The organism is Streptomyces sp. NBC_00554 (genome assembly GCF_041431135.1).
In the GTDB taxonomy this organism is placed as follows: Bacteria; Actinomycetota; Actinomycetes; order Streptomycetales; family Streptomycetaceae; genus Streptomyces.
In genome coordinates this window covers 3,389,759-3,447,429 of the sequence record NZ_CP107799.1, presented here as the reverse complement: position 1 = coordinate 3,447,429, position 57,671 = coordinate 3,389,759, and the positions used below count along the sequence as shown (strand labels likewise).

Genomic DNA, 57,671 nt, shown 5'->3' with positions numbered 1-57,671 from the left:
CGACTGAGCGCGTCATGATCAACGCGTATCGCTGGGCGCAGGGCTCTGAGACCTACGGCGACAAAATGCAGGCGTACCGGCAGATGCTGATCAACCACGAGGTCGGCCACCGGCTCGGCTACAGCCACGTCACCTGCGACAAGGACGGCGAACTCGCCCCCGTCATGCAGCAGCAGACCAAATTCCTCGACCACGACGGGATCCACTGCAAGGCCAACCCCTGGCCGTATCCCGGGAGTTGACCGAGGTTCCGACGAGGTGTACGAGTCCCCGCAGGACTCGTACGCGAAGCAGCTGCCCGCCGCCGGACCGGCGCTCGATCCGGACGCCGCGGCCCGGCGCCGCACCGCCCGCCGGGCGCTGGCCGTGGTCTAACGAAACGTAACTGCTTGATCCCGTAGCGCGATCGAACGCGGCCTGCGCGGGAAAGTTACGACCGTTCACCCCTTTTGGTGGCGTGATGGACAACCGTCCGTCGCGCCACCGCCATGTCCGCATACGTTCGTCCCGCTGCGAGCCGCCGGGTCAACGGCGGCTCCCCACAAGGGAGATCGGGGGTGCACTCGTGCGCATCGGACTGCTTACGGAGGGTGGCTATCCGTATGTGAGCGGTGACGCCAGGCTCTGGTGCGACCGGCTCGTACGCGGGCTCGGGCAGCACGAGTTCGACATCTACGCGCTCAGCCGCAGCGAGCGCCAGGAGGACGAGGGCTGGATCCAGCTGCCGCCGCAGGTCAGCCGAGTACGGACGGCACCGCTCTGGATGGCTGAGGACGACGGCGTGGTGTACGGGCGGCGGGCGCGACGGCGGTTCGCGGAGGCGTACGGGGAGTTGGCCGCGGCGGTGTGTGAGGGGCCGGGATCGGGAGTGGCGGCTGTCGGCGCGGGGGCATCCGGTGACGCGGGGGCTGCTCGCGGCTCGGTGTCTTCCGGCGACGCGGGCGTCGGTACTGCGGGGATTTCCGGCGGAGTCGAGGCGGACCGTTTCGGCAGCGCGCTCTACGAGCTCGCCGAGCTCGCCCGCGACGAGGGTGGACTGACCGGGGCACTTCGCTCCGAGGTCGCTGTGCGGGCGCTGGAGCGCGCGTGTCGTGCGCCCGGCGCACTCCGTACTGCGCGCGCCGCGCGTGTGCCCGATCTGCTGGCGGTCGCCGCCCACTTCGAGCGGGCGCTGCGCCCCCTGTCCCTCGACTGGTACGAGGGCGACGGGCTCGACTCCGTCGACCTGTGCCACGCGACGGCCGGCGGTACGGCGGCCCTGCCCGGCCTCCTCGCACGGCACTTCTCCGGAGTGCCCCTGCTCGTCACCGAGTACGGCGTGCCGCTACGGGCGCACTACCTCGCGTCCGCCTCCGTAGGGGACGCTCCCGCGGCACGGGCGCTGCTCGCCGCTTTCCACGGCAGGCTCACCGCCGAGGTGTACCGCGCGGCCGCTCTCATCACGCCCGGCAACACGCACGCCCGCCGCTGGCAGGAGCGGTGCGGTGCCGACCGCGCCAAACTGCGCACCGTCTACCCCGGCATGGAGGCCTCCCGCTTCGCGGAGGTGGGGGAGGGCGCGGAGAGCTCCGGGTGCGCGGACCCGGACACCCTGGTGTGGGTCGGCCGCATCGAACCCGCCAAGGACCTGATGTCGCTGCTGCACTCCTTCGCGGAGATCCGCAAGGACGAGCCGAAGACCCGGCTGCGGATCGTCGGGGCGCCCGCCGACGGACCGGACGGCGCGACCTACCTGGCCCACTGCAGGGCCCTGGCCGCGCAGCTCTTCCCCGACGAGGCGGAGGGCGTCCACGCGGTCGGCGACAACCCGGTGTCCTTCGAGGAGATCGGCGGCCCGGAGGTCCCCGGCCTCCCGGAGGCATACGCCTCCGGGGCCGTGATCGTCCTGTCCAGCGTGGTGGAAGGCTTTCCGATCAGTCTCGTGGAGGCCATGTTCTGCGGTCGCGCCACGGTGTCCACGGACGTGGGCGCGGTCGTCGAGGTCATCGGCGGTACGGGGCTCGTGGTGCCGCCGCGCAATCCGCGGGCGCTCGCCGAGGCGTGCGTGGCGCTGCTGCGCGACCCCGAGCGCCGTGAGCGCCTCGGGGCGGCCGCCCGCGCACGCGCCCTCGAACTCTTCACCGTCGAGCAGAACATCACGGCATTTCACGGCATTTACCTGGAGATCGTCTCGCACTCGCCGGTACGACACGTGCTCGTGGACGAGGCCGGGGAGCCGCTTCCCTTCGGAGTCCCCGCGGAGGCGCACGTGCCCGGCCGCTGGACCGAGGCCCGCCTCATGCCCACGGGCCGCCCGCGCTGGGCGGCGGGCTCACCGGTGCGCGCGACGGTTCCCGTCCCCGCCGGGGAGGGCGCGTGATGAACGAACTCGGAGAACTGGACCGGCCGGGGCGCCCGAGCAGCCCCGGCGCCTGGGACGCGCGGTCGGAGGAGTGGCTTGTGACGGGGGTTGGCGAGATGGGCGTACGGGTTGGCGGGGATGAACGGGTTGACGGGGATGAGGGGGCGTCGGTGGCGGAGGCGACCGACGGCTCCGATTTCGGGTCCGGGTCCGGGGCCCGGTCCGGCTCCGGCTTCGGCTCCGGTGGGGCGTTGCGCGAGGGTGTGGACGGCGCACGCGCCGGTGTAGGGGGAGTGCGTGAGGGTGCCGGTGAGGCGAGCGAGCCTGTTGAGGGGGCGCGTGAGACGCCTGGTGGGGCGCGCGACGGTCTAGGTGGCGCCCCGCGCAAATCCAGCGGCCGACGCGGCGCCGCGGACCCGGTGAAAGCCCTGATGCACCGGCACCGTGACCTCTGTGAGAGGGCCGTGGACCCGCTGGAGATCGCGGCGGGGCTGGAGGCGCACGGGGTGACCGACCGGACCGCCGCGCGGTTCCGGCACCGGGACGTGTTCTCGCTCGCCGAGGAGATGTACGCGCGCGTGTCCCGTGACGGGGAGCCCGCGCAGCGTCCCGCGCCCCCTGGGCGCCCCGGCGTGCGCCCTGATTGGGCGGCGCTCGCCCTGCTCCCGGGCGTCCTGTGCGCGGCGACCGTGATCGGGGTGCGACTCACCGAAGGCCAGCCTCGTCTCGCCGTCGCCGCGGCCGGCGCCCTCGCCGTGGCGCTCGGCCTGCGCGTCGCCCTCCGGCGAGGCCCCCTGAGCGTCACTCACTACACGACGGGTGCCACGCGCGCGTGGACATGCTGGCTGATCGCATACGCCCTCCTCGGCGACGGGCTGCTGAGCGCCGGTGTCGAGGGCGGCCCGGACGGCCCCTGGCCCCTGGCCACCGCACCGGTCCTTGCCCTCGCCCTGGCCTGCGCCCCGGCGGCCTGGTGCGCCCACTTCTTCGCCGTGCGCGCCCGTCGCAGGCTGACCGCCAGCCGCGGTCTCGAGGAGTTCGCCGCCTCCGTGCAACCCCTGCTCCTCGGGATGTTCGGGCTCTACCTGTGCGCCCTCGGCGGGCTGCTCGCGCTGTGCGCGGCGGTGCTCGGCGAGCCCGCCGCATACGCCGGAGCCGGTGCCCTCGGCACGCTGCTCCTGCTCGCCCGGCTGCTCGCGGCACGCGGCTTCAACCACGCCCCGGCCGTCGTCCTCGCCACCGCGGGGGCGGCCGAGGCGACCTCCCTCGCCACGGTCTTCGCGGGCCGTCTCCCTGGCTGTGCGTTCCTGTCCGCGCCCGTCGAGACCGTCGTCGACGCCTGGGGACCGGGCGCCGTCCCCGCCTTGGTGTGCGGCGCGGCCACCCTCGTCCTCCTGATCCACTCCACCCGCACGCTGACCCGGGCCTCGGCCCACGCCCTGCCTTGTGGGGAGGCATGAGCCGCCGACGGGGCGGCGAGCGCCCCGCCCGAGCCCCGGCTCACGTGCCGACACGTGCCGCGGCTCACCGCCATCGGTGCCGTGCGCCGCGACCCGAAACCTGGCTCGTGGCGTCCCCCACCTCCCTGAGCCGCGCCCGGCGGCCCGGGGTCGTCCCCCATCCCGGGCACATCGCTCCCGCGGGGCCGACACCGCGGGCCCTCTCCCCGACCCACGGCATCACCTTGAAGGAGAACGCCAGATGATCACCTCCCGAACCGGAGAATCCGCCCCGGGAGCCGCCCGATGAGGGTCCTGCTGATCGGAGCCAACGGATACCTCGGCCGCTTCGTCGCCGACAGGCTGCTCGCCGACCCGGCCGTGCAGCTCACCGCGCTCGGCCGGGGCGACGACGCCGACGTACGGTTCGACCTCGCCTCGGGCAGCCCGGGCGCGCTCACCCGCTTCCTGGACGCGGTACACCCCGGAGTCGTCGTCAACTGCGCCGGCGCCACCCGCGGCGGCGCCCGCGAACTCACCCGCCACAACACTGTCGCCGTCGCCACCGTCTGCGAGGCCCTCCGCCGCAGCGGCTGCGGGGCACGACTCGTGCAACTCGGCTGCGGCGCCGAGTACGGGCCCAGCCAGCCCGGCTCCTCGACGGCCGAGGACGCGGTGCCGCGCCCGGGCGGCCCCTACGGCGTGAGCAAGCTCGCCGCCACCGAACTCGTCCTCGGGTCCGGCCTGGACGCCGTCGTGCTCCGGGTGTTCTCACCCGCGGGGCCAGGCACCCCGGCCGGATCCCCGCTCGGCCGCCTCGCCGAGGCCCTGCGCCGCGCCATGCAGTCCGGCGACGGAGAACTCAAACTCGGCGGACTCGGCGTCCAACGCGACTTCATCGACGTACGCGATGTGGCCCGCGCCGTCCACGCCGCCTCGCTCTCCGCCGCCCAGGGCGTCATCAACATCGGCTCGGGCCGAGCCGTGCGGCTCCGTGACGCCGCCGCCGTCCTCGCCCGCGTCGCCGGCTACGGCGGCGCGCTGCACGAACTCGACGGACCTCCCAGCCCCGTCAGGCCATCCATCGGCCACCCGCGAAGCGAACCAGACCACGCGGCCCCGGTCGCGTACCCCTATCCGGACGGCTGCGGCAGCTGGCAGCAGGCCGACGTGCGCACCGCACGCGACCGGCTCGGCTGGCGGCCCCGGATCAACCTCGAGGAATCCCTCGCCGACATCTGGATGGAGGCGGCATGCCGTATCTGACCAGCACCGCAACGGGCACCGCGAGCACGGACTTAGGCCTCGGCTTCGGCATCCCCGGCTATGCACACCCCCTCGTCGCTCCCGTGGAGTGGGGCGAACTCACCCGCCCCGGCACCCCCTTGCACTGGGTCGTCCTGAACGTGGCCAACGGTCCCGGCAGCCGCCCCGACCCGCACTGCCTGGAGGCGGCCGGGCGACTGCGCAACGCCGGCGTACGCGTCCTCGGACACCTGGACGCCACGTACGGCGCCCGCACCCTCGGCGAGCTGGTCTCCGATGCACACCGGTATCTCGACTGGTACCGGTGTGACGGATTCCTCCTGGACCGCTGCCCCACCGAGCGCGCCGCGCTCCCCGAGGTCCGCCGCACGGTCACCACACTCCGCGCGCTCCTCGACGGCGCGCACATCGTGCTGGGCCACGGCAGCCAGCCGTACCCCGGATATGCCGAGAACGCCGACCAGTTGGTGACCTTCTCCGGCCCCTGGAGCGACTACCGCTGGTCGCAGGTCGCCGAGTGGACCGCCGACTATCCCCCCGAGCGCTTCTGCCACTTCGTGCACGGCGTACCGCGCGGCCATCTCGACGAGGCGCTGCGTATCGCCCGCTGGCAGGGAGCCTCGACGATCTACTTCACCGACCGCACGGACCGTGGTGGCCGCGCCGACCCCTGGGAGACCATGCCCGGCTACTGGGACGAAATCGTCTCGCGGATCGGAACGGGTGTCTCGGAATGAAGAAGGGCGTGGCAGTGTTACGGGGAGAACAACTGTAGTGATTGACCGACCAACGGAGTCCCCGTGTCGCTGCCACCCCTGGTCGAGCCCGCATCTGAGCTCACCGTAGACGAGGTTCGCAGGTACTCCCGCCACCTGATCATCCCCGATGTGGGCATGGACGGGCAGAAGCGGCTGAAGAACGCCAAGGTGCTCTGTGTGGGCGCCGGCGGCCTCGGATCGCCGGCGCTGATGTACCTGGCCGCCGCGGGCGTGGGCACGCTCGGCATCGTGGAGTTCGACGAGGTCGACGAGTCGAACCTGCAGCGCCAGATCATCCACAGCCAGGCGGACATCGGCCGCTCCAAGGCCCAGTCGGCCCGCGACTCCGTCCTTGGCATCAACCCGTACGTGAACGTCGTCCTCCACGAAGAGCGGCTCGAAGCCGAGAACGTGATGGACATCTTCAGCCAGTACGACCTGATCGTCGACGGCACGGACAACTTCGCGACCCGCTACCTGGTCAACGACGCGGCCGTCCTCCTCAACAAGCCGTACGTATGGGGTTCGATCTACCGCTTCGACGGCCAGGCCTCGGTCTTCTGGTCCGAGCACGGCCCCTGCTACCGCTGCCTCTACCCGGAGCCCCCGCCGCCGGGCATGGTCCCCTCCTGCGCCGAGGGCGGCGTCCTGGGTGTGCTGTGCGCGTCCATCGGCTCCATCCAGGTCAACGAGGCGATCAAGCTCCTCGCGGGCATCGGCGATCCCCTCGTCGGCCGCCTGATGATCTACGACGCCCTGGAGATGCAGTACCGCCAGGTCAAGGTCCGCAAGGACCCGAACTGCGCGGTCTGCGGTGAGAACCCGACCGTCACCGAACTCATCGACTACGAGGCCTTCTGCGGCGTCGTGTCCGAGGAGGCCCAGGAGGCGGCCGCCGGCTCGACGATCACTCCCAAGCAGCTCAAGGAGTGGATCGACGACGGCGAGAACATCGAGATCATCGACGTCCGCGAGATCAACGAGTACGAGATCGTCTCGATCCCCGGCGCCAAGCTGATCCCGAAGAACGAGTTCCTCATGGGCACCGCCCTGGAGACTCTCCCGCAGGACAAGAAGATCGTCCTGCACTGCAAGACGGGTGTCCGCAGTGCGGAAGTCCTCGCGGTCCTGAAGTCCGCGGGCTTCGCGGACGCGGTGCACGTCGGCGGCGGCGTGATCGGCTGGGTCCACCAGATCGAGCCTGACAAGCCGGTGTACTGACCGATGCACAGGCCGGTGCATCGGTCGATGTACTGAGCAGTGGCTCCGCCGATGGCGGGGGTTCCGGGCGCCGAGGGTGCCCGGAACCCCCGCCATCGTCATGAACAGACCTTGCCGTCCTTCGGCACCGTCCCGTTCAGCAGATAGCCGTTCACCGTGGAGTCGACGCAGTCGCTCCCACTCCCGTACGCGCCATGGCCCTCGCCCTTCCAGGTGAGTTCCACTCCGACGCCCTTGCCCAGTTCGTCGGCCATCTTGCGGGCGCCCTCGTACGGCGTCGCCGGGTCCCCGGTGTTGCCGACGACCAGGACGGGGTCGGCTCCTGGCGCGCTGACCTCCGGGTTGTCGAACTGACCGGCCACCGGCCAGTCGTGGCACCAGCCCGCCGTGTCCCAGCCCAGGAAGTCGCCGAAGACGGGCGAGATCTTCTCGAACTCGGCCAGCTGCTTCTTCGTCTCCTCGGGAGTCGGCCGCTGCTTGTCGTCCAAGCACGATATGACCCGTTGCGAATGGGTCGTCGTGCCGTAGTTCCCCGAGGAGTCACGGTCGTTGTAGCCGTCGGCGAGGGCCAGCAGCTCCGAACCGTCTCCGTCCTCGGCCGCGTTCAGCGCGCTGGTCAGCGTCGGCCAGCCCTGCTCGCTGTACAGCGGCAGCACAATTCCGGTGAGCGCCAGCGACTGTGTGAGCTTGCGTCCGGAAGAGGTCGCCAGCGGATTCGCGTCGATCCTCTCCAGCAGGTCCGCGATCTTCTGGGAACCCTGCTTGGGGTCCTGGCCCGTGGACGTGAGGTAGTTGTCCAGGGCGCGCTGGAAGCCCAGGGCCTGGTTCTTGGCATGGCCCACCGTGTCGGCGCTCGGGTCGACGACGGCGTCCAGCACCAGGCGTCCCACGTTCTTCGGGAACAAGTGTGCGTACACACCGCCGAGTTCGGTGCCGTACGAGATACCGAAGTAGTGCATCTTCTGGTCGCCGAGGACCTGGCGCATCAGGTCCATGTCGCGGGCCGTGTCGGTCGTCGAGACGTGCGACAGCAGCTTGCCCGCGGCCTTCTCGCAGCCCTTGCCGAAGTCGGCGGCGTCCTCGAAGTACGCCGTCTCCTCAGCCGCGTCGTCCGGTGTGGCGTCCACCGACTCGGCGGCTTGGATCTCCTTGTCGCTGCGGCAGCGCACGCCTTCACTGGCGGCGACCCCGCGCGGGTCCCAGCTCACCAGGTCGTACCGATCGTGGAGCTGGCCGACGACACTCTCGTACGAAGGCATCGTGGAGACGCCCGATCCGCCGGGGCCGCCGAAGTTGAACAGGAGTGAGCCGATGCGGTCGCTCTTGTCCCCGCTCGCCTTCGAGCGGATCAGTGCGAGGCCTATCGTCTCGCCGTCGGGTTTCGCGTAGTCCAGCGGCACCTTGAGCGTCGCGCACTGCCAGTCGTTTCCTGGCGCGGGAGAGTCCGAAGTGGCCTTGCAACGGCCCCAGTCGAGCTTCTGTGAGGTGAGTGCGGCGGGCAGCCCCGACGGCGTGGCGGAGGAGGGCGCGGCGGCCGACGGGCTGTCGCTGTTCTTTCCCTCGTTCTCGCCGTCGCCGGACGAGCCTCCGCCGCAGCCGGCCACCAGCAACGCGGCGGCGGTCGCGGCCGTCCACCGTGCGAATCGCGTCATGAGCTTCCCCCCTCGCCGTGATCCGCCGGAAGTCGCGGATCACATGCAGGCCATATTAGGCGCCGTCGAGCCGCGACCGTCGCGGCCTGTGGATAACCGTTTGACCTGCGGCTTTCTAGGAGCAGACGGTCCCGGCCGACGGCACGGTCCCCTGCAGCAGATAGCCGTTCACCGCGTCCTGCACGCACTTGTTCCCGCTGTCGTACGCGCCGTGCCCCTGGCCCTTGTACGTGAGCTCGACACCGACTCCCTTGCCCAGTGCGTCCACCATCTTCTTCGCTCCCTCGTACGGCGTCGCCGGGTCGCCGGTGTTGCCGACCACGAGGACGGGCGCCGCGCCAGGAGCGCTCACGTCGGGGTGGCCGGCGGCGCCCGCCACCGCCCAGTCGGTGCAGCTGACCATGCCCCAGGCCAGATAGTCGCCGAACAGCGGCGAGGCGGCCCGGAACTCCGGAAGCTTCGACTCCACATAGTTGGCGGTGTAACGCGGTTTGTCGTCCGCGCAGTTGATGGAGATGTTCGCCGCGGTGATGTTGCTGTACTGCCCGTTCTGGTTGCGCCCGTTCATCGAGTCCGACAGCAGCATCAGCACCTTGCCGTCACCGTCGTACGCCTGTTCAAGTCCCTCCGTCAGGTACTCCCAGAAGTCCTTCGAGTACAGGGCCTGCGCGATGCCGTTGGTCGCGGCGGTCTGGGTGAGCTGCCGCGGGAAGACGCCGGGGATCGGCTTGCTGTCGAGGTCGGCGAGCAGCTTGGCGATGCGGTCCTTGACGTCCTGCGCGGAGTCGCCGATCGGGCAGTCCTCGGTCTTCGAGGTGCAGTCGTCGGCGAAGTTGTCGAGCGCGAGCTGGAAGCCCTCGGCCTGGCCGAGAGAGCCCTGCTCTGAGGTCTGTGTCGGGTCGACGACCGCGTCGAAGACGGCACGTCCCACGTTCTTGGGGAACAAATGTGCGTAGACGCCGCCGAGTTCGGTGCCGTACGAGATGCCGAAGTAGTACAGCTTGTCGTCGCCGAGCACCTGACGCATCAGGTCCATGTCGCGGGCTGCGTCCGTGGTCCGCAGGTGCGGGAGGGTCTTGCCGGAGTTCTTCTCACAGGCCGCGTTGAACGTCTTGGTGTTGTCCAGCAGTTCCTTCTGCTCGGCGGAGTCGTCCGGGGTGGCGTCCTGCTGGAAGTACTCGTCGAGCTGGTCGTCGCTCTCGCATTCCACTCCGGCGCTGCGGCCGACCCCGCGCGGGTCGAAGCTCACCAGGTCATAGCGGGTGCGCAGTTTCGCGTAGTCCTCGCCGAAGGCCGGCAGCGTGGTGACGCCGGAGCCGCCGGGACCCCCGAAGTTGAAGACGAGCGAGCCGATGCGCTTGCTCTCGTCGCCGCTCGTCGTGGCCCGGATCAGCGCGAGCTTGATCGTGTCGCCCTTGGGATCGGCCCAGTCGAGGGGTGCCTTCAAGGTGGCGCACTTCCACTTCGAACCGCCCGGCAGAGGTGAGGGAGCATCCCCGCCGCCCTCGGACGCGGACGGCGCCGGGCAGTCCTTCCAGCTCAGCTTCTGGGCCGTCAGATCCTCGTCCTTGGAGTCATCGCCGCAGCCCGTCATCAAGGAGGACAACAGGACGGCAGCGACGGTCAAGGCAGCGGCGCGCAGCGGGGGAGGGTTCGGCATGCTCCCCATCCTGCGGTCGTGCGGGGCGGGACGCTCGGGGCGCGAGCCGTGTGGGTGAGGACGCGCTGTGCCGCGTACGAAAGGGCCCCTACGGTGCGCCGTGCCGCTGTGCGAGACGGCCCTGCGTGCCCGGGCTAGAGCGCGCCCTTACGCGTCAGGTGGTTGAAGAACAGCCACCCCGGTAGCACCGGAATCCACAGTGTCAGCAGCCGGTACAGGAGCACGGCGGGCGCCGCGACCTCCTTCGGGAGGCCTACGGCGATCAGGCCGACCGTGAGGGTCGCCTCGACCGCGCCGACGCCGCCGGGGGTCGGTGCCGCCGAGCCGAGCGCGTTACCGGCGAGGAAGACCACGGCCACGCTGGCGAGGCTGAGGGTGTGGGTCTCCTCGTGGCCGAACGCGCGGATCGACGCGTCCAGGCACATCACGAAGCAGGCGGTGAGCAGCAGCATGCCGCCGATGCCGGTGATCAGCTTCTGCGGCCGCTGCAGCACGTCGAGCATGCGCGGAATGACGCCCGCGAACAGCGACCTCACGCGCGTGGAGACGAATTTGCGCAGGAACGGCACCGACGTCACCACGAGAACCAGTACGGCGACGGTGAGCAGACCGGCGATGACCGTGCGGGACGGTGACAGGGAGGGTGTCTTCTCGGTGCCGGTCAGGTAGCCGAAGGAGAGCAGCATCAAGATGTGGCAGCCGAGTCCGAACAGCTGCGAGGCGCCGACGCTGGCCACCGCGAGCCCCGGCCGCACCCCGGAGCGTTGCAGGAAGCGCGTGTTCAGAGCCACACCGCCGACCGCGGCGGGTGCCACGATCTTCACGAACGAGCCCGCCACCTGTGCCGCCACGGTGCGCAGGAAGGGCACTCGCTCGGGTACGAAGCCGAGCAGGCTCATCGCCGCCGCGAAGTAGCTCAGCGCCGAGAACAGCACCGCCGCGGCGACCCAGCCCCACTCGGCGTCGTCGAAGAGGGTGCCGAATTCGATGTGGGTGAGCTGCGTCAGCAGGAAGTACGCGCCGATCGCGCCGGCGATGAAACTGAGCAGCGTGCGCGGCCGGACGCGTTCCAGGCGGACCGGTTCGACGGGTGCCTGGGGCCTGATCAACAGCACCTGGTGGCGGATCTGGGTGAGCAGATCCTCCTCGCGGGCCTCGTCCAGCGCCTCGTCGATCGCCCGCTTCTCGGCCCGCTGCTCCGCGCGTACGGACTTCTTGGCGGGCTTTTCCAGTACGGGTGTGGTGTCTTCCTTGGTCTCCTCGGCGCGGGCGAGCCTGTCCTGCCGCGAAGCCTCAAGGACCGCGTCGCGCTCGCGCTGTGCGCGCTCCCGGGCGAGTTTTCGCAACGTCGCGCGCGTGGCGCGCGTCAGCGCGATGGGCTGGAGCATCGGCAGACAGTCGGCGACCGTGTCCGGGCCGAGTACGCCGACCGCCGAGGCCACCGCGCGCTCGGCGCCCACGCGAAGCCCCAGTGTGGTGACCAACTGGGCGATGTCCATGCGCAGCAACAGGTCGCCGGCGGCGATCTCGCCGCCGCGCAGATCGGTGAGGATCACCGTGCCGGAACGATCCACCAGAATCGCGTCACCCGCGAGCCTGCGGTGCGCGATGCGCCGGGACTGCAGCGACTGCACCTGATGCCAGGTCTCGCGCAGGAGATCGTCGGTGATGAGTTCGTCGGGCAGCGAGTCGAGGGTGTGGCCACCGGTGTGCTCGTAGACGAGCATCACGGCGTCCGGACCCAGCTCCGAGGTCGCGATCAGCTTGGGTGCGTTGGCCCCGGCCGCGATGGCCGCGTACGCGAGCAGCGCTTCCTGCTCAAGAGCCTGGCGCAGTGACTGGAGGCTGCGGCGTGTGGTGATGCCGCGCAGCGTGAGCCGGCGCCACGCGCGGTAGAAGAAGCCCTGCGCCTGCTGCTCACGGTCGACCACCGTGACATCCAGAGGTGGGCCGTCCTCCAGGGTGACGAAGTAGCGTCTGCCGCGGTCGCCGCTCTCGGCGGACTCCGGCGCCTCCTCGCGCGCCGCCGTCACCGGGTGGAAGCCGACGTGCCGCAGGCCCGCCATCAGGGTCCGCCCGGTGGGGCGCACGTTCGGCGAGCCGACCGCGTACAGCGTCCCGTACGCGACGGTCCAGCCGATCAGCACGGTCAGGATGATCGAGAACGGCGTCGTGTAGCCGGTGACCAGCATCGAGAACGCGTCGAGCATCAGCACCACCCACAGCACCGCCCGCCAGCGCGGTCTGCGGGACATGCCGACGGCCGTCATGTACGCGATGACCGGCGCGAGATAGCCGTGCACCGGGTCGGTGAGGGCGTGGATGTCGCCCGGCGAGGGCTGGGTGAGTGCTTCCTGGATCGAGTTCGGGGCGGCCTGCGCGACCCACAGGTCGGTGGCGAGCGTCACTCCGTGTGCGAGGACCGCGGCGAGGACGCCGTCGGCGATGCGCAGTCCGTCCCGTTTGATCAGCCGCTCGATCGCGAAAGCGACCGGCACCAGGAGGATCGCGATACTCGAAGCCAGACCCGCGATCTTGATCAGTAGATCGGGTGCCTGGCCCGTGCCCTTGTTGATGTCCTGTTCGAGGCCCGATGTGGTGCCGTGCGCGAACGCGGCGATGGCGAGCAGCACGGCGATCGCGAGGATCCCGACCAGGAGGCGCATCAGATCGGACGGACGGTGCACGCGCGCGGGGAGCAGCGGTTCGTCGCCCTCGACCTCGTCGTTGTGGACCTCGTCCGAGCAGTCGGTGTCCCGCTCGACCTGCAGTTTCTCGTTTTCGTACGTCTTAGTGGTGCGCTCGTCGTCCGTCGTGGTCGTGGGCTCTTCGCCGGCCTTGGAGGTGGGCTCGGCGGTCTCCTCGCCGGTGTCCTTCTCGTCGGACCCGCCGGTGTCCGGGCGTGACGAGGCCGCGGAGGTGCTCTCCGCGTTTTCGGGGTGTGCGCCCTGCTGCCTCATCGACTCTTCTTGATCTCGTATCACCGGTCACCGCCCGCACGATGGTGGCATGCCCCACCGACACACGGGGGCATCAGGGTGCAAATGCGGGGGCGCACAGTCTGCCTCACGCGCCGCCGCGGGGCGAGGGCTACCCGCGGTCGTCACCCCGTCACACTGTCGGTGGGGTGGGGCAGGATGGGGCGGATGAGCGAGGAGAGCCTTCCGGCGGACGACCTGCCGGAGTACGCGGAACGGGTCCTTGAGGTCGCCGAGCTGATCCCGCCCGGGCGCGTCATGACGTACGGGGACGTCGCCGAGTGGCTGGAGGAGGGCGGGCCTCGACAGGTGGGCCGCGTGATGGCCCTCTACGGAGGAGCGGTTCCCTGGTGGCGTGTCATACGCGCGGACGGCGTGCTGCTCCCGGGCCACGAACTCGAGGCGCTGGCCCACTATCGAACCGAGGGCACTCCCCTGAAGGAGGCGAGCAGAGCCTCCGAGGGGCATCTGCCGCGCGTCGACATGAGACGGGCGCGATGGGACGGCGGCGAACGCGCGGAGAGTCACACCTGACAGCTTCCGGTATCGGACGGGCGGAGGGGGCACCTGTGGCCCGTACGGGGGAAGCGAGGCACGCCCGTGACATGCCGTACGTTCGAGGACCGGGGGACGCACGAGGCCCCCGGGAAGAAGGGGAAGCCCTGCTTCCACCGCGCTCTCCGGCGTAGCGTCGACGACGCGCTTCCCTCTCACCCCGCGGCCACCGCACTGAACGCGCGGCAGTCCTCCAACCAGCACGACCACCAGGACCGGCGAACCACGTGAGCTCCTCTTCCTCCACCAGGCGCCTGTCGCACCCCCAGGTGCGACAGGGGACCCGCGGCGCGTACCGACTGGTGCGTACCCCGCCGGTCCGGGTGGATCCCCCTCGTCTGGACGCAGGACAGCGCTCGGTGGTTGACCACAGGGGCGGCCCACTGCTCGTTCTCGCAGGTCCGGGCACCGGAAAGACCACCACGCTGGTCGAGTCAGTGGCCGCCCGGATCGCACGGGGCGGCGATCCGGAGCGCGTCCTGGTGCTCACCTTCAGCAGGAAGGCGGCCGTCGAGCTGCGCGACCGCATGGCGTTGCGCATAGGGGCCGCCCGCGCCCCTCAGGCGACCACCTTCCACTCCTTCTGCTACGCCCTGGTCCGTGCCCACCAGGACAGTGACCTGTTCGTGGAACCCCTGCGGCTGCTGTCGGGTCCCGAACAGGACGTGGCGGTACGCGAACTGCTCGCGGGCCAGCCCGACCTGGAGCGCCTCGGTCTCGCGCATGTGCGCTGGCCGGACGAACTGCGCGCCTGTCTGACCACACGCGGCTTCGCCGACGAGGTCCGCGCGGTCCTCGCCCGCAGCCGCGAGCTGGGCCTGAGCCCCGAGGCCCTGGACGCCTTCGCCTCACGCAGCGGCCGCCCCGACTGGGGCGCAGCGGCGGCCTTCCTCGCCGAGTACCTCGACGTTCTCGACATGCAAGGAGTCCTCGACTACGCGGAACTGGTCCACCGCGCCGTGCTGCTCGCCGGCCGCCCCGGTGTCGCCGAACGCCTGGCCGCGCAGTACGACGCCGTCTACGTGGACGAGTACCAGGACACCGACCCGGCGCAGGTACGACTGCTGAGGGCCCTCGCCGGCGGTGGCCGCACCCTTGTCGCCTTTGGCGACCCCGACCAGTCGATCTACACCTTCCGGGGCGCAGATGTGAACGGCATCCTGGACTTCCCCGACGCGTTCCCGCGCGCGGGCGGGCACCCGGCGCCGGTCGAGGTCCTCCGGACGTCCCGCCGCTCGGGCGCCGACCTGCTGGCCGCCACCCGGCTGCTCACCCAGCGCATGCCGCTGACCCGCCTTCCGGCGGAGAAGGTCAGGGCCCACCGCGAGCTGTCCCCGGTACGGGACGGGGGCCGGACCGAGGTCTACACGTACCCGACCACCGGCACGGAACTGGACAACATCGCCGACATCCTGCGCCGCGCCCACCTGGAGGACGGCGTCCCGTGGAGCGAGATGGCCGTCCTGGTACGCGCCGGCTCCCGCACGATTCCGACGATCCGCCGTGCGCTCACCGCGGCCGGGGTGCCGCTCGACATCGACGGCGACGATCTGCCGCTGCGACACGAGCCGGCGGTGGCGCCGCTGCTGACCGCGCTGCGGGCGGTGGCGCGGGCGGAGTTGGGTGCGGACGCGGACTCCCGTGCCGGCACGGACGTATCCGCTGAGGACGCCGCCGCAGGGGAGGTACCCGCTCAAGAAGACGCACCCGCGGAAGGAGCGGAAAGCGCCGACGCCCAAGAGCCCGAAGAGGCCCAAGAGGCCCAAGACTCGGCTGAGTCGGAACCGGAGACCCCCTGGCTCGACATCGAGACCGCGCTCACCCTGCTCGCCTCGCCCCTCGCGAGCATGGACGCCGCCGACCTGCGGCGCCTGGGACGCGCGCTGCGGGAGGAGGAGCGCGCCGCCGGCAACCACGTACCACCGCCGTCCGACGAACTGCTCGCCCGCGCGCTGGCCGAGCCGGAGCGGCTGGTCGCGCACGACCCGGCGTACGCCCGAGGCGCCCAGCGTCTCGGTGCGCTGCTGCGGAAGGCGCGGGAGCGCCTCGCGGGTGGCGGGACGGCCGAGGAGGCCCTCTGGGACCTGTGGGAGGGCACACCGTGGCCGCAGCGTCTGGAGCGGGCCGCCAGGCGCGGTGGCGCGGCCGGGCGGAACGCGGACCGCGACCTCGACGCCGTGTGCGCGTTGTTCGCGACCGCGACGCGCGCCGAGGAGCGCACCGGTGGCCGCGGCGCCCTCAACTTCCTGGAGGAGATCGAGGCCCAGGACATCGCCGCCGACACGCTCACCCGCAGGGTCGTACGCCCCGACGCCGTGCGTCTGATGACCGCGCACCGCTCCAAGGGCCTGGAGTGGCGCCTCGTCGTCGTCGCGGGCGTCCAGGAGGGCCTGTGGCCCGACCTGCGCCGCCGCGGCTCCCTGCTGGAGGCCGACCGCATCGGACGCGACGGCCTCGCCGAGCCCCTCACGCCCGGAGCACTCCTCTCCGAAGAACGCCGTTTGTTCTACGTGGCCGCCACGCGCGCGCGTGAACGCCTCGTCGTCACCGCCGTGAAGGCCCCCGCCGACGACGGCGACCAGCCCTCCCGCTTCCTCACCGAACTCGGCGTCGAACCCAAGGACGTCGCCGGCCGCCCGCGCCGCCCGCTGTCCGTCGCCGCGCTGGTCGCCGAGCTGCGCGCCACGACCGTCGATCCGCGCGTCTCGGACACCCTCAGGGAGGCCGCGGCCCGCCGTCTGGCCAAACTCGCCGCGCTCGGTGACGAGGACGGCCGCCCCCTGGTGCCGTCCGCGCACCCCTACCGCTGGTGGGGCCTGTACGAGCCGACCGAGAGCAAGATCCCGCTGCGCAACCGCGATCAGCCCGTCGTGCTCTCCGGGAGCGCCCTCGACCAGCTCGCCAACACCTGCGCCCTGCAGTGGTTCCTGGGGCGCGAGGTGAAAGCCGACGCGCCCGCGACCGCCGCCCAGGGCTTCGGCAACGTGGTGCACGTCCTCGCCGACGAGGTCGCCTCCGGACGCACCCCGGCAGACCTGGCCGTCCTCATGGAGCGCCTCGATTCCGTGTGGAACGCGCTCGCCTTCGACGCGCCCTGGAAGTCCGCGCAGGAGAAGGAGCACGCGCGCGTGGCGCTCGAACGCTTCCTGAAGTGGCACGTGACGGACCGCACCGGGCGTACGCCCGTGGCCAGTGAGCACGACTTCGACGTGACCCTCGAAGCGGGCGACTACGAAGTACGCATCCGCGGCTCCATGGACCGCGTCGAGGCGGATGCCGAAGGCCGCGCCTACGTGGTCGACTTCAAGACCGGCAAGCAGGCGCCGACCGCCGCCGAGGTGGCACACCATCCGCAGCTCGCCGTCTACCAGCTCGCCATCAGCGAGGGCGCCGCCGATGACGCCTTCGACGGTGTCCGCCCCGAACCGGGCGGCGCCGAACTCGTCCAGCTGCGCCAGGGTGCCGCCAAGAAGAACGGGGGCGAGACCCTCCCCAAGGTGCAGGCGCAGGAGCCACTGGAGGGCGAGTGGGTCGGCGACCTGCTCGCCACCGCCGCGGGCAAGGTCCTCGACGAGCGGTTCTCGCCGACGACCGGGCAGCACTGCACGCACTGCGCGTTCCGGGCGTCGTGCAGCGCGCGACCCGAGGGGCGGCACGTGGTCGAGTGACGGGGGCGCGATCGAGTGACGTGGGTGCGGTCGAGTGATGTGGGTGCGGTCGAGCCACGCGCGTGTGGCCGGGTGACGCCTGCGCGTCGAGTGGTGCGACGTGCGTGACGCATCGCACCACCCGTGCTGACCAGCGCATCCTTGTGCCCCACGGCCGATGTGGCCCCCACTGTCAGTGCGCGCCGCTAGCCTCTCTGACGTGCCAGCCCGTATCACCGACCCCGAACAGCTCAAAGAGCTCCTCGGCATCCCGTTCACCCCGGAGCAGACGGCCTGCATCACCGCACCGCCCGCCCCGCAGGTGATCGTGGCCGGAGCCGGTTCGGGCAAGACCACGGTGATGGCGGCACGCGTGGTGTGGCTGGTCGGCACCGGGCAGGTCGCCCCCGAGCAGGTTCTCGGCCTGACGTTCACCAACAAGGCGGCCGGCGAACTCGCCGAGCGCGTCCGCAAGGCGCTCATCAAGGCAGGCGTCACCGACCCGGACGTGATCGACCCTGACAACCCACCAGGCGAGCCCGTCATCTCCACGTACCACGCCTTCGCGGGCCGCCTGCTGACCGACCACGGCCTGCGCATCGGGCTCGAACCGACATCCCGCCTGCTCGCCGACGCCACCCGCTACCAGCTCGCCGCCCGCGTGCTGCGCGAAGCACCTGGACCGTACCCGGCGCTGACCCGCTCCTTCCCGGACCTCGTCGGCGACCTCCTCACGCTGGACTCCGAGCTCTCCGAACACCTCGTACGCCCCGAGGACCTGCGCGCCTACGACGCCGAACTGCTGCGCTCCCTGGAGAGCGCCAAACTCACCAACGCCGACCTGCGCAAGGTCCCCGAGGCAGCGGCGGCCCGGCGCGAACTCGCCGAGCTGGTCGGCCGTTACCGCGCGGCCAAACGCGAACGTGACCTCCTCGACTTCGGCGACCAGATCGCCCTGTCGGCCACCCTGGCCCGCACCCGCCCCGAGGTCGGAACCATCCTGCGCGACGAGTTCCGAGTGGTCCTGCTGGACGAGTACCAGGACACATCGGTCGCCCAACGTGTCCTGCTCGCCGGTCTCTTCGGCGGCGGCACGGGCCACCCGGTGACCGCGGTCGGCGACCCCTGCCAGGCGATCTACGGCTGGCGTGGCGCCTCCGTCGCCAACCTCGACGACTTCCCCGAGCACTTCGCGCACCCCGACGGCCGTCCAGCGACCCGCCAGGCGCTCAGCGAGAACCGCCGCAGCGGTGGCCGCCTCCTGGAACTCGCCAACGGCCTCGCGGAGCCCCTGCGCGCCATGCACGCGGGCGTGGAGGCACTCCGCCCAGCCCCCGGAGCCGAGCGCGACGGCCTGGTCCGCTGCGCGCTGCTGCGCACCCACGCCGAGGAGATCGACTGGCTCGCCGACTCCATCGCCCATCTCGTACGCACCGGAAAGGCACCCGGCGAGATCGCCGTGCTGTGCCGTACGGCGACCGACTTCGCCGAGATCCAGGGCGCGCTCGTCGCCCGCGACATCCCCGTCGAGGTGGTGGGCCTCTCCGGGCTGCTGCACCTCCCTGAGGTCGCCGATCTCGTCGCCGTCTGCGAGGTCCTCCAGGACCCAGGTGCCAACGCCTCACTCGTCCGCCTGCTCACCGGCCCGCGCTGGCGCATCGGCCCGCGCGACCTGGCCCTCCTGGGGAGGCGCGCCCGCTTTCTCGTGACCCACGCGCGCGTGGGCGCCGACGACGACCCGGACCGCCGGCTCGCCGCGGCCGTCGAGGGGGTCGACCCGGCCGAGGTGATATCGCTCGCGGACGCCCTCGACACGTTCCTGGAGATGCCCATCGAGGCCCAGGGGGACGACGACGGACTGCCCTTCTCACCTGACGCGAGGGTGCGATTCGCGCGACTCGCCGCCGAACTGCGCGACCTGCGCCGCTCGCTCGCCGACCCGCTGATGGACGTCCTGCACCGGGTGCTCGCCGTCACCGGACTGGAGGTCGAACTCTCCGCGTCCCCGCACGCGCTGGCCGCCCGCCGACGCGAGACGCTGTCGAACTTCCTGGACGTCGCCGCCTCCTTCGCCGCGGGCGACGGCGAGGCGACCCTGCTGGCCTTCCTCGGTTTCCTGCGCACCGCCGCGCAGTACGAGAAGGGCCTCGACAACGCCCTCCCGGGCGGCGAGAACACCGTCAAGGTGCTCACCGCGCACAAGTCCAAGGGCCTGGAATGGGACGTCGTCGTGGTCCCCGGCCTCGTCACCGGCACCTTTCCCAGCACCCAGGGCCGCGAGAAATGGACCGCCCAGGGCAAGGTCCTGCCGCACGAACTGCGCGGGGACGCCGACACGCTGCCCGACATCGGCGCCTGGGACACCAGGGGCATCAAAGCCTTCCACGAGGCCATGAAGGACCACCAGCACACCGAGGAACTCCGCCTCGGCTACGTCACCTTCACCCGCCCCCGCTCCCTCCTGATCGGCTCCGGCCACTGGTGGGGCCCCTCCCAGAAGAAGCCGCGCGGGCCCTCGGACTTCCTGCACGCCCTGCACGACCACTGCGCGGCCGGACACGGCGAGATCGAGGCCTGGGCGGACGAGCCGGCCGAGGACGACGAGAACCCCGCCCTCCACGAGGCGTCCGCCGACCGCGCGTGGCCGCTCCCGCTCGACGACGCGGCACTCGCCCGCCGCCGCGCGGCCGCGGAGACCGTACTCGCCCACCTGGAGCGGGTCGCGTCCCACGAGGACGCCCATCCAGGGGCCGCCCACGACTCGTCCTCCTACGAGGACCCCGAGTGGCCGCCTCCGCCGGAGGACGAAGAACCGCCGGACCTCCCCGCGGACGACGGCGCCGACTGGGACTCCTGGACGGCGGACCGCCCGACGGTCCCGCACCAGGCACCGGCCCCCGAGGCTCGTCCTCATCCCGAGGACCCGATGCGCCTCACCCCCGAGGAATCCCGCACGCTCGCCTCCTGGGACCGCGACCTGGACGCGCTCACCGGAGAGCTCCTGCGCGCCCGCGCCGGTGTCACGGACGTACCCCTGCCGTCGTCGCTCACCGCGTCCCAGGTGCTGCGCCTGACCGCCGACCCGGACGGCTTCGCGCAGGAGCTGGCGCGCCCCATGCCGCGCCCTCCGCAGCCCGCCGCGCGCCGTGGGACCCGCTTCCACGCATGGGTGGAGTCCCGCTTCGAAGAGCTTCGGCTTCCCATGCTCGATCCGGAGGAGCTGCCCGGCAGCGAGGCCGAGATCGCCGACGAGCGTGACCTTGAGGCCCTCAAGGACTCCTTCGAACGCACGCCTTACGCGCACCGCACTCCCTACCGCGTCGAGGTCCCCTTCCAGCTCGCCATCGCCGGACGCGTCGTGCGCGGCCGCATCGACGCGGTCTACAGGGAGGACGACGGGGACGCGGGGTACCGGCAGGGCGACGAGGAAGCGGAACACGGGCAGGGCGACGGCAGGACGTACGAGATCGTCGACTGGAAGACCAACCGCAGCCGCACCGCGGACCCGCTCCAGCTCGCGATCTACCGCCTCGCCTGGGCCGAGCAGCAGGGCGTGCCCCTGGAGTCGGTCAATGCAGCGTTCCTGTACGTCCGTAGCGGCGAGGTGGTCCGACCCGACGACCTTCCGGACCGGGCAGCACTGGAGCGGCTGCTCATGGAGGGTCCACAGGAAGGGGCATCCGGTGAACCACCGGACGAACACGCCTCTGTGGGCGGATAGGCTCGTGGGCATGAGCAAGCCCGTTGACAACGCCGTCAGCACCGTCCGCGCGTACATCCAGGAGCACCGCGCCGCGTTCCTCGACGACCTCGCGGAGTGGCTGCGGATCCCCTCGGTGTCGGCCCAGCCCGACCACGCGGCGGACGTACGGCGCAGCGCCGACTGGCTTGCCGCCAAGCTTCAGGAGACCGGCTTCCCGACCACCGAGGTTTGGGCCACGGCAGGCGCGCCGGCCGTGTTCGCCGAGTGGCCCTCCGAGGACCCGGAAGCACCCACGGTCCTCGTCTACGGACACCACGATGTGCAGCCCGCCGCCCGCGAGGACGGCTGGGACACCGAGCCCTTCGAGCCGGTGATCCGCGGAAACCGCCTCCACGCGCGCGGTGCGGCCGACGACAAGGGCCAGGTGTTCTTCCACACACTCGGCGTCCGCGCCCACCTCGCCGCCACCGGGCGCACCGCTCCCGCCGTACACCTCAAGCTCCTCATCGAGGGCGAGGAGGAATCCGGTTCCCCGTACTTCCGGCACCTCGTCGAAGCACACGCGGACCGGCTCGCCGCCGACGCCGTGATCGTCTCCGACACCGGCATGTGGTCCGAGGACACCCCCACGGTGTGCACCGGCATGCGCGGCCTCGCCGAGTGCGAGATCGAGCTGTACGGCCCCGACCAGGACATCCACTCCGGGGCCTTCGGCGGAGCCGTGCCCAACCCGGCCACCGCGGTCGCCCGGCTCGTCGCGGCCCTGCACGACGAGCACGCGCGGGTGGCCGTGCCCGGCTTCTACGAAGGCATCATCGAACTCACCGAACGGGAGCGCGAACTCTTCGCCGAGCTGCCCTTCGACGAGGCCGAGTGGCTGCGCACGGCCAGGTCGACGGCCGCTCACGGAGAGGCCGGACACACCACCCTGGAGCGCGTCTGGGCCCGTCCGACCGCCGAGGTCAACGGCATCGGAGGCGGCTACCAAGGCCCCGGCAGCAAGACGATCGTCCCGTCCTCGGCCATGGTGAAGCTCTCCTTCAGACTGGTCGCGGGCCAGGACCCGGACCACATCGAGAAGGCCGTACGCGCCTGGGTCGTCGAGCAGCTGCCCGCGGGGATCCGGCACGAGATCACGTTCGCCCCGGCCACGCGCCCGTGCCTCACGCCCCTGGACCATCCGGCCCTGCAGTCCGTCGCACGCGCCATGGGCCGCGCTTTCGAGCAGCCCATCCGCTTCACCCGCTCGGGTGGCTCGGGACCCGCGGCCGACCTCCAGGAAGTCCTCGGCGCCCCCGTGCTGTTCCTGGGCATCTCCGTCCCGTCGGATGGCTGGCACGCCCCCAACGAGAAGGTCGAACTGGATCTCCTCCTGAAGGGCGTCGAAACCACCGCCTACCTGTGGGGCGATCTGGCCGAGAACTGGCGCGAGGCACACTGAAGAAGGCATCCAGAAGGCATCCACGAAGAAGGCGATCAACGCCCTGAACAGCCCCCGCCACACCCGCCCTGCTGAACCGCCCGCCGAAATAACCGTCACACCGGGGGAGTTGGAAGCACCCGTGACCACCTGGACCGACCACACCGCCGACCGTCCCATCTCGCTCACCGCGCCGAGCGGCATCGACCGGGCCGCCCATCACCGGCTCGACGAGGCCTGGCTCGCCGCGGCGTGGAGCCACCCCACCACCCGCGCCTTCGTGGTCTCCGGCGGCCAGGTCCTGATCGACGAGACGGCGGACGGCAACACCGAACTGGTGATGACCCCCTCCTTCGAGGCCCCGCTCACCGAGGCACACCGCTACTTCCTGGGCACGGACGACGACGGTGTGAGCTATTTCGCACTCCAGAAGGACGCGCTCCCCGGCCGCATCGACCAGTCGGCTCGCCCGGCGGGCCTGCGCGAGGCGGGACTCCTGCTGTCACCCCGCGACGCGGGCCTCATGGTGCACGCGGTCGCCCTGGAGAACTGGCAGCGGCTGCACCGCTTCTGCTCACGCTGCGGCGAACGCACCGTCATCGCGGCGGCCGGCCACATCCGCCGCTGCCCCGCCTGCGGCGCCGAGCACTACCCGCGCACCGACCCGGCCGTCATCATGGCCGTCACTGACGACGAGGACCGCATCCTGCTCGGCCGCCAGGTGCACTGGCCCGAGGGCCGCTTCTCCACCCTCGCCGGCTTCGTCGAGCCCGGCGAGTCCATCGAGCAGTCGGTGCGCCGCGAGGTCTTCGAGGAGGCCGGCATCACGGTCGGCGCGGTGGAGTACGTCGCCAGCCAGCCCTGGCCGTTCCCCTCCAGCCTGATGCTGGGCTTCATGGCCCGCGCCCAGTCGTCCGAGATCAACGTCGACGGCGAAGAGATCGAAGAGGCCCGCTGGTTCTCCCGCGAAGACCTGCGGGCCGCCTTCGAGTCCGGGGAGGTGCTGCCTCCCTACGGGATCTCGATTGCGGCCCGACTGATCGAGCTCTGGTACGGCAAGCCCCTGCCGACGCGAGGGGCGGCCGCCTGACGCCGACCGGACGGCCGACGCGGCGGGCGGCCGGATGCGCCGCCTAGGCGCCGATCTTCTGCTTGACCTGCGCCAGCGAAGGATTCGTCAGCGTCGAACCGTCCGGGAAGAGAACGGTGGGAACCGTCTGGTTTCCGCCGTTCGCCTTCTCCACGAACGCCGCCGACTGCGGGTCCTGCTCGATGTTGATCTCGTTGTACGTGATGCCCTCGCGGTCCATCTGGCTCTTCAGCCGACGGCAGTAGCCGCACCACGTGGTGCTGTACATCGTCACAGTGCCCGGCATGTCGATTGCGCTCCTTTACGGCGTCGGGGTGCGTGGTCGCGTCAGTGGAACGTACGTGACCGGGCCGCCATTCCCGCGGGGGGTACCCCTGCGCGGACGTCACGCCTGCCGCATTAGTACGACTGCGGGTGCCTCCCTGTGGACAACCGACTCATCCGTCCCCGGCGACCTGGCAGCATGGCGGGGTGACAGCAGCAACGCACTCCACCCTCTTCCCGCAGGTTCCGGACACGGCCGACGCGGTGCTCGACGGGCTCGACCCCGAGCAGCGCGAGGTCGCAACCGCCCTGCACGGGCCGGTGTGCGTGCTGGCGGGCGCCGGCACGGGCAAGACACGGGCGATCACCCACCGCATCGCCTATGGAGTGCGCGCCGGGATACTGCAGCCCTCCACCGTGCTGGCCGTCACGTTCACCAACCGTGCCGCGGGCGAGATGCGCGGCCGCCTCCGCCAGCTCGGCGCCGGCGGTGTCCAGGCCCGCACCTTCCACTCGGCCGCACTGCGCCAGCTCCAGTACTTCTGGCCGAAAGCGGTCGGCGGCAGCCTGCCCCGGCTCGTCGACCGCAAGATCCAGCTCGTCGCCGACGCGGCGGCCGCCTGCCGGATCCGCCTCGACCGCGGCGAACTGCGGGACGTCACCGCCGAGATCGAGTGGTCCAAGGTCACTCAGACCATCCCCGCCGACTATGCGGCCGCCGCCGCGAAGGCCGGTCGTGATGCCTCCCGCAACCCAGCCGAAATCGCTCAGCTCTACGGAGCCTACGAAGACCTCAAGCGTGACCGCGCGGTCATCGACTTCGAGGACGTCCTGCTGCTGACGGTCGCCATCCTTCAGGACCGCCACGACATCGCGGAGCAGGTCCGTTCGCAGTACCAGCACTTCGTGGTCGACGAGTACCAGGACGTCAGCCCGCTGCAACAGCGTCTGCTGGACCTGTGGCTCGGTGAGCGCGACAGCCTGTGTGTCGTCGGCGACGCCAGCCAGACGATCTATTCGTTCACCGGTGCAACTCCCGACCACCTTCTCGACTTCCGCACCCGCCATCCCGGGGCCACCGTCGTCAAGCTCGTACGCGACTACCGCTCCTCGCCCCAGGTCGTCCACCTCGCCAACGGCCTGCTCGCCCAGGCCCGCGGCCGGGCCGCCGAGCACCGCCTGGAGCTGATCTCCCAGCGGTCCCCGGGCCCCGAACCCGTCTACGCCGAGTACACGGACGAGCCCGCCGAGGCCGAGGGTGCCGCCCGCCGCATCCGCGACCTCATTGCCTCCGGTGTCCCTGCGGGCGAGATCGCGATCCTCTTCCGTACGAACTCCCAGTCCGAGCTGTACGAACAGGCTCTCGCCGACGCCGGGGTGCCCTACCAGCTGCGCGGCGCCGAGCGGTTCTTCGACCGCCCCGAAGTGCGCAAGGCGGGCGCCGCACTGCGCGCCGCGGCGCGGTTCGGGGGCAACGACTCCCTCCTCGACGACGTCATCGACCTGCCCTCGCAGGTCCGCGCCGTCCTGTCGGGCGAAGGATGGACCAACCAGCCGCCCGCCGGCTCCGGCGCGGTCAGAGAGCGCTGGGAATCGCTGGCCGCCCTTGTCCACCTGGCGCACGACTTCGCCGCGGCCAAGCAGGGCGCCACCCTCGGCGACCTGGTGGCCGAGCTCGACGAGCGCGCGAGCGCGCAGCACGCGCCGACCGTCCAGGGCGTCACCCTCGCCTCCCTGCACTCCGCCAAGGGACTGGAGTGGGACGTCGTCTTCCTGGTCGCTGTCGCCGAGGGCATGATGCCGATCACCTACGCAAAGACCGACGAGCAGATCGAGGAGGAACGCCGCCTCCTCTACGTCGGCGTCACGCGCGCGAGGGAGCATCTCGGTGTCTCCTGGGCACTGTCCCGCTCACCCGGTGGCAGACCGAACCGCCGGCCCAGCCGCTTCTTGGACGGGCTGCGCCCCGGGTCCGTCATGACCGCGGGCCGGAGCAGCAGCGGCGGTGGCCCGGGAGGCATCGAGCGCGGCATCGGAAGCAGCAGTGGCACCGTCGTACGGCGGTCGGTCCGGACTCCTGCCCGCTGTCGGGTCTGCGGCCGCACCCTGACCGACGCGGGCGAGATGAAACTGATGCGCTGCGAGGACTGTCCCTCCGACATGGACGAGGGCCTCTACGAGCGGTTGCGGGAGTGGCGGGCGGTGCAGGCACAGCGCAGTGGGCAGCCCGCGTTCTGCGTCTTCACCGACAAGACCTTGATGGCGATCGCCGAGACCGTGCCCGACGACGAGGGCGAGCTGGCCAGGATCCCTGGCGTCGGAGTCCGCAAGCTGAACCGCTTCGGCACCGATGTTCTGGCAATCTGCGCAGGTCAAGATGTTGGAGGAGACGACGAAGGTGACTGATACAAACTCGTCGAAAAAATAGTTTGCGCATGCCCCAGCAATCCCCATAGGTTCTTAACACGGAACGGCGGCCTTCTCCGAGGCCCAGGTTCCGTGCTGTACTTAATAACCGTCGGACTGGTTCACCCCGGTCCCCCTAGACGCCGAGAGGAGGCGATTCCAGTGATCAGCATCACCACGAGCTTCATCAGCACCGCCAAAATGACCGATCGCTCGGTCGTCTCCACGTGCCTGCTCGGCGTCTCGAACCTGGGCACCGGTCTGTCCGGCATTCCTGCTGTCCGGCCGGCGTCCTCCGTGTCTCTCGCGGGTCTTCCCATCCGTGAGCGCAATGAGCGACCGACCCAGGCACTGGAAGCAGCAGCAGTAGTGGCAGAGGCGCGTGCCTATGCCTTTGCCGCAGCCGGTGCCGGATCCGTGAAGCAGACGAAGCAGCACCACACGATGTGGGCCTTCCGTGGGCCTGAACCCTGGAGTGATCCAGCCTGATTCTCGATCAGGCCGGCGCCTTCAGGGCCGCGGAACCCCACCCGGGATCCGCGGCCCTTCTGTTTGTCCCCGACCGGGGACGGCAGAGCGAAGGGGCCTCGGGACAAGAAAAGAACCCGGTACCAGCCGCCAACCGGCCAACCGGCCGGCACGACCAGACGAGGAAGACCAACCGTGCAACTCGAAGCGCACGCCCCGTCCGTACCGCCTTCCGAAACGATCTCCCCGCCCGGCCTCACGGAGGACTCCACCTTGATCCCGCTCACTGCGCTCACCGCGCTCGACGACGCCATCGAGAACCTCGGCGTACCCGTCCCCTGCCGTTCCTACGACCCGGAGGTCTTCTTCGCCGAGTCGCCGGCCGACGTCGAGTACGCCAAGTCCCTCTGCCGTACCTGCCCGCTGGTCGAGGCCTGCCTCGCCGGTGCCAAGGAGCGGCGTGAGCCCTGGGGCGTCTGGGGTGGCGAGCTGTTCGTCCAGGGTGTCGTCGTGGCCCGCAAGCGGCCGCGTGGCCGCCCGCGCAAGAACCCGGTCGCGGCATGAACATCCGAGGAACGATCGACCGCCCCCTGACGAACGACCCCAAGAAACAGGCCCCGATGAAGCCGTCCACCAGCGAGCCCACTGGCTCCGCGATCCCAGACTTCACCTCCACCGACGCGAACGACTCGCGTCAGAACAGGACCCGAGAGATGCAACTCATTCCAGAAGCCCTGGCTCGTGCGCATATGCACGAGCGACTGCACGAGGCCGAACGGGAACGCCGGGCCGTGCGCCTGGCGACCGCCCGCCGGATGCAGCGTCGTGCCGAGCGCGCTTCGATGCGAGCCCGGCGTGCGCTGGCCATGGCGGTCATGCAGTAGCCGAGGCAGTCGCAAGCAGTAGTCGCAAGCAGTAACTCCTCGCGGGGGTCGGTCCGTCCGGACCGGCCCCCGCGGTGCGTTGTGTCCGGCGAACCGCCGATCACGGCGATATCGTCGCCGGGTGACGAGTCTTCCCGGGGACAGTGACAGCACCGGCTCAGCGCAGCGGCCCGACGCGGCAGAGGCCCAGCACATCGTGTGCGCCCGATGCGGCACCTCGGCGGACGGCCCCCAGCCGACTTGGACCTGTTCCATGGAGAACGGCACCCGCCACTACTTCTGTGACAGCTGCGCTCGCACACATCTGAGGGCGATCGAGGGGCGGCTGGACTCCGCGTGGTGGTGAACCGCCTCTCGTCAGGCCTCGGCGGCCGTCCCCGTCCCGTCCGCCAGCTCATCCTCCGGTAGGAATCCGGGCAGCCACTCCTCCAGCTCGTCGCGCAGGCGGACCGTCGCGCCCAGCTGGCACAGCACACCGATGGTGCTCAGGGTCACGCGGTGTATCAGGAGATACGACGGGGGCAGGTTGAGCCGCTTGCCCAACTGGTAGGCGGGGGAGCGGGGGTCGCCCACCCGGGCGGCCTGGCTGCGCATCCAGCCTCGGGTGAAGGTGAACTCGTCCACCTGGGCCGGTTCGATGATGGGCAGGAGGTAGTCCAGGACCGCGTCGGGTTCGAGTTCTATGGACTCCTTGACGAAGCCCTCCTCGCAGAGCAGTTCGTAGACCGCCTCGGCCTCGCCGTCGAGGGTCATGCGGAGGGACTCGCCGATCGTCGACGGCAGGCCGCCCGGGAGGCGGTCCACCGTGCCGAAGTCCAGGACGCCCAGACGCCAGCCGTTCTTCTCGTCCGGCAGGAGACGGAAGTTGCCCGGGTGCGGATCGGCGTGCAGCAGTCCGGTGCGGGCCGGGCCCGAGAAGAGGAAACGGGCCAGCAGTTGGCCGGCTCGGTCCCGCTGCTCCTGGGTGCCTTCGGCGATCACCTCCGACATGGGTATGCCGTCGATCCATTCGGTGACCAGAACCTGGTCGCACTGGTGGACCACCGCCGGCACGAGGACATCCGGGTCGCCCGCGAACTCCTCCGCATGAACGGTCTGGGCCTGCGCCTCAAGTCCGTAGTCGAGCTCCTCGGACACCCGGTCGCGCAGTTCCGCGATGAGCGGCTTGATGTCCATCCCCGGGATCAGCGGGCCGAGAAGCCTGGCGAACCGGCTGAGCTGGGTCAGATCGGAGAGCAGCGCCTCGCCCGCTCCGGGGTACTGCACCTTCACCGCGACCTCTCGGCCGTCGTGCCACACCGCGTGGTGCACCTGGCCGATCGAGGCCGCCGCGGACGGCTTGTCCTCGAACTCGAGGAACAGCTCGGACCACTCCGCGCCGAGCCGCTCCTCCAGCACGGAGTGCACGGTGCGGGTCGGCATCGGAGGCGCCGCCTCCTGGAGCTTCGTCAGCGCCGCGCGATACGGTCCCGCGACCTCTTCGGGCAGCGCCGACTCGAAGACGGACATTGCCTGCCCGAACTTCATCGCCCCGCCCTTGAGCTCACCGAGCACCTTGAACAGCTGCTCCGCCGTGCGCTGCTGCAGCTCGCGGCCCACGATCTCCGCCGACTTCCCGCCGATCCGTTTGCCGAGCCCCCACGTGGCGCGCCCGGCGAAGCCGAGTGGCAGCGCGGCGAGTTTGGCCGTACGGGTGACTGCCTTCCGGGGAAGATCAGACATGCGCCCTCCAAGTACCGGACAGCCGAGCCGCGTACGGCTGTTGCCCCGCCATTGTCTCGTGCGACTCCCCGTCCTCCGAGGCGCGCTCCCCCTTCTTACCTTTCTCCGCTGCGCCGCAGGGGCATGCGGGATGCGACCAGACCGGTCTCGAGTGCCAGTCGAAGCCCGGTACGGACGCCTCCCAGCGTGCTCCGGCGCTTGACGGCAACGCTCCGTCGAGGAAGGCCAGCGCGTGACCCGCGGCCATTCCGGCGACGCCGGCCGCCAGCGCGAGGTCGCACGCCGGGACCTGGCGCTGCTGACCGGAGCGCCACTGCGCGAGCAGGCGTGGCCAGGTCGGATCCCGGTCGACGCGCCCCTGGTCCAGACAGCCCGCGCAGCCCGTGTCGCCCGGCAGGACCAGAGGGCCCACGACACCCGTCCCCTCCACGACACCCGCGTACAGATGCGGTGTCCCCGAGGTGATCAGCGGCTCGGTCGCCACCGGGTCGGGCGCGTGGACGGCGAGGCCGTCCCGCGGGGTGAGGATCACCAGTGACAGTCCGAGTTCCTCGCCGTCCGGGGTCGTCCGCGGGGGACGGTCCGGTGCCGCTCGGCGCACGGCGCGCCGGGCGGCTTCCTCCCGGCGCTCGCCGATGGACTCGGCGGGCAGGCCGCCCGGTGCGACGTCCCATGGCTCGACGCAGCCGCTGTCGCGGACATCGACCTCGCCGACGCCCGCGCCGGCGAGCAGCGAGGCCAGGGCCACTCCGACCCGGCCGGCGCCTCGCACCTGTACGCGCAGTGAGCGGCGGGCGGCCAGGCGTTTCATACCTTCGCCCGGTTCGGGAGCGACGAGGGAGAGGGACGCGAGGTCGGGGCGCAGCCGGTCGAGGACCGCCTTTTTCTTACGCAAGGCATCCGCAGCCGGGCCGCCTCCCGTCGTGTCGTCCAGCAGACCGGACCGGGCCAGCCGCTCCAGCAGTCCGTCGACATGGCCGTCGGGGAACCCCATCCTGCGTCCCTCGTCGCGCAGGAGCGGCAGCCCGCGTGTCCCGTTGAGGAGATCGAGGAAGGCGCCCGTCGCCGTGTCCACCGGGCCAAGGATTATCGCGTGCGCGGGTGCCATTCCGAACTGGACGGTGTTGAGATCTCGCCAGCCACGCCGAAGCGCGGGCTTCACGATCGGATGCATGACCTACCCCCGTAGTCCGTGGAACGTCCCCGTGTGTCGGCGGGTGTGGGTCCCGCTTCGTCGACCGAATGCCAGCATGCCCTTCGCGGCCCGGGGGTGCCGAAAGTTATCCACAGGCGGCGGTATACGTCGTACAAATCAAGCGCACAGGGTGCGGATCGGCATCGAACCGTCCCGGGGACGGGACTTCCCCCATGTGCAGCGGGTAACGTCGGGGCGTGCCCGCCGACCCACTGCACCGCGCCGGAAACCCACAGCGCAGTACGACGAGCCCGCCGCCGAGCGGCTCGGGGGCGAGCGCGATCGAGGTCCGCAGGAGCGCGCGACGGCGCAGAACGGTTTCCGCGTACCGCGAGGGCGATCGCACCGTTGTGCTCATCCCCGCCCGGATGTCCGAGGCGGAGGAACAGCGCTGGGTGACCGTCATGCTCGACAAACTGGCCGCCCAGGAGAAGAAACGGGTGCCCGGCGACGCCGAGCTGACCGAGCGCGCCGCACGACTGTCGGGTCAGTACTTCGACGGCCGGGCCCGGCCCACCTCGGTCCGCTGGGTCACCAACCAGAACACGCGCTGGGGCTCGTGCACCCCGTCCGAGGGCAGTATCCGGCTGTCGCACCGGCTGCAGGGCATGCCCGAGTACGTCGTCGACTACGTCCTCGTCCATGAACTCGCGCACCTGCTCGTGCCAGGTCACGGGCCCCGCTTCTGGCGGCTCCTGGAGGCGTATCCGCGTACGGAGCGTGCGCGCGGCTACCTCGAAGGTGTGGTGGCCGCCGACCGGCTGCCCCATCCGCCCGCCGAACGCGACGAGTAGGTGCGGTCCGCCCGCACCGCAGGCGGTCCGCCTGTACGGAAGGGGCGGTTGTGTACCGGGTCTGTACCGGCTTCCTCCACTGTCGGCGTTTGCCGTTAGCCTGACGCGACGTACTTGCATTCGGGATGGGGGACGGTCGTTACGCATGGCCAGGGAATTCCAACGCGGCCACAAGGCCAAGATCAGTGACCTCACCGCGGGCACCGATCTGTACGTAGGTGTGCAGATCGCCGGCCCCGGACTGACCTTCGACATCAGTTGCTTCGGCCTGGACGCCGACGAACGGCTCTCGGACGACCAGTACTTCGTCTTCTTCAACCAGCCGAAGTCCCCTGAGGAGTCCATTCAGCTCCTCGGTGCCCAGGCGGGTGACACGGAGTCCTTCCGTGTCACGCTCGACCGGATCCCGGCGCAGATCCAGAAACTGTCGTTCACGGCGACGCTCGACGGCGCCGGGCAGATGTCCCAGATCGCCCCCGGATATCTCCGCATCGTCGCGGGCGGCGAAGAGGTGGCCCGGTACTCGTTCAGCGGCGCGGAGTTCTCCACGGAGCGTGCCGTGATGCTGGGCGACTTCTACTTGAAGGACGTCTGGCGGTTCGCCGCCGTGGGACAGGGCTTCGACGGCGGGCTCGACGCGCTGCTGAAGAACTTCGGCGGCCAGGTCGCCGAGGAGGAGCCCGCCGCGCAGCAGCCGCAGGCCGCCGCCGCGCCGTCCTTCGCACCGCCGGCCCAGGCCACCGCGCCCCCTGCGTTCGGCGCGCCGTCCGCACCCGCGCCCGCCCCGGCGCCCGCGGCACAGGGCTTCGCGCCGCCGGCGCGAACCACACCGCCTCCCGCCCCGGCGCCCGCGCCCTCGGTGCACGCCGCGCCGACCATCGTCGCGCCCCTGCACACTCCGCCTGGCGGAAGCGTGCCGCCCCCGGGCCCCGCACCGTACGCCCAGCCTCCGGGGCAGCCCGGTCCGCCGCCGGGCTACGGCCAGCAGCCTCCCGGCCAGACGGCTCCCCTGCCGCCCGGTTACGGCCAGCAGGCCCCGCCGGCGCCTCCGGGTTACGGCCAGCAGGCCCCCACCGCACCCCCCGGCTACGGTCAGCAGCCGCCGTACGGCCAGGTCCCGGGCCAGATTCCGGGCCAGCCGGGCGCACCCTCCCCGTACGGCGTTCCCCAGGGAGCCCCGCAGGGTGCTGCCGGTGTGTCGGCCGCGTTGCAGGCCTTCAAGGAGACGCCCACCGGTCAGCGCTGGACCCAGCAGAACAAGAAGATGGTCCGCGTCGATCTCGGCGCGGGCGGTGATCAGGCCGTCCTGGCGCGTCAGGGCAGCATGGTGCTCTACCAGGGCAAGGTCGACTTCAGCTACAAGGGCGCCGGCTTCGCCGGGCGGATCGTGGGCAACGCGACCGGCCAGGAGATGCAGCTGATGCGCTGTTCGGGTCGCGGCCAGGTGTTCCTCGCCGAGAACGGCGCCCATGTGCACCCCATCGAACTCCAGGGCGACGGGATCTGTGTGTCCGCCGAGAGCGTCCTCGCCTTCGACGAGACGCTGCAGTACGAGGTCCGCAGGATCGAGGGGCACGGCATCCCCGGGGGCGCGCTCTTCACGATGCAGTTCCAGGGGACCGGCACGATCGTCGTGAAGACGCACGGCGCGCCCGTCGTGCTGCCCGTCACGCCCACGACGTTCGCCGACTGCAACGCGGTCGTCGCCTGGTCCGCGGCCTCCCAGGTGATCGTCTCCAGCCAGGTGCGGATGCGCCGGAACGCCTACCCCGGCGACACCGGCGAGAGCGTGAACCTCCAGTTCCGCGGCGCGCCCGGCAATTTCATCGTCGTCCAGCCGTACGAGGTCTGAGGGAGCCCGTCATGAACCAGCCACTCTCGGGCTTCGCCCCGGCACCTGTCACTGCGCGTATGGAGAACCACGGCAACCACATGCTGAAGGTCGCCATGCAGACCGGAAACGACCTCCTCGCGCGCGTGGGGTCGATGGTCGCCTACGAAGGGTTCGTCCAGTACGAGCCCAACCCGCCCGCCGTACGCCAGATCGCCCGCGACTGGGCCACCGGTGAGGGCGCGCCTCTGATGAAGGCCTCCGGCGACGGCCTGCTCTACCTCGCCGACTACGGGGCGAACGTCGTCGTCATCAACCTCAACGGGGACGCGATCTCCGTCAACGCGACCAACCTGCTCGCCTTCGACGCCCATCTGACGTGGGGCGTCGAGCGGGTCAAGGGGCTCGCCAAGTTCGCCGGACAGGGCCTGTGGAACACCAAGATCTCCGGGCAGGGCTGGGTCGCGCTGACCTCCCGTGGCAAGCCGATCGTCGTGGACTGCGGCGGCGGTGAGGACGAGACGTACGTCGACCCGGACGCGCTCGTCGCCTGGTCCCCGAACCTCAAGGTGAAGGGCAAGCGCAGCTTCAAGGCGCAGTCGCTGATCGGACGCGGCAGCGGCGAGGCGTTCCAGATGGCGTTCTCGGGGACGGGCATCGTCGTCGTCCAGCCCAGCGAGGACAGCACCGACCGTCTCCGAGTCCGGGGCTGAGGGGGAGCAGGACATCATGCAGAGCCCGCTTTTCGGCTACAACGAACAGCAGACCCAGGATCGCTACAGCCTGCAGAACTCGCAGATGCTGCGCGTGGTCCTGGAGGGTCACGACGACATCCTCGCGCGCAAGGGCACCATGGTCGCGTACCAGGGGCTCGTCGAGTTCGACGCCGAGTACCAGAACAGCGGCCAGCAGCGGTCGCGTGCGTACACCGGCGAGGGTCTCGACCTGATGCGCTGCCACGGGCAGGGGACGGTCTACCTGGCGAACCTCGCCCAGCACGTGCACGTGGTCGACGTGGACCAGGACGGTCTCACCGTCGACAGCAGCTACGTGCTGGCGATGGACTCCTCGCTGCACCACGAGGTCATCGCCGTGGACAGCCAGTACGGCATCTCCGGCTCCGGCAAGTACCAGCTCAACATCACGGGGCGCGGCAAGGTCGCGCTGATGACCTCCGGGATGCCGCTGCTGATGCAGGTCACGCCGGACAAGTACGTCAACTGCGACGCCGACGCGATCGTGGCCTGGTCCACGAGCCTGCGTGTGCAGATGCAGGCCCAGACCCACTCCTCCGGAGTGTTTCGGCGCCGTGGCAACACGGGCGAAGGCTGGGAACTCAGCTTCCTGGGACAGGGCTACGCACTCGTCCAGCCGAGTGAACTGTTGCCGCCGCAGAACGCCGTGATCGGCCAGGGGGTGCGTGCCCAGTACGGCATGGGGCAGCAGGGCGTGCACGCGCAGAACCAGGGCAACGCCTGGAGCTGAGCGCCAGGGAAGTGAACGTGTAAGGGGCGACCGCCGTTGCGGTCGCCCCTTACACGTTCACAGCCGTGCGCGGGTCGCTTCCAGGAGTCGCAGGACCGACTCGTCGGCCACGCCCGCGACCTCGTCGTACGCGAACCAGCGCAGGTCGAGCGACTCGTCGCTGATCTCCTGCACGGCTCCCGGTGCCGCCACGACCGCGTACTGGACGTCGAAGTGGCAGTGGCACGGCGGCGGGATCGGATGCCGGTCAAGGCGCACCGGACCGCCCGGCAGCAGACTGAGACCCGTGATGCCCGACTCCTCCGTCGCCTCACGCAGAGCCGCGACCTCCAGCGTGGCGTCCGCCGGCTCGCAGTGACCACCCATCTGGAGCCACATGCGCAGCTTCTTGTGGAGGGTCAGCAGTACGCGGCCCTGCTCGGGATCGATCACGAGGGCGCTCGCCGTGATGTGCCCGGCCGTGCAGGCCTTCCACATGCCGTCCGGATGTGCGGCCAGATGGTCCAGGTACGCCTGGCGCAGCTCTTCCTGGTCCTCGTAGCTCTTGAGTACGAGGACCGCGTCGTCGTACAGGCTCACTCGGAGTCGTCGCCCTTTTCGTCGCCCTTTTCGTCGTTCTTCTTCAGATTCGGCTTGTCGCCGGAACCGGAACCGGAATCGGAGCCGCTCGCCGCCTCGCCGAGCATCTTGTCGATCTCCGAGAAGTCCAGCTGCTCGCGGTGCACGAAGCCGTCCGGGTCGTCCAGGTCGGACGCCGTCGGGAGCATGTCCGGGTGGGCCCACAGGCCGTCCCGGCCGTCGACCCCGCGCGCGTCGGTGAGCGAGGCCCACAGGCGCGAGGCGTCCCTCAGGCGGCGCGGGCGCAACTCCAGGCCGATCAGCGTGGCGAAGGTCTGCTCGGCGGGGCCGCCCGAGGCGCGACGGCGGCGCAGCGTCTCACGCAGCGCGTCGGCGGACGTGAGGCGCGGCTTGGCGGCCGCGTGCACGACCGCGTCCACCCAGCCCTCGACGAGCGCGAGAGCCGTCTCCAGACGGGCCAGCGCGGCCTTCTGCTCCGGAGTGTCCTCCGGCTGGAACATGCCCTGCTGGAGTGCGTTCTGGAGCTCCTCCGGGTTCTGCGGGTCGAACTGGCCGACCACGTCCTCCAGCTTGGCCGTGTCGACCTTGATCCCGCGCGCGTAGCCCTCGACCGCGCCGAACAGGTGCGAGCGCAGCCACGGCACGTGCGCGAAGAGGCGCTGGTGGGCGGCCTCGCGCAGGGCGAGATAGAGCCGCACCTCCTCCTGGGGGACGCTCAGGTCCTTGCCGAACGACTCGATGTTCAGCGGCAGCAGCGCGGCCTTGCCGGCCGGGCCGAGCGGCAGGCCGATGTCGCTGGAACCGACGACCTCGCCCGCGAGCACGCCCACGGCCTGGCCGATCTGCGTGCCGAACATGGCGCCGCCCATGGAGCGCATCATGCCGATGAGCGGGCCCGCCATGGCCTGCATCTCCTCAGGCAGGACATCGCCCATGGCCGCGCCGACACGCTCGGCGACCGGGTCGACGAGCTCTTTCCACACGGGCAGGGTCGCCTCGACCCACTCCGCGCGGCTCCAGGCCACGGCGGAGCCCGCGCCGGACGGCAGGGAGGTCGCGTCGTCCAGCCACAGGTCGGCCAGACGGACGGCCTCCTCGACCGCGGTGCGCTCGGCGGGGCCGATGCTCGCGTCCTTGATGCCGTCAGAGGTGCCCTGGGAGACCGTCTGGCGGGCGATCTGCTTGGCCATGTCCCAATTCACCGGCCCGCCCTCGTACGAGAGCATCTGGCCCAGCTGCTGGAACGCGGCGCCCAGGTCGTTGGGGTTCATGGAACCGAACATTGCTGCGAGCGGATTGTCGGCGCCGGGGCCGCCGGCTCCGGGGAATCCCCCGAAACCGAACGGGTTGGCCGGTCCCTGACCACCGCCGCTCTCCTGGTCCTTCTTCTTGCCCTCGTCGCCGTTCTCCGGCTCCTCCGGCGGAAGGCCGAATCCGAATGGGGTGTCACTCACGGGATTCCTCGGCTGGTAAGGCCGCCGGTTCTTCCCGACGGCGGCTTGCCCGACAACACCACCCAGCGTAGACACCCCAGCCCGATCGGGCCTCGGTGCTTCGCCGACTCTTGGCCTGCGGCAGGATGGATGCCACCTGGTACGCACGCGTCACGCGCGTCCGTTACTGAAGACAACCGCTGGAGACGCCCGGTGAGTTCCCCAGATCCGCAGGTTCGCGCAGCGCGAAACCACTCAACCAGCCCGCCCGCGCGCGGGCCCGTCGTCGCGGTCACCGGCGCCGCGTCCGGCGTGGGCGCGCTGCTCACCGAGCGGCTCGCCGCCAGCGAGGAGATCAAGCAGGTCATCGCCATCGACGAGCGGCGCGGCGAGTGCGCCGCCGCCCAGTGGCACATCCTCGACGTCCGCGACCCGGTGATCGCCGAGAAACTGCGCGGCGCGGACGTCGTCGTACACCTCGCGCTCGACCTCGATCTCGAGTCGGACGCGGCGGCGCGGACGGCGTACAACGTCCGGGGGACGCAGACCGTGCTCACGGCTGCCGCCGCGGCCGGGGTGCACCGGGTCGTGCTGTGTACCTCCGCGATGGTCTACGGAGCACTGCCGGACAACGAACTGCCCCTCTCCGAAGACGCCGAATTGCGGGCGACGGCCGAGGCCACGGGCGTGGGTGACCTGCTGGAGATCGAGCGGCTCGCCCGGCGGGCGCCGCGCGCGCATCCGGGACTCAATGTCACCGTCGTACGGCCCGCTGTGCTGGTCGGCGGCACCGATACGGCTCTGACCAGGTACTTCGAGTCGCCGCGGCTGCTTGTGGTGGCGGGGTCGCGGCCCGCGTGGCAGTTCTGTCACGTCGAGGACCTGTGCAGCGCTCTGGAGTACGCCGTCGTGGAGAAGGTCGAGGGCGAGCTGGCCGTCGGGTGCGACGGGTGGCTGGAGCAGGAGGAGGTCGAGGAGCTGAGCGGGATCCGGCGGATGGAGCTGCCGTCCGCGGTCGCTCTTGGGGCGGCTGCTCGGCTGCACCGGATCGGGCTCACTCCTTCGCCTGCCGGCGATCTGGCGTACACGATGTATCCCTGGGTCGTGAGCGGGAGCCGGCTGCATGACGCCGGGTGGCGGCCCCAGTGGACCAACGAGGAGGTCCTCGCGGAGCTGCTGGAGGAGGTCGCGGGGCGGCACACCGTGGTCGGGCGGCGGCTTGGGCGCAAGGATGCGACTGCGGCGGGGGCCGCGGGGGCGACGGTTGCGCTGTTGGGGGCGGCTGCGGTGGTGCGGCGGGCGCGGAAGGCTCGGCGGCGGATTTGAGTGGCGGGGCGGGGCTTTGTGGGTTCGCGGCGCCCGCGCGCCTGACGTCCCGTGTGTGTGACCGGCACCCGGCGCCCGTGCTGGCGTAGAGGCGTGTTTTCGCCCCCTCCGCCCCTACCCGTCCCGTATCTGGGGGCTCCGCCCCCAGACCCCCGGTCGCCCGAAGGGCTCGTCCTCAAACGCCGGACGGGCTGAAATCACCGCCCCCACGGGTGGGTGGGGGGTCGGGACGGTATGGGCTCGTCCTCACGCGCCGGACGGGCTGAAGCCCCAGCTCGGACGGGTGGGTGGGGGATCGGGACGGTATGGGCTCGTCCTCACGCGCCGGACGGGCTGGAATGTCGGAGGCTCCTCCAAAGGGGTATGCCCTGTGCCGGGTGAAAACGGTATTCCGTGGTGTCGGTGGGGTGCGGCACGATGGGGTTATGGCACCTACCTTTGACCATCCCGGTGAGCAGGGCGCGCAGGATCCTATTCGGCTGATCGCGGTTCGTGAGGAGCCGTTGTCTCTCGATGAGGTCTTTCGGGCCGTGGGGGACGACGCCGCCGGGGGGACGGCGCTGTTCGTGGGGACGGTGCGGAATCATGACGGGGGTGCCGACGTCGATGAGCTGGGGTATTCGTGTCACCCCAGTGCCGAGGCGGAGATGCGGCGGGTCGCCGAGAAGGTGGTCGCCGAGTACCCGGTGCGTGCGCTGGCCGCTGTTCACCGGATCGGGGATCTGAGTGTCGGGGATCTCGCTGTCGTCGTCGCCGTGTCGTGCCCGCATCGGGGTGAGGCGTTCGAGGCGTGCCGAAAGCTCATCGACGACCTGAAGCACGAAGTGCCGATCTGGAAGCATCAGAAGTTCTCGGACGGTACGGAGGAGTGGGTGGGGGCCTGCTGAGGGCCGACCCGATCGTCCGCCTGGCCCCCTTCCGCCCTCCGGTTGCGTAACCGCCCCCCTGGCGTGAGCGTTGACACTGCTGATGGTTAATCTGCTGATCAGTCAGTTGCGGTCGCTCATGGGGTTGGGAGGTCGGCATGGCGGCGCTCGCCTGGTTGCTGATTCCGCTTTTGGCTGCGATCGGTGCCGGACTGTGGGGTAGTTGGGCCAGCCGGAACCGCAAGACCGCGGGAGACGGCATCGAGCTCGACGGCTACGCGCGTTTCCGCGCGGCCATGGAAAGGCCCGAGGCCGTGGACCGGTACGAGGATGTGCAGAGGCCTGGAGTCGCGAAGCGTTCCGTGGCCCTGGAGAAGTCCGCTTCCGACGCCGTCTGACGCCCAGAGGCTCACAGGCCGAGGACAGGGCCCCGTACGGACGGCCCCGACGGTGCGTTGACAGCACCGTCCCGTAATGTCGTGGCATGCCACGCCGCACCGCGACGATGCTCGCCTCCACCCTGATCCTGATCGCGCTCCTCTGCGCGGGAGTGTTCATCAAAGTGCCGTACTCGGAGATGTCGCCGGGCCCGACCGTGAACACGCTGGGCGATCACGACGGCGAGCCGGTGCTGCAGATCACCGGGCACAAGACCTACCCGGCCACCGGGAATCTCAATATGACGACCGTCCGGGTCACCAGCGCCGACTACAACATGAACCTCGTGGAAGCGGTCTACGGCTGGCTGGCGCACGACAACAAGGTGGTCCCGCACGACACGCTCTACCCCGACGGAAAGACGGAGGAGCAGTCGACGCAGGAGAACGCCGAGGAGTTCAGCCAGTCCCAGGAGAGCGCCAAGGTCGCGGCCCTCAAGGAGCTGAAGATCCCGGTGCAGTCCTGGGTGATCGTCTCCACGGTCGTCAAGGACTCCCCGGCCGAGGGCGAGCTGCACGCCGGAGACGTGATCAAGGCCGTCGACGGTACGGCGGTGAAGGCACCCGGCGACGTCGCGGACCTGGTCACCAAGCACAAGCCGGGCGAGAAGGTCGTCTTCACCATCGTGCCCGCCAAGGCCCAGGCCGCCGCCGAGAAGGAGAACAAGACGGCGACCGAGACCGAGGACATCACGATCACCACCAAGAAGTCCGACGACGACGGTGAGGAGCGTGCCATCGTCGGCATCTCCGCCGGGACCGACCACACCTTCCCGTTCACCATCGACATCAAGCTCGCCGACGTCGGCGGACCGAGCGCGGGACTGATGTTCGCGCTCGGCATCGTGGACAAGCTCACCCCGGGCAACCTCACCGGCGGCAAGTTCGTGGCCGGCACCGGCACCATCGACGACGCCGGCAAGGTCGGCCCGATCGGCGGCATCGAGATGAAGACCGTCGGCGCGCGGGAGAAGGGCGCCCAGTACTTCCTGACGCCCGCGGACAACTGCGCGGCCGCCGCGAAGGACACCCCCGAGGGGCTCAAGCTCGTCAAGGTCAACACCATGGACGACGCGATGAGCGCCCTCAAGGACATCAGCTCCGGCAAGACTTCCGACCTGCCGAAGTGCAGCACCAAATAGTCACCGGCTGATCCGGAGTACTAGTCCGCGAACGTCGCCGACAGCGCCTCCGCCAGTCCCGGCACCAGGCCCGAACCCGTGAGCACTTCCGTCGGAGCGTCCTTCTCGCGCAGGCGCAGCGCGGAGTCGCGGGTGCCGTCGCGGAGCACGCCGACCGTCATGCGTACCTCCTGACGGTCCGGGTGCTCGGCGACCCACTTCGTGAGCTTCTTCTGGCTGAGGCCCTCCGGGACGGAGGCCTCGGCGGACGGCGGCAGCATCAGCCGCTCCACGGTGAGCGCGCAGCCGACCACGGCGTCCGGCCAGGCGATGGTGCCGAGGAACTCGTCCAGCGGCTTGTCGGCAGGGACCTCGTCCTGCTCGATGGGGGTGAGACCGGTGGTCTCCGGCTCGTCCTGCAGGCCGAGCTGGGCCGCGAGGCCGGGTTCCTGGGTCCGCAGCCGTGCGGTGTCTACGAGGGCGAAGAGGCGAGCGGGCTGGTCCCAGCCGAGGCCGGAGGCGTACTCGTCGATCTCGAGTACGGCCCGGGTGAGCGGGCTCGCTGCCATGGGAGTGTTGGACATGGTCACAATCCTGCCTCGTTAGTACCCGGAAACGGGAACCGAGTAAAGCGTGAGTAAGTTGCATAGATGAGGCCCCACGATCACGGAGCCTGACGAATGGTCCACGATGACGGGGACCTGACGGACCAACAGCGAACTTCGAGGTGCGCACCTTGGCTTTCCAGATGCCGGACCGCGGCGGAGGCCCGACGGGGCCACGGATCAGAGTGGGCCGACCGTCCCGGCGTGTCCGGACCCTGCTCATGACACTGGGCGTGCTGGCCGCACTGGCCATGGCCTTCGTCATGTTCGCGGGGTTCTGGACGGACTGGCTCTGGTACCGATCGGTTCATTACTCGTCCGTGTTCACGACCACGCTGTGGACCAAGATCGGACTCTTCTTCGTCTTCGGTCTCCTCATGGCGGCCTCGGTCGGTGTGAACATCTGGCTGGCGCACCGGCTGCGCCCGCCGCTGAGTGCCATGTCGATGGAGCAGCAGAGCCTCGACCGGTACCGGATGGGGATCGCGCCGTACAAGAGGTGGCTGCTGTTCGGCATCACGTCCCTGGTGGGGCTGATCGCCGGCGCGTCCGCCTCGGGCCAGTGGCGCACCTGGCTGATGTGGGTGAACGGGGTTCCCTTCAACCAGAAGGACCCCCAGTTCGGCCTCGACATCTCCTTCTACACCTTCGACCTGCCCTGGTACCGCTTCCTGCTCGGCTTCGGCTTCGCCGCCATCGTGCTCTCGCTGATCGCCGCCGCGCTCACGCACTACCTCTACGGGGGGCTGCGCGTCACCAGCCCGGGGGCGCGTGCCACGGCCGCCGCCACGGGGCATCTCTCGGTGCTGCTGGGCCTCTTCGTCGCGCTGAAGGCGGTCGCCTACTGGCTCGACCGGTACGGACTCGCTGTGAAGTCCAGTGACTTCAAGGCGACCGACAACTGGACGGGTCTCAGGTACGTCGACGCCCACGCGTATCTGCCGGCCAAGACGATCCTGTTCTGCATCGCCGTCATCTGCGCGGTGCTGTTCTTCGCCACCCTGTGGCGGCGCACCTGGCAGCTGCCCGTCATCGGCTTCGGTCTGATGGTGCTCTCCGCGATCCTCATCGGCGGCCTGTACCCGGCGATCGTTCAGAAGTTCCAGGTCCAGCCGAACGAGCAGGCCAAGGAAGCGCCGTACGTCGCGAAGAACCTCAAGGCGACCCGGGAGGCCTACGGGATCCAGGACACCGAGGTCACGGACTACGCGGGCACGAGCGCGACCAAGGACACGACCAAACTGCGCGAGGACGCCGACACCACGGCGAGCATCCGCCTGCTGGACCCGAACATCGTCTCGCCGGCGTTCCAGCAGTTGCAGCAGATGAAGAACTACTACGCGTTCCCGACCAACCTGGACGTCGACCGGTACACCGCGGACGGCACGGACCAGGACACGGTCATCGGCCTGCGCGAGCTGAACCTCGCCGGCATTCCGAAGAACAACTGGATCAACGACCACTTCCGTTACACGCACGGATACGGAGTGGTCGCCGCCAAGGGGACCACGGCGACCTCCGGCGGCCAGCCGCTCTTCACCGAGTCCGACCTGCCTTCCAAGGGCGACCTCGGCACGTACGAGCAGCGGGTCTACTACGGCGAGAAGACCACGCAGTACTCGATCGTCGGCGGTCCCCAGAAGGAGATCGACTACTCGGACGACGACGGCGAGAAGACCACCAGCTACACGGGCAAGAGCGGGGTCAACCTCTCGAACCCGATAAACCGGGCCGCGTACGCGGTGGCCTTCAGCGAGCCGCAGATCCTCTACTCGGGCGCGATCGGTGAGGGTTCGCGGATCCTCTACAACCGCACGCCCAAGGACCGAGTCGAGGCGGTGGCCCCCTGGCTGACCATCGACGGCGACGCCTACCCGGCCGTGGTCGACGGGAAGATCCAGTGGATCGTCGACGCGTACACGACCACCAACGGCTATCCGTACGCCTCCCGCACCACGCTGGGCGACACGACGGCCGACTCGCTGACCGCGACCAACAACCAGCGTGCGGTGGTGGCCCAGCAGAACCAGGTCAACTACATCCGCAACTCGGTGAAGGCGACCGTCGACGCGTACACCGGCGAGGTCAAGCTCTATCAGTGGGACACCGAGGACCCGGTCCTGAAGACCTGGATGAAGGCGTTCCCGAACACGGTCGAGCCCAAGACCGACATCTCGACCGACCTGATGGCCCATCTCCGCTACCCGCAGGACCTGTTCAAGGTCCAGCGCGAGCTGCTGACCCGCTATCACGTGAAGGACGCGAACACCTTCCTCAGCGGCAGCGAGGTGTGGCAGGTGCCGGACGACCCGACCAACAAGTCGGGCGACGCGGTGCCGCCGTACTACCTGAGCATGGAGATGCCCGGAGAGACGGCGCAGGCGTTCTCGCTGACGACGACGCTCACGCCGAACGGCCGGGACAACCTGAGCGCCTTCATGTCGGTCAACGCCGAGGCGGGCACCCCTGACTACGGCAAGATCAGAATTCTGAAACTGCCGACGAGTGAACCCGTCGACGGGCCCAAACAGGTCCAGAGCCAGTTCAACTCCCAACCGACCATCGCCGAGTCCATCAGACTTCTGCAGGGCGGCGACTCGGAAGTCGAGTACGGCAACCTGCTGACTGTGCCACTCGACGGAGGACTGCTCTATGTGGAGCCGGTCTACGTACGCGGTGGTGGACTCAAGTTCCCGCTGCTGCGCAAGGTGTTGGTGAGCTACGGAGGCAAGACCGCCTTCGAGAACACGCTCGACGCGGCGCTCAACAAGGTCCTGGGGACAGAGGGTTCGACCACCGAGCCACCACCCGAGGACACCACCGAGCCACCACCGACGTCGACCAATCCGACGGTCCAGGAAGCGCTCAACGACGCCCAGAAGGCCTTCGACGAAGGCCAGGAAGCCCTCAAGAAGGGCGACTGGGAGGCGTACGGCACGGCGCAGAAGGATCTTGAGGAAGCGCTGCAGCGGGCCGAGGACGCCCAGGCCAAGGCCAACAAGACCAGTGGTGGCAGCGGCAGCAGCGCCAGCCCGAGCACGAGTCCGAGCACCAGCGCGAGCCCGAGCAGCGGCTAGGTCAGGGCCCACCCCGCGCCGTGGTACGGTTGCAACACAACAGCGCGGGGTGGAGCAGCTCGGTAGCTCGCTGGGCTCATAACCCAGAGGTCGCAGGTTCAAATCCTGTCCCCGCTACTGAAAGTCGAAGGCCCGGATCCTGATCAAGGATCCGGGCCTTCGACGTGTGCGACAACGCGCGAGGCTTCGGCGGTGACCTGGCGACTCCTGTGAAGTGCTGCTCCAAACGGGGGGAGTTGGGAAATCTGTGTTTGACTTGTCTCTCTGTGGGCATGTCGACAAAACGCTGAAGTGACCTCACTGGCTGCGGTATACCAGGTGTACCCAGGTTGCAGGTGGTGCGACGATGGACGTTATGGGGGACAAGGCAACTCTGTTGGATACAGGGCGTTTTGCGCAGCCTCCCGACCGGGACGAAACCGGCGAGGCTGTGGAGGAAGCGCGCCAGCGGCTCGCGGCGGAAGCCGGCGACGTCGAGGCGATGAGCGTCCTCGGAGCGATGCTGCTGCGCCGCGGTGATCTCGACGGAGCCGAGCCGCAGCTGCGTGCTGCCACCGCAGCCGGTGATCGCGCCGCAGCCAACAATCTGGGTGTCCTCCTGCATCAGCGCGGGTACGCCGAGGACGCCGCCGGATGGTGGCGGATCGCCGCCGTCGCGGGCTCCGCGGCTGCCGCACACGCGCTCGGCCGGTACCACCGCGAGCGCGGCGACGAGCCCGCCGCCGAGTACTGGCTGCGTCAGTCCGCCGAGCAGGGGCACGCCCTGGGCGCGTACGCGCTCGCGGACCTGCTTGAGCACCGCGCCGACGTCGGCGCCGAACAGTGGATGCGGGCCGCCGCCGAGCGCGGGCACCGCGAGGCCGCGTACCGGCTTGCGCGGGCCCTCGACCGCAAGGTCGTGGACTCGGGCGAGGCCAGGGCCGACAACGGTGTCATCGGCGCCGGCGGTGAAGAGGCCGAGCAGTGGTACCGGCAGGCCGCCGCGCGCGGGCACCGGCGTGCCGCCCTGCATCTCGGGGCGATCCTGGAGAAGCGCGGGCAGCTCAAGGAGGCGGGGCGCTGGTATCTGACGTCCGCCAAGGACGGCGAGGCTCGGGCCGCGTGTGCGCTCGGGTTCCTGCTGCGGGACGCCGGCGACACCGACAGCGCCGCCGTGTGGTGGCTGAGGGCCGCCCAGGACGGCGACGGGAACGCGGCCAACGCCCTGGGCGCGCTGCACGCCGAGCGCGGCGAGACGCAGACCGCCGAGCGTTGGTACCGGGCCGCGATGGACGCCGGTGATGTGAACGGGGCGTACAACCTCGGGCTGCTCTGCGCCGAGCAGGGGCGAACCGCGCAGGCCGAGCAGTGGTACCGGCGTGCCGCATACGCCGGTCATCGCGAGGCGGCGAACGCGCTCGCCATCCTGCTGCTGCAGGTCGGCGACGCGGCCGGGGCCCAGCCGTGGTTCTCCAAGGCCGCGGAGGCCGGCAGCGTGGACGCCGCGTTCAATCTCGGGATCCTGCACGCCGGGCGGGGCACCGAGGACGACGACGCGGCGGCGCTGCGGTGGTACGAGCGTGCCGCGGCCGCCGGGCACACCGAGGCGGCGCTTCAGGTGGCCATCGCGCGGTTGCGGGACGGGGACGAGCGGGATGCCGAGCGGCATCTGCGGTCCGCGGCGGGGGGCGGCAGCGCCGAGGCGGCGTACCGGCTCGCCGCCGTACTCGACGCGCGTCGGCCGCCGGCGCCCGCCCACGAGCTGGGGGAGCCCACGCAGGAGAAGAGCGAGTGCGAGGAGTGGTACGAGCGGGCGGCGTCCCAGGGGCACCGGAGGGCGCAGGTGCGGGTCGGGATGCTGGCCGCCGCGCGGGGCGATGTGGTGGAGGCGGCTCGGTGGTACCGCGAGGCGGCGGAGGCCGGGTCGCGGAACGGGGCGTTCAATCTCGGGCTGCTGCTCGCCCGGGAGGGGAGTGAGCCGGAGGCTGCCGTGTGGTGGGCTCGGGCGGCTGACGCTGGGCATGGGCGGGCGGCGCTTCGGCTCGCGCTTGTGTATGCGCGTGGGGGGGAGCTTGCGGAGGGGCAGCGGTGGGCCGACCGGGCCGTTTCTCTTGGGCCCGCTGAGGTTTCCGAGCGGGCGGCTCGGTTGCGGGATGCGTTGCGGGAGGAACTGTCGGCGTGAGGGGGATTTTCTTCGCCCCCTCCGCCCCTTCCCGTCCCGTTTCTGGGGGCTGCGCCCTCAGGCCCCCTCCTGTCGCGCTTCGCGCTCGTCCTCAAACGCCGGACGGGCTGAAAGGGATTTGCGCTGGTCCGCAAGGGTGACGTACTGTTCAGTTCAACGGCGCGGGGTGGAGCAGCTCGGTAGCTCGCTGGGCTCATAACCCAGAGGTCGCAGGTTCAAATCCTGTCCCCGCTACTGAAGACCGAAGGCCCGGAACCAATGGTTCCGGGCCTTCGGTGTGTTTGCCTTCGGGTGAGGCGCGTTGCTCACGAGGGGACGCGAGGCGGTCAGGCCGTCGCGCAGTTCGGGCAGACGCCTCTGTAGGTGACCTCGACGTCCGAGACCGTGAAGCCGAAGCGCTCCGAGTCGGGGAGGTCGGTGAGCGGGTTGCCGCCCGGGTGGACGTCGCGGATCGTGCCGCACTGGGCGCAGACCAGGTGGTGGTGCGGACGGTGCGCGTTCGGGTCGTACCGCTTGGCGCGCTTGTCGGTCGCGACTTCCAGTACCTCGCCGAGTGAGACCAGCTCGCCCAAGGTGTTGTAGACGGTTGCCCGGGAGATCTCGGGCAGTTTGACGACTGCGCGTGCGTGCACCTCGTCGGCCGTCAGATGGACGTGGTCGCCGTCGAGGACCTCGGCCACTACGCGCCGCTGCGCGGTCATCCGCCATCCGCGTCCGCGCAGTCGTTCCAGCAGGTCGCTCATACGAACCAGCCTAACAGTAAGAGGAACAGATCCCGAACAGGTGTGACTTTGGATCTCTCCTTGACTTAGACTTAGTCCAATGTAGGATCGAGACCGGCATTGGCCGAGGGACAGAACTTGCACGAATGACGCAGGAGGCGCACGTGACGCAGGGACCGCTTACGACGGAGGCCGGTGCGCCGGTGGCCGACAATCAGAACAGCGAGACCGCGGGCGTCGGCGGGCCCGTCCTCGTCCAGGACCAGGCGCTGCTCGAGAAGCTCGCGCACTTCAACCGTGAGCGCATTCCGGAGCGCATCGTCCATGCGCGGGGCGCCGGTGCGTACGGCACCTTCACGCTGACCCGTGACGTCTCGCAGTGGACCCGCGCGAAGTTCCTCTCCGAGGTCGGCAAGCAGACCGAGGCCTTCCTGCGGTTCTCGACCGTGGCCGGCAACCTCGGTTCCGCGGACGCGGTCCGTGACCCCCGCGGCTTCGCGCTGAAGTTCTACACCGAAGAGGGCAACTACGACCTCGTCGGCAACAACACCCCGGTGTTCTTCATCAAGGACGCCATCAAGTTCCCCGACTTCATCCACACGCAGAAGCGCGACCCGTACACCGGATCGCAGGAAGCCGACAACGTGTGGGACTTCTGGGGGCTTTCGCCCGAGTCCACGCACCAGGTGACCTGGCTCTTCGGCGACCGCGGTATCCCGGCGACGCTGCGCCACATGAACGGCTACGGCTCCCACACTTACCAGTGGAACAACGAGGCCGGTGAGGTCTTCTGGGTCAAGTACCACTTCAAGACCGATCAGGGGATTGAGAACCTGACCTCGGAAGAGGCCGCGAAGCTCGCCGGTGAGGACCCCGACTCGCACCAGCGCGATCTGCGCGAGGCCATCGAGCGTGGTGACTTCCCGTCCTGGACCGTGCAGGTGCAGATCATGCCGGCGGCCGAGGCGGCGAACTATCGCTTCAACCCGTTCGACCTCACCAAGGTGTGGCCGCACGAGGACTATCCGCCGGTCGAGATCGGGAAGCTCGAGCTCAACCGCAACCCGGAGAACATCTTCGCCGAGGTCGAGCAGAGCATCTTCTCTCCGGCTCACTTCGTGCCGGGTATCGGGCCCTCGCCCGACAAGATGCTTCAGGGGCGGCTGTTCGCCTACGGCGACGCCCACCGCTATCGCGTCGGCATCAACGCCGACCACCTGCCGGTGAACCGTCCGCACGCCACCGAGGCGCGCACCAACTCGCGGGACGGCTTCCTGTACGACGGGCGCCACAAGGGTGCGAAGAACTACGAGCCCAACTCGTTCGGTGGGCCCGTCCAGACCGACCGGCCGCTGTGGGTGTCCACCCCAGTCTCCGGTGGAACCGGCAACCATGAGGCGCCGGTTCACGCCGAGGACGACGACTTCGTGCAGGCGGGGAATCTGTACCGGCTGTTCTCCGAGGAGGAGAAGGTCCGGCTGATCGAGAACCTGGCGGGGTTCATCGCCAAGGTCTCCCGTGACGACATCGCCGAGCGTGCGATCGACAACTTCCGCCAGGCGGATGGTGACTTCGGCAAGCGGCTGGCAGTCGCGGTCCAGGCCCTGCGCGGCTGACAACCAGCACTGGAACGCTTGTCGTTGAGGGCGGGCCGGGTCTCCTGAGTCATCAGGGGCCCGGCCCGTTCGTTTAAGGGTGTGAGGCTGTAAGGGGCTTGGGGTTCAGACCTGCGCCGGTGCGCGGCGGTGTGTTGGTGCCCAGCAGCGGATGATGTCGCGGACCGAGACGATGCCGACCGGGCCCGTTCCGTCCAGCACGATCAGGTGGCGGAAGCCGCCGTGCGACATGGCTGTCGCGGCTTCCTCCAAGGTCCAGGCGGGGGCGGCGAAGACGACGTCGGTGGTGGTGTGGCTGCCTGCGGTCTCGGTGTCCGGGTTCTGGCCGAGAGCCACCGAGTTGAGGATGTCGCGCTCAGTGAGGATTCCGAGTCCGCTGGCGTCCTCGTCGAGGACGACGGCCGCGCCGATGCGGCGCGCGGACATCAGGCGGGCCGCCTGGCGGAGGGTGTGTGCCGGGCCGATGGTGAGGACCACCGTGCTCATGGCGTCGCGGACGAGCATGGGCTGGAGCCACCTCCTTGGTGAACCGCTTGGCCTGGCGCGGTGCCGGTCCCGGGCGGTGCCGGGGCCCTGGCGAGGCGTCAAGAGAAGTGATTCACAAATTCACAAGTGGGGGGACTCTCAGAGTCGCAGGTAAAAGGAGGGTCAACAAGGGGGCGCGTGCGGTGAGTTCGGGGCGCCTCGGGGTTACTCAGGGGTCTCGCTTCAGTACCGCTGGTTCAGGTATCCCAGCAGTTCGTCGTGGAGGATGCCGTTCGACGCGGCCGCGTTGCCGCTGTGCGGGCCCGGGCGGCCGTCGAGGCCGGTGAACGAGCCGCCCGCCTCGGTCACAATGATCGCGTTCGCCGCCATGTCCCAGAGCGACAGCTCGGGTTCGGCGCAGATGTCGACCGAGCCCTCGGCGACCATCATGTACGGCCAGAAGTCGCCGTAGCCGCGGGTGCGCCAGACGACCTTCGTGAGGTCGAGGAAGCCGTCCAGGCGGCCCTGGTCCTCCCAGCCGCTGAGGGAGGAGTACGCGAAGGAGGCGTCCGGCATGTGCGAGACCTGGGAGACCCGGAGTGGGGACGCCGAGGTGAGGCTGCGGCCCGTGAACGCGCCGTGGCCCTTCGCGGCCCACCAGCGGCGGCCCAGGGCGGGGGCGGAGACCACGCCGACGACCGGCTGGTAGCCGCCCTCGGCCGCCTCCATCAGGGAGATGAGGGTGGCCCAGACGGGCACGCCTCGTACGTAGTTCTTGGTGCCGTCGATCGGGTCGATGACCCAGCGGCGGGGGCCCGTGCCCTCGATGCCGTACTCCTCGCCGAGGATCGCGTCGCGCGGCCTTGCCCGCTGGAGCTGGCCGCGGATGAGTTCCTCGGCGGCCTTGTCCGCTTCGCTCACGGGGGTCATGTCCGGCTTGGTCTCGACCTTCAGGTCGAGCGCCTTGAACCGGGCCATCGTCGCGGCGTCGGCGGCGTCCGCCAGGACGTGGGCGAGACGCAGGTCATCGTGATAGTCGGGCATGAGCGAACCGTATCTGCCCGTTCCGGGGGAGGGCTACATGGCCTGTAGATCTTCGGGTGGGGGGCTGTGGGGGCGGTCGCCTGCGCCATGGGTGGGTCGGGGCCGTGCCGGAGCATCCGTCCTCGGTCTGGCGCGGAATGGGTTGCTCAGGAAGCGGGCGGTGTTGACGCGCCAGCCGCTGCGGGCGGACGTTCCGGCACGTCCCCTTCGGTGATCTGGCGGGTGCGGGTGCGTGGGGGCCCGCCTTCGATGTGTCCACCCATCGCCTTCGGCGTACACATGCCCACGCCCATGCCCACGTCCTCGCCTTCGGCGTACACATGCCCCCGCCTCGCCTTTGGCGCACTGTGTGTGGGGGCGCGTGGTCGGCTGGGGTGCGTGCGGTGGGGGCGTGCGCCCCTTGGTGCCGCCGCGAACCCTTGACAGTGAACCTGTGCGCGTCAAATCTGAGCTGCGGAGCGGATCGGCTCAGGGAGGCGATATGCCTGCAGCTCGGGAATCCCTTTTGGATGCTGCCTATACGGCGCTCGCGCGTCGTGCTTGGTCGGCGGTGCGGATGGTCGATGTGGCCGCCGTGGCCGGGGTGTCGCGTCAGACGCTCTACAACGAGTTCGGGAGTAAGGACGGGCTCGCGCGTGCCCTCGTACGGCGGGAGGCGGATGCCTATCTCGCGGGGGTCGAGCGGGCGTTGGGCGCTCATGCGGACGCTCGTGAGCGGTTGGTCGCCACTGCCGAGTGGACCGCTTCGGCGGCGCGGAGCAACGTACTTGTGCGGGCGATGCTGACCGGGTGCTGGAGTGAGCGGCTGCCCTCGCCGACGCTCTCGGCGGTGCCCTCGTCGTCCGCTGTGCCCGCGCAGCGGCGGGCGGACGGGCCGCTGCCCTCGCCCGCCGACTTCGTGGCGCTGGTCCGTGACCGGGCCGTCGTGGCGATGTCCCCCTCGAAGGCGGAGAGCGGCGAGCTCGCCCGCACCTGCGAACTCGTTGTCCGTCTCGCGCTGTCCTGCGTGGCCGCGCCGCCCGGAGAGGGTGGGGTCACTGATTTGGTGAAGGCCGCGCTCGCTTCGCCGCATCGCGGCTCAGGAGTTCCTGGTTCTCGGGAAGTGATCTGAAGGCTAGTGGCTCGAGCCTGACAGTTGCAGGCCGATTACTCCTGCGATCACGAAGCTGATCGAAATGATCTTCAGGGTGGATACCAGGTCGCCCAGGAAGATCATGCCGTAGATCGCGGTTCCCGCTGCGCCGATGCCGGTCCACACCGCGTAGGCGGGGCCGACGTCGAGCTTCTTGAGGGAGAGGGTCAGCAGGCCGAAGCTGCCCAGCGCGAAGATGCAGAACGCCACCGTGGGCCAGAGTCTGGTGAAGCCGTGTGAGAGCTTCAGGCAGACGGCGAAGCCGGTTTCGAGCAGTCCTGCCACAACGACCAGCAGCCATGCCATGGCTTGTCCTCCCGCGTCCGAACGTCGACTGCTTGGTCTGGTGTGTGGTTCAGGTCAGGGGCTTTCCCGGGTCACTCGGTGCGATTATGCATTTACCGGCGCGGGACGGGCGCAAACAACGCGGAGGTCGTAGGGGGAACAAGAGGTGTCAGTCGCCCTCGTGGCGCTCTCTCGTCGAGAGCAGTCGGCGCAGGGAGTAGAGGCGGGCGGGGTCCGCGTGGCCGTCGGCCACCCACTGGTCCAGTGCGCAGTCCGGCTCGTCGTGACTGCACGCGCGCGGGCAGCCCTCGGTGCCGGGTTCGAGGTCGGGGAAGGCCTTGATGACGCGGGACGGGTCCACGTGGTGCAGGCCGAAGGAGCGGAGGCCTGGGGTGTCGATGACCCAGCCCGCGGCTTCGGGTAGGGGGATCGCTCGTGCCGAGGTGGTGGTGTGCCGGCCGCGGCCTGTCACGGCGTTGACATGGCCCGTGGTGCGGCGGCGGTCCCGTGAGACCAGTGCGTTGACCAGGGTCGTCTTGCCTACGCCGGAGTGGCCGATGAAGGCCGTGATCTTGTTGTTGAGTTGCTCGCGTACGCGGTCCACCGCCTGGCCGTCCTCGAACTCCTCGCGGGTCGTGACGACGTACGGGATGTCCAAGTCGCCGTACAGCTCCAGGAGTTTGTCCGGCGGGGCGAGGTCCGACTTCGTCAGGACCAGGAGGGGTTCCAGGCCGCCGTCGTACGCCGCCACCAGGCAGCGGTCGATCAGACGTGGGCGTGGCTCGGGGTCGGCGAGGGCCGTGACGATGGCGAGCTGGTCGGCGTTGGCGACGACCACGCGCTCGTACGGGTCGTCGTCGTCCGCCGTGCGGCGCAGGACCGAGGTGCGCGGCTCGATGCGGACGATGCGGGCCAGGGTGTCCTTGGCGCCGGACAGGTCGCCGATGATGGCGACACGGTCACCGACCACCGCCGCCTTGCGGCCCAGTTCGCGGGCCTTCACGGCCATCACCACACGGTCCTCTACGAGGCAGGTGAGCCGTCCCCGGTCGACGGTGAGGACCATGCCTTCGGCTGCGTCCTCGTGCTTGGGGCGGATGTTCGTACGCGGACGGTTGCCCTTGCGGTTCGGGCGGGTGCGGATGTCGTCCTCGTCGGGGTTCTTGCCGTAACGGCGCATGATCGTGATCCGCCCGTCAGTTCCCGAGCATTCCGGTCCACAGATCGGGGAAGTCCGGGAGGGTCTTCGCCGTCGTCGCCACGTTCTCGATCTGTACGCCCTCCACCGCCAGGCCGATGACCGCGCCGGCGGTCGCCATGCGGTGGTCGTCGTATGTGTGGAAGATGCCGCCGTGCAGCCTGCGCGGGCGGATGTGCAGCCCGTCGGCGGTCTCGGTGACGTCGCCGCCGAGTTCGTTGATCTCCTTGGTGAGCGCGGCCAGGCGGTCCGTCTCGTGCAGGCGGAGGTGGGACACGCCGCGGAGGGTGGAGGGGGAGTCGGCGAGGGCCGCCACCGCGGCGATGCCGGGGGTCAGCTCGCCGACCTCGCTCAGGTCCACGTCGATGCCGTGGACCGAGCCCGAGCCGGTGAACTCCAGGCCCGCCTCGGTCAGTTCGCAGGAACCGCCCATTTCCGTGAAGATCGCGCGCAACTGGTCACCGGGCTGGGTGGTGCGGGACGGCCAGTCCGGGATGACGACCTTGCCGCCTGTCACCAGGGCCGCGGCCAGGAACGGCTGCGCGTTGGACAGGTCCGGCTCGACGGTCAGGTCGCGGCCGAGCAGGGCGCCCGGCGTGACCCGCCAGACGTTGGGCTCGCCGCCCGACTCCGGGGTGTCCACCTGGGCGCCGACCGCGCGCAGCATGTCGACCGTCATCCGGATGTGGGGGAGGGAGGGGAGGGAGGAGCCGGTGTGGCGGACCTCCACCCCCTGGTTGAAGCGCGGGCCGGAGAGGAGGAGGGCCGAGACGAACTGGGAGGACGAGGACGCGTCGATCTCCACCGGGCCGCCGTCCAGGGCGCCGCCGCCGTGCACAGTGAGGGGAAGTGCGCCGCGGGCGTCGTCGTCGATCCGGGCGCCCAGCAGGCGCAGCGCGTCGATCACACCGTTCAGGGGGCGCTCGTACGAACGCGGGTCGCCGTCGAAACGGATGGGGCCGTCGGCGAGCGCGGCGACTGGGGGAAGGAAACGCATCACCGTGCCCGCGTTGCCGACGTCGACCGTGGCCGGGCCGTGCAGGCCCGAGGGGATGACCCGCCAGGCCTCGCCCGAGGCGTCCGGGCCACCGGCGACCGTGGAGCTGGACGACACCGTCTCCTCGATGCCCACGCCCATCGCGCGCAGCGCGCCCGCCATCAGCAGCGTGTCGCGGGAGCGGAGCGGGCGGCGCAGCCAGCCGGGCTCCGAGGCGAGGGCCGCGAGGACCAGCGCCCGGTTGGTGACCGACTTGGACCCCGGTACGTGGACCGTCGCGTCGACGGCTCCGCTCGCGTGCGGGGCGGGCCATAGGGCGGTGTGGGCGGGGTTAACGGTCATGAGCCCCACTTTAGTGGCGGTTCGCTCCGCCGGGTTTGGCCGGGGAACGGCCCCGCGTCGCTGAATACCGTCCATTGGGTTCCCGGGCGTCACACCTCCAGGAGCCAGCGGCCCCCGCCTATCAAGGAGCACAGGGACACCGCGTGGAACAGGAACAGCCACAGTCCGGCCGGGACGTGGGTCAGCCGGGACAGCTGGTCCGCGTCCGAGTCGCCCGCGCCGCCGCGGCTCCGCTTGGCCTGGAGTTCGAAGGCCGGGCGGACTCCGCCGACCAGCAGGAACCACACCACCGCGTAGGCGAACGCCGCCTGGACCTGGGGGCCGGCGAGCCAGGACACCACCACGAAGGTGCCGCCGGTCAGGAGCACCGTGAGCGCGCCGTACGCGTTGCGGATCATCACCAGCATCGCCACCAGCAGGGCCGTGGCCAGCCACAGCAGCGCGGTGATGTGGCCCGCGGCGAGCAGCGCGGCGCCGCCGAGGCCAAGGAGCGGGGGAGCGGTGTAGCCCGAGGCGGCGGTGAGGATCATGCCGAGGCCGGTCGGTTTACCGCGGCTCACCGTGAGGCCGCTGGTGTCGGAGTGCAGTCGTATGCCACTGAGGCTGCGCCCGGTGAGCAGCGCGACCAGGCCGTGGCCGCCCTCGTGCGCGATGGTGATGGCGTTGCGGGAGAGCCGCCAGACGCCGTGCGGGACGGTCACGGCGAGGGCCGCGACGAGGGTGGCGATCACCACCCACAGATCCGGGTCCGGCTGGCTTCCGAAGACCTGGTCCCAGAGACCTGACAGCGAGGTGGCTGCGGTGCTGTCCATTGTCGGCGGTGGCTCCCTCTGGTGTCGTGGAATCTGGCAGTGTGGCACGTATGTGCGGACGGTATGCAGCGAGTCGTGGCCCCGAGGATCTCGCAGGAATCTTTGAAGTCGAGAAGTGGGAGCCGGAGGAGGCTCTGGCCCCCGATTTCAACGTGGCACCCACCAAAGAGGTCTACGCGGTCCTCGACCGTCCCGTTAAGGACGCCGCCGATCCGCGACCGGTTCGCCAGCTGCGCACACTCAAGTGGGGGCTCGTTCCGTCCTGGGCCAAGACGCCCGAGGGCGGGGCTCGGATGATCAACGCGCGTGCGGAGACCGTGCATGAGAAGCCCTCGTACCGGCGGGCCTTTGCCGCCCGGCGGTGCGTCATCCCTGCCGACGGCTACTACGAGTGGGTCACCGGTGTCGGTGAGCGGGATCTTGAGGTCGAGGGGAAGAAGAAGCGGGCTCGTAAGCAGCCGTATTTCGTGACGCCGGCGGACGGGTCTGTGTTCGCCATGGCCGGGCTGTACGAGTTCTGGCGGGATCGGACGCTTCCCGATGAGCATCCGCTGGCGTGGTGGGTGACGTGTTCCGTCATTACGACTGAGGCGGAGACCACGCCGCTTGCGGTTGCCCCCGGCGATGGGCCGCATGCTTTGGCCGACATTCATCCCCGGATGCCTTTGATGCTTACGCCGGATCGGTGGGATGCGTGGCTGGATCCCTCGCGGACCGATGTCGAGGATCTGCGGTCTTTGCTCGCTCCGCCTCCGGCGGGGTTGATGCGGGCGTATCCCGTTTCCACTGCCGTGAGCAATGTGCGGAACAACGGGCCCGAGTTGCTCAAGGAGCTGGAGGGGCCGGAGGAAGGGACCTTGTTCTGACCGGGTGCCCGGGGTGGGGCTGGGGTCGGGGTGGGTCGCGTGGCCCGGCGCTTGCGGGGTGCCGCTGTGCCCACCCGTGCCGCCCCTAGCGGCACGCATGCCCACAGCTACGACCGACGGGTGGGTGGGCTGCCGCCCCTAGCGGCACGCATGCCCACAGCTACGACCGACGGGTGGGTGGGCTGCCGCCCCTAGCGGCACGCATGCCCACAGCTGGGGGAGTGAGAAGGCAGACTCTTGTGGTGTGATCGAGATTATTGAGACCGATGCTGGTGTGGCTCGCGTCACCTGGTATCCAGCCTCTGCTGCGCGGCTTGTTCTTGCCCTCAGTCATGGGGCCGGTGGGGGGATCGAGGCGCGTGATCTTCAGGCCTTGGTGGAGGTGTTGCCTGCGCACGGAGTGAGTGTCGCGCTTGTTGAGCAGCCTTGGCGGGTGGCCGGGAAGAAGGTGGCTCCCGCGCCGAAGACGCTCGATGTGGGGTGGCGGGGGGTGTGGCCCGCGGTCGCCGCGGGCGGGCTTCCGGTGGTTGCCGGTGGGCGTAGTGCCGGGGCTCGTGTGGCCTGTCGTACGGCCGTGGAGCTGGGCGCCGCTGCCGTGCTCGCACTCAGTTTTCCGCTGCATCCGCCGGGCCGGCCCGAGAAGTCGCGCGCCGAGGAGCTGCTCGGCTCCGGGGTGCCCACTCTCGTCGTACAGGGCGGAAACGATCCGTTCGGGAAGCCCGAGGAGTTCCCCGAGGGGTCGTACGAGATCATCGAGGTGCCGTACGGCGATCATGGTTTCGCCGTTCCGAAACGGGCGCCGCTCGGGCAGGACGAGGCTCTGAAGATCGTCACTGACGGTGTTGTGAAGTGGACCTCGTCACTCGCGTAACGCCCGGGAATGTTGAGCGGCGGACCTCTGTTGTGCGAGTACAGACAGCACGGAGCGTGTGCTGGACCGTTAGCACGAGAGGAAGTCCGCCGCATGGGTTCGACCATCTGCCCGAGCCGTAACAGCAGCGCTGACCTGGACTGGACGGTGCTGCACGCGGGTAAGACCGTGCCTATTCGGGCGGCGGCGGGTGTGGATGTTCGTCTATCCTCCGATTCCAGTGGGACCGGTCTCGGTCTCGCTACGTCGCTGGAGGAGGTGGGTCCGGTCACTGGGACCGACGCAGGGACCGAACACGGCCAGGCGGAGCAGCCCGAGGGCCAGGGCACGAGCACGGAGTCGTCCGCCGAGCGCAGCCTGCGCTTCGAGCGGGACGCGCTCGAATTCCTCGACCAGATGTACTCGGCCGCGCTGCGCATGACGCGCAATCCGGCCGACGCCGAGGACCTGGTGCAGGAGACGTACGCGAAGGCGTATGCGTCCTTCCACCAGTTCCGCGAGGGCACCAACCTCAAGGCATGGCTCTACCGCATCCTCACGAACACCTTCATCAACTCGTACCGCAAGAAGCAGCGCGAGCCCCAGCGCAGTGCGGCCGAGGAGATCGAGGACTGGCAGCTGGCGCGCGCCGAGTCGCACATGTCGACCGGACTGCGCTCCGCCGAGTCGCAGGCGCTTGATCACCTGCCCGACTCGGACGTCAAGTCGGCGCTGCAGGCGATCCCCGAGGAATTCCGGATCGCCGTCTATCTCGCGGACGTAGAGGGCTTTGCGTACAAGGAGATCGCGGACATCATGGGGACACCCATCGGCACGGTGATGTCCCGGCTGCACCGGGGCCGTCGCCAACTGCGCGGCATGCTCGAGGACTACGCGCGTGACCGCGGGCTGGTTCCGGCCGGTGCCGGAGAGTCGAACGAAGCGAAAGGCTCGGGCT

Annotated in this window: 47 protein-coding genes and 2 tRNA genes (2 of these 49 running past the window's edge); 33 read left to right on the top strand and 16 right to left on the bottom strand. The window is 70.1% G+C overall.

Annotation, left to right across the window (positions count from 1 at the left end):
• From OG266_RS14775 to moeZ, 6 genes are all read left to right on the top strand, one after another.
• Positions 1-242 carry the 3' end of a DUF3152 domain-containing protein gene (locus OG266_RS14775; RefSeq protein ID WP_371546070.1) on the top strand. Its footprint begins 1,327 nt before the window's first position, so 242 of the gene's 1,569 nt are visible here — the last part of the coding sequence; its start codon lies off the left edge, out of view; it ends in the stop codon at positions 240-242.
• A 323-nt stretch (positions 243-565) separates the two neighbouring features.
• Positions 566-2,359 (top strand): DUF3492 domain-containing protein, encoded by a 1,794-nt coding sequence (locus OG266_RS14770; protein WP_371546068.1) that lies wholly within the window; start codon positions 566-568, stop codon positions 2,357-2,359.
• Positions 2,359-3,801, top strand: coding sequence for a hypothetical protein (locus OG266_RS14765; RefSeq protein ID WP_371546066.1), 1,443 nt, complete (start codon positions 2,359-2,361; stop codon positions 3,799-3,801). The genes OG266_RS14770 and OG266_RS14765 overlap by 1 nt, the downstream gene beginning before the upstream one ends.
• A 285-nt stretch (positions 3,802-4,086) precedes the next feature.
• Positions 4,087-5,046, top strand: coding sequence for an NAD-dependent epimerase/dehydratase family protein (locus tag OG266_RS14760; protein WP_371546064.1), 960 nt, complete (start codon positions 4,087-4,089; stop codon positions 5,044-5,046).
• Entirely contained in the window at positions 5,034-5,783 is a 750-nt protein-coding gene (locus OG266_RS14755) for a spherulation-specific family 4 protein (protein WP_329545644.1), read from the top strand. Before OG266_RS14760 ends, OG266_RS14755 begins: the two co-directional genes overlap by 13 nt.
• A 63-nt stretch (positions 5,784-5,846) precedes the next feature.
• Positions 5,847-7,025, top strand: a complete 1,179-nt coding sequence (gene moeZ / locus OG266_RS14750) for an adenylyltransferase/sulfurtransferase MoeZ (RefSeq protein ID WP_266454646.1) — start codon at positions 5,847-5,849, stop codon at positions 7,023-7,025.
• A gap of 98 nt (positions 7,026-7,123) precedes the next feature.
• Here moeZ and OG266_RS14745 read toward each other — a convergent pair whose 3' ends face one another.
• From OG266_RS14745 to OG266_RS14735, 3 genes are all read right to left on the bottom strand, one after another.
• The gene (locus OG266_RS14745) at positions 7,124-8,677 is read right to left on the bottom strand and encodes an alpha/beta hydrolase (RefSeq protein ID WP_371546060.1); all 1,554 of its coding nucleotides are present in this window, start codon (positions 8,675-8,677) and stop codon (positions 7,124-7,126) included.
• 115 nt (positions 8,678-8,792) lie between these two features.
• Positions 8,793-10,337 (bottom strand): alpha/beta hydrolase, encoded by a 1,545-nt coding sequence (locus OG266_RS14740; protein ID WP_371546058.1) that lies wholly within the window; start codon positions 10,335-10,337, stop codon positions 8,793-8,795.
• Between the two features lie 134 nt (positions 10,338-10,471).
• The gene (locus OG266_RS14735; protein ID WP_371546056.1) at positions 10,472-13,297 is read right to left on the bottom strand and encodes a lysylphosphatidylglycerol synthase domain-containing protein; all 2,826 of its coding nucleotides are present in this window, start codon (positions 13,295-13,297) and stop codon (positions 10,472-10,474) included.
• A 186-nt stretch (positions 13,298-13,483) separates the two neighbouring features.
• Between OG266_RS14735 and OG266_RS14730 the strand changes: the two genes are divergently transcribed.
• The 5 genes from OG266_RS14730 (at position 13,484) to nudC (ending at position 23,730) form a co-directional block, all read left to right on the top strand.
• Entirely contained in the window at positions 13,484-13,849 is a 366-nt protein-coding gene (locus OG266_RS14730) for an MGMT family protein (protein ID WP_323178272.1), read from the top strand.
• Positions 13,850-14,097: 248 nt separating this feature from the next.
• A complete protein-coding gene (locus OG266_RS14725) occupies positions 14,098-17,538 on the top strand; it encodes an ATP-dependent helicase (RefSeq protein ID WP_371546053.1) in 3,441 nt (1,146 codons plus the stop codon).
• A 199-nt stretch (positions 17,539-17,737) separates the two neighbouring features.
• A complete protein-coding gene (locus OG266_RS14720) occupies positions 17,738-21,238 on the top strand; it encodes a UvrD-helicase domain-containing protein (protein ID WP_371546052.1) in 3,501 nt (1,166 codons plus the stop codon).
• Positions 21,239-21,248: 10 nt separating this feature from the next.
• A complete protein-coding gene (locus OG266_RS14715) occupies positions 21,249-22,661 on the top strand; it encodes a dipeptidase (protein WP_371546050.1) in 1,413 nt (470 codons plus the stop codon).
• 121 nt (positions 22,662-22,782) lie between these two features.
• Positions 22,783-23,730 carry an NAD(+) diphosphatase gene (gene nudC, locus OG266_RS14710; protein WP_266454622.1) on the top strand — a complete coding sequence of 316 codons (948 nt, stop codon included), beginning with the start codon at positions 22,783-22,785 and terminating at the stop codon, positions 23,728-23,730.
• 43 nt (positions 23,731-23,773) lie between these two features.
• Here the strand turns inward: nudC and OG266_RS14705 are convergent, their stop codons facing one another.
• On the bottom strand, positions 23,774-24,016 hold the full coding sequence (locus tag OG266_RS14705; RefSeq protein WP_266454614.1) for a mycoredoxin: 243 nt from the start codon (positions 24,014-24,016) through the stop codon (positions 23,774-23,776).
• A gap of 185 nt (positions 24,017-24,201) precedes the next feature.
• On the opposite strand from OG266_RS14705, the gene OG266_RS14700 reads away from it, so the two are divergent.
• The 5 genes from OG266_RS14700 (at position 24,202) to OG266_RS14680 (ending at position 28,098) form a co-directional block, all read left to right on the top strand.
• Positions 24,202-26,400 carry an ATP-dependent DNA helicase UvrD2 gene (locus OG266_RS14700; protein ID WP_371546047.1) on the top strand — a complete coding sequence of 733 codons (2,199 nt, stop codon included), beginning with the start codon at positions 24,202-24,204 and terminating at the stop codon, positions 26,398-26,400.
• Between the two features lie 162 nt (positions 26,401-26,562).
• A complete protein-coding gene (locus OG266_RS14695; protein WP_329545635.1) occupies positions 26,563-26,889 on the top strand; it encodes a hypothetical protein in 327 nt (108 codons plus the stop codon).
• Between the two features lie 174 nt (positions 26,890-27,063).
• Positions 27,064-27,432 carry a WhiB family transcriptional regulator gene (locus OG266_RS14690; RefSeq protein WP_266454605.1) on the top strand — a complete coding sequence of 123 codons (369 nt, stop codon included), beginning with the start codon at positions 27,064-27,066 and terminating at the stop codon, positions 27,430-27,432.
• Positions 27,429-27,752 carry a hypothetical protein gene (locus OG266_RS14685; protein WP_266454602.1) on the top strand — a complete coding sequence of 108 codons (324 nt, stop codon included), beginning with the start codon at positions 27,429-27,431 and terminating at the stop codon, positions 27,750-27,752. Before OG266_RS14690 ends, OG266_RS14685 begins: the two co-directional genes overlap by 4 nt.
• 121 nt (positions 27,753-27,873) lie before the next feature.
• Positions 27,874-28,098: a hypothetical protein gene (locus tag OG266_RS14680; RefSeq protein WP_266454599.1), complete on the top strand. Its 225-nt coding sequence runs from the start codon at positions 27,874-27,876 to the stop codon at positions 28,096-28,098.
• 11 nt (positions 28,099-28,109) lie between these two features.
• Here OG266_RS14680 and OG266_RS14675 read toward each other — a convergent pair whose 3' ends face one another.
• Both OG266_RS14675 and OG266_RS14670 read right to left on the bottom strand, forming a co-directional pair.
• A complete protein-coding gene (locus tag OG266_RS14675; protein WP_329545633.1) occupies positions 28,110-29,474 on the bottom strand; it encodes an AarF/ABC1/UbiB kinase family protein in 1,365 nt (454 codons plus the stop codon).
• A complete protein-coding gene (locus tag OG266_RS14670) occupies positions 29,467-30,648 on the bottom strand; it encodes a TOMM precursor leader peptide-binding protein (protein ID WP_371546043.1) in 1,182 nt (393 codons plus the stop codon). The genes OG266_RS14675 and OG266_RS14670 overlap by 8 nt, the downstream gene beginning before the upstream one ends.
• A 218-nt stretch (positions 30,649-30,866) precedes the next feature.
• Between OG266_RS14670 and OG266_RS14665 the strand changes: the two genes are divergently transcribed.
• The 4 genes from OG266_RS14665 to OG266_RS14650 all read left to right on the top strand — a co-directional run bounded on the left by OG266_RS14665 (position 30,867) and on the right by OG266_RS14650 (position 34,779).
• The gene (locus OG266_RS14665; protein WP_329545631.1) at positions 30,867-31,463 is read left to right on the top strand and encodes a M48 family metallopeptidase; all 597 of its coding nucleotides are present in this window, start codon (positions 30,867-30,869) and stop codon (positions 31,461-31,463) included.
• 145 nt (positions 31,464-31,608) lie between these two features.
• Entirely contained in the window at positions 31,609-33,315 is a 1,707-nt protein-coding gene (locus tag OG266_RS14660; protein ID WP_371546042.1) for a TerD family protein, read from the top strand.
• 11 nt (positions 33,316-33,326) lie between these two features.
• Positions 33,327-34,007, top strand: a complete 681-nt coding sequence (locus OG266_RS14655) for an AIM24 family protein (protein WP_266454585.1) — start codon at positions 33,327-33,329, stop codon at positions 34,005-34,007.
• Between the two features lie 16 nt (positions 34,008-34,023).
• A complete protein-coding gene (locus OG266_RS14650) occupies positions 34,024-34,779 on the top strand; it encodes an AIM24 family protein (RefSeq protein ID WP_266454582.1) in 756 nt (251 codons plus the stop codon).
• 57 nt (positions 34,780-34,836) lie between these two features.
• Here OG266_RS14650 and OG266_RS14645 read toward each other — a convergent pair whose 3' ends face one another.
• Both OG266_RS14645 and OG266_RS14640 read right to left on the bottom strand, forming a co-directional pair.
• Entirely contained in the window at positions 34,837-35,358 is a 522-nt protein-coding gene (locus OG266_RS14645) for an NUDIX hydrolase (RefSeq protein WP_266454580.1), read from the bottom strand.
• Positions 35,355-36,812, bottom strand: coding sequence for a zinc-dependent metalloprotease (locus OG266_RS14640; RefSeq protein ID WP_266454577.1), 1,458 nt, complete (start codon positions 36,810-36,812; stop codon positions 35,355-35,357). Before OG266_RS14640 ends, OG266_RS14645 begins: the two co-directional genes overlap by 4 nt.
• A gap of 192 nt (positions 36,813-37,004) precedes the next feature.
• Here OG266_RS14640 and OG266_RS14635 point away from each other — a divergent pair, with 192 nt between their 5' ends.
• The 4 genes from OG266_RS14635 to OG266_RS14620 all read left to right on the top strand — a co-directional run bounded on the left by OG266_RS14635 (position 37,005) and on the right by OG266_RS14620 (position 40,562).
• Positions 37,005-38,117, top strand: coding sequence for an SDR family oxidoreductase (locus tag OG266_RS14635; RefSeq protein ID WP_266454574.1), 1,113 nt, complete (start codon positions 37,005-37,007; stop codon positions 38,115-38,117).
• Between the two features lie 425 nt (positions 38,118-38,542).
• Positions 38,543-39,004, top strand: a complete 462-nt coding sequence (locus OG266_RS14630) for a molybdenum cofactor biosynthesis protein MoaE (protein WP_371552793.1) — start codon at positions 38,543-38,545, stop codon at positions 39,002-39,004.
• 137 nt (positions 39,005-39,141) lie between these two features.
• Positions 39,142-39,381 carry a hypothetical protein gene (locus OG266_RS14625; protein WP_326726353.1) on the top strand — a complete coding sequence of 80 codons (240 nt, stop codon included), beginning with the start codon at positions 39,142-39,144 and terminating at the stop codon, positions 39,379-39,381.
• Positions 39,382-39,467: 86 nt separating this feature from the next.
• Positions 39,468-40,562, top strand: a complete 1,095-nt coding sequence (locus OG266_RS14620) for a PDZ domain-containing protein (RefSeq protein WP_371546038.1) — start codon at positions 39,468-39,470, stop codon at positions 40,560-40,562.
• 20 nt (positions 40,563-40,582) lie between these two features.
• On the opposite strand, the gene OG266_RS14615 is transcribed toward OG266_RS14620, so the two are convergent.
• Positions 40,583-41,125, bottom strand: a complete 543-nt coding sequence (locus tag OG266_RS14615; protein WP_371546037.1) for a PPA1309 family protein — start codon at positions 41,123-41,125, stop codon at positions 40,583-40,585.
• Between the two features lie 164 nt (positions 41,126-41,289).
• Here OG266_RS14615 and OG266_RS14610 point away from each other — a divergent pair, with 164 nt between their 5' ends.
• The 4 genes from OG266_RS14610 (at position 41,290) to OG266_RS14595 (ending at position 46,618) form a co-directional block, all read left to right on the top strand.
• Positions 41,290-44,223, top strand: a complete 2,934-nt coding sequence (locus OG266_RS14610) for a UPF0182 family protein (RefSeq protein WP_371552791.1) — start codon at positions 41,290-41,292, stop codon at positions 44,221-44,223.
• A gap of 43 nt (positions 44,224-44,266) precedes the next feature.
• A tRNA-Met gene (locus tag OG266_RS14605) sits at positions 44,267-44,340 on the top strand.
• Positions 44,341-44,569: 229 nt separating this feature from the next.
• Positions 44,570-46,384: a sel1 repeat family protein gene (locus tag OG266_RS14600; protein ID WP_266454567.1), complete on the top strand. Its 1,815-nt coding sequence runs from the start codon at positions 44,570-44,572 to the stop codon at positions 46,382-46,384.
• Positions 46,385-46,544: 160 nt separating this feature from the next.
• Positions 46,545-46,618 (top strand) — tRNA-Met (locus tag OG266_RS14595).
• A 92-nt stretch (positions 46,619-46,710) separates the two neighbouring features.
• Here the strand turns inward: OG266_RS14595 and OG266_RS14590 are convergent.
• The gene (locus tag OG266_RS14590; protein WP_266454565.1) at positions 46,711-47,127 is read right to left on the bottom strand and encodes a Fur family transcriptional regulator; all 417 of its coding nucleotides are present in this window, start codon (positions 47,125-47,127) and stop codon (positions 46,711-46,713) included.
• 125 nt (positions 47,128-47,252) lie between these two features.
• Here OG266_RS14590 and OG266_RS14585 point away from each other — a divergent pair, with 125 nt between their 5' ends.
• Positions 47,253-48,722 carry a catalase gene (locus OG266_RS14585; protein ID WP_371546035.1) on the top strand — a complete coding sequence of 490 codons (1,470 nt, stop codon included), beginning with the start codon at positions 47,253-47,255 and terminating at the stop codon, positions 48,720-48,722.
• A gap of 105 nt (positions 48,723-48,827) precedes the next feature.
• Here the strand turns inward: OG266_RS14585 and OG266_RS14580 are convergent, their stop codons facing one another.
• Both OG266_RS14580 and hisN read right to left on the bottom strand, forming a co-directional pair.
• Positions 48,828-49,226: a cyclic nucleotide-binding/CBS domain-containing protein gene (locus OG266_RS14580; protein WP_266454559.1), complete on the bottom strand. Its 399-nt coding sequence runs from the start codon at positions 49,224-49,226 to the stop codon at positions 48,828-48,830.
• Between the two features lie 204 nt (positions 49,227-49,430).
• Positions 49,431-50,231: a histidinol-phosphatase gene (hisN, locus tag OG266_RS14575; protein WP_371546033.1), complete on the bottom strand. Its 801-nt coding sequence runs from the start codon at positions 50,229-50,231 to the stop codon at positions 49,431-49,433.
• A gap of 481 nt (positions 50,232-50,712) precedes the next feature.
• Here hisN and OG266_RS14570 point away from each other — a divergent pair, with 481 nt between their 5' ends.
• On the top strand, positions 50,713-51,342 hold the full coding sequence (locus OG266_RS14570; RefSeq protein ID WP_266454554.1) for a TetR/AcrR family transcriptional regulator: 630 nt from the start codon (positions 50,713-50,715) through the stop codon (positions 51,340-51,342).
• A gap of 3 nt (positions 51,343-51,345) precedes the next feature.
• Here the strand turns inward: OG266_RS14570 and OG266_RS14565 are convergent, their stop codons facing one another.
• From OG266_RS14565 to OG266_RS14550, 4 genes are all read right to left on the bottom strand, one after another.
• Complete coding sequence (locus tag OG266_RS14565; protein ID WP_266454551.1) at positions 51,346-51,669, bottom strand: multidrug efflux SMR transporter; 324 nt, start codon at positions 51,667-51,669, stop codon at positions 51,346-51,348.
• Positions 51,670-51,817: 148 nt separating this feature from the next.
• A complete protein-coding gene (gene rsgA / locus OG266_RS14560) occupies positions 51,818-52,828 on the bottom strand; it encodes a ribosome small subunit-dependent GTPase A (RefSeq protein WP_329545623.1) in 1,011 nt (336 codons plus the stop codon).
• A 16-nt stretch (positions 52,829-52,844) separates the two neighbouring features.
• A complete protein-coding gene (gene aroA, locus OG266_RS14555) occupies positions 52,845-54,185 on the bottom strand; it encodes a 3-phosphoshikimate 1-carboxyvinyltransferase (protein WP_371546032.1) in 1,341 nt (446 codons plus the stop codon).
• Positions 54,186-54,274: 89 nt separating this feature from the next.
• Positions 54,275-54,997: a M50 family metallopeptidase gene (locus OG266_RS14550; protein ID WP_266454544.1), complete on the bottom strand. Its 723-nt coding sequence runs from the start codon at positions 54,995-54,997 to the stop codon at positions 54,275-54,277.
• Between the two features lie 50 nt (positions 54,998-55,047).
• Between OG266_RS14550 and OG266_RS14545 the strand changes: the two genes are divergently transcribed.
• The 3 genes from OG266_RS14545 to sigR all read left to right on the top strand — a co-directional run.
• Positions 55,048-55,863, top strand: coding sequence for an SOS response-associated peptidase (locus tag OG266_RS14545; protein ID WP_371546030.1), 816 nt, complete (start codon positions 55,048-55,050; stop codon positions 55,861-55,863).
• Between the two features lie 244 nt (positions 55,864-56,107).
• A complete protein-coding gene (locus tag OG266_RS14540; protein ID WP_371546029.1) occupies positions 56,108-56,734 on the top strand; it encodes an alpha/beta family hydrolase in 627 nt (208 codons plus the stop codon).
• Between the two features lie 258 nt (positions 56,735-56,992).
• On the top strand, positions 56,993-57,671 hold the 5' portion of the coding sequence (gene sigR / locus OG266_RS14535; RefSeq protein WP_266454537.1) for an RNA polymerase sigma factor SigR. Its footprint extends 5 nt past the window's final position; only the first 679 of its 684 coding nucleotides appear in the window; the start codon lies at positions 56,993-56,995; its stop codon lies off the right edge, out of view.

Excerpts from the sequence above, each read along its gene's own strand:
- OG266_RS14610 (WP_371552791.1), top strand. The coding sequence starts at position 41,290 with ATGCCGGACCGCGGCGGAGGCCCGACGGGGCCACGGATCAGAGTGGGC.
- OG266_RS14765 (WP_371546066.1), top strand. The coding sequence starts at position 2,359 with ATGAACGAACTCGGAGAACTGGACCGGCCGGGGCGCCCGAGCAGCCCC.
- OG266_RS14615 (WP_371546037.1), bottom strand. The coding sequence starts at position 41,125 with ATGTCCAACACTCCCATGGCAGCGAGCCCGCTCACCCGGGCCGTACTC.
- OG266_RS14545 (WP_371546030.1), top strand. The coding sequence starts at position 55,048 with ATGTGCGGACGGTATGCAGCGAGTCGTGGCCCCGAGGATCTCGCAGGA.
- OG266_RS14570 (WP_266454554.1), top strand. The coding sequence starts at position 50,713 with ATGCCTGCAGCTCGGGAATCCCTTTTGGATGCTGCCTATACGGCGCTC.
- OG266_RS14760 (WP_371546064.1), top strand. The coding sequence starts at position 4,087 with ATGAGGGTCCTGCTGATCGGAGCCAACGGATACCTCGGCCGCTTCGTC.
- OG266_RS14735 (WP_371546056.1), bottom strand. The coding sequence starts at position 13,297 with ATGAGGCAGCAGGGCGCACACCCCGAAAACGCGGAGAGCACCTCCGCG.
- OG266_RS14590 (WP_266454565.1), bottom strand. The coding sequence starts at position 47,127 with ATGAGCGACCTGCTGGAACGACTGCGCGGACGCGGATGGCGGATGACC.
- OG266_RS14620 (WP_371546038.1), top strand. The coding sequence starts at position 39,468 with ATGCCACGCCGCACCGCGACGATGCTCGCCTCCACCCTGATCCTGATC.
- OG266_RS14675 (WP_329545633.1), bottom strand. The coding sequence starts at position 29,474 with ATGTCTGATCTTCCCCGGAAGGCAGTCACCCGTACGGCCAAACTCGCC.
- aroA (WP_371546032.1), bottom strand. The coding sequence starts at position 54,185 with ATGACCGTTAACCCCGCCCACACCGCCCTATGGCCCGCCCCGCACGCG.
- OG266_RS14745 (WP_371546060.1), bottom strand. The coding sequence starts at position 8,677 with ATGACGCGATTCGCACGGTGGACGGCCGCGACCGCCGCCGCGTTGCTG.
- OG266_RS14585 (WP_371546035.1), top strand. The coding sequence starts at position 47,253 with ATGACGCAGGAGGCGCACGTGACGCAGGGACCGCTTACGACGGAGGCC.
- OG266_RS14550 (WP_266454544.1), bottom strand. The coding sequence starts at position 54,997 with ATGGACAGCACCGCAGCCACCTCGCTGTCAGGTCTCTGGGACCAGGTC.
- OG266_RS14630 (WP_371552793.1), top strand. The coding sequence starts at position 38,543 with ATGGCACCTACCTTTGACCATCCCGGTGAGCAGGGCGCGCAGGATCCT.
- OG266_RS14705 (WP_266454614.1), bottom strand. The coding sequence starts at position 24,016 with ATGCCGGGCACTGTGACGATGTACAGCACCACGTGGTGCGGCTACTGC.
- OG266_RS14715 (WP_371546050.1), top strand. The coding sequence starts at position 21,249 with ATGAGCAAGCCCGTTGACAACGCCGTCAGCACCGTCCGCGCGTACATC.
- OG266_RS14660 (WP_371546042.1), top strand. The coding sequence starts at position 31,609 with ATGGCCAGGGAATTCCAACGCGGCCACAAGGCCAAGATCAGTGACCTC.
- OG266_RS14600 (WP_266454567.1), top strand. The coding sequence starts at position 44,570 with ATGGACGTTATGGGGGACAAGGCAACTCTGTTGGATACAGGGCGTTTT.
- OG266_RS14580 (WP_266454559.1), bottom strand. The coding sequence starts at position 49,226 with ATGCTCGTCCGCGACGCCATGAGCACGGTGGTCCTCACCATCGGCCCG.
- OG266_RS14670 (WP_371546043.1), bottom strand. The coding sequence starts at position 30,648 with ATGCATCCGATCGTGAAGCCCGCGCTTCGGCGTGGCTGGCGAGATCTC.
- OG266_RS14650 (WP_266454582.1), top strand. The coding sequence starts at position 34,024 with ATGCAGAGCCCGCTTTTCGGCTACAACGAACAGCAGACCCAGGATCGC.
- OG266_RS14565 (WP_266454551.1), bottom strand. The coding sequence starts at position 51,669 with ATGGCATGGCTGCTGGTCGTTGTGGCAGGACTGCTCGAAACCGGCTTC.
- OG266_RS14685 (WP_266454602.1), top strand. The coding sequence starts at position 27,429 with ATGAACATCCGAGGAACGATCGACCGCCCCCTGACGAACGACCCCAAG.
- hisN (WP_371546033.1), bottom strand. The coding sequence starts at position 50,231 with ATGCCCGACTATCACGATGACCTGCGTCTCGCCCACGTCCTGGCGGAC.
- OG266_RS14625 (WP_326726353.1), top strand. The coding sequence starts at position 39,142 with ATGGCGGCGCTCGCCTGGTTGCTGATTCCGCTTTTGGCTGCGATCGGT.
- OG266_RS14755 (WP_329545644.1), top strand. The coding sequence starts at position 5,034 with ATGCCGTATCTGACCAGCACCGCAACGGGCACCGCGAGCACGGACTTA.
- OG266_RS14740 (WP_371546058.1), bottom strand. The coding sequence starts at position 10,337 with ATGCCGAACCCTCCCCCGCTGCGCGCCGCTGCCTTGACCGTCGCTGCC.
- OG266_RS14730 (WP_323178272.1), top strand. The coding sequence starts at position 13,484 with ATGAGCGAGGAGAGCCTTCCGGCGGACGACCTGCCGGAGTACGCGGAA.
- OG266_RS14655 (WP_266454585.1), top strand. The coding sequence starts at position 33,327 with ATGAACCAGCCACTCTCGGGCTTCGCCCCGGCACCTGTCACTGCGCGT.
- rsgA (WP_329545623.1), bottom strand. The coding sequence starts at position 52,828 with ATGCGCCGTTACGGCAAGAACCCCGACGAGGACGACATCCGCACCCGC.